We start from the raw sequence: 57,671 nt of genomic DNA, 5'->3' as shown, positions 1-57,671 counted from the left end.
TCGTCGAATGCCCGACGGGCGTCATCGGGCCGGTGAGCACCGTTGTTGAGCTTGCTGGTGATGAAGACTTCCGAGCGGTCCAACCCCGCCTGGCGGACGCCTTGAGCGACTTCTTTCTCATTGCCGTACATCTGCGCCGTATCGATGTGTCGGTACCCGATCTCCAGTGCGGTGGCCACCGCGGCCGCGGTGTTCTCAGGCTCGATCTGGAAGACACCGAAACCCAGTTGCGGGATACGCGCGCCGTTATTGAGGGCAATGGCGGGAACGTTGGTCATCTCTCCTGCATAGTGCGCAACCGCAATCTTGGCCACGTCCGCCCTTACTACAAGTTGTAGTTTTCAGTGCCTTACGATCGGGCAGTGGCCGTGGGACGAGCGCTGTTGCGGGTGGTGGACCTGCTGCCCGACCCCAGCCTGCGTGTGCAACGGCTGATCGGCGCCGCCGTCATCCTGACTCAGGGTGGTATCGCGGTCACCGGAGCGATCGTCCGGGTCACCGCGTCCGGGCTGGGTTGCCCGACGTGGCCGCAGTGTTTTCCGGGCAGTTTCACGCCGGTAGCGGTCGCCGAGGTGCCGAGGATTCACCAGGCGGTCGAATTCGGCAACCGGATGATCACCTTCGCCGTGGTGCTTACCGCGGCTCTGGCGGTGCTGGCGGTCACCCGCGCGCGCCGACGGACCGAGGTGCTGGTGTACGCGTGGCTTATGCCGGCCTCGACGGTCGTGCAGGCGGTGATCGGCGGCATCACGGTGCGCACCGGGCTGCTGTGGTGGACGGTGGCCATCCATCTGCTGGCGTCGATGACGATGGTGTGGCTGTCGGTGTTGCTGTTCGTCAAGATCGGCGAGCCCGACGATGGTGTGGTCCAGCAGCGTGTGGCCCGGCCGCTCCGACTCCTCACGGCGCTGAGCGCGGTCAACCTCGCCTTGGTGCTGGTGACGGGCACCCTGGTGACGGCGGCCGGCCCGCACGCCGGCGACAAGAGCCCCAGCCGGACCGTTCCGCGCCTCAAGATCGAGATCACCACCCTGGTGCACGCGCACTCCTCGCTGTTGGTGTCGTATCTCGCGCTGGTGGTCGGTCTGGGCTTCGGGCTGCTTGCGGTCAGCGCCGGGCGCACAATCATGTTGCGGCTGGGCGTCTTGCTGGCCTTGATCGTCGCGCAGGCGGCCGTCGGCACCGCGCAGTACTACACCGGCGTGCCCGCCGTCCTGGTCGCCCTCCACGTGGCCGGCGCGGCCGCGTGCACGGCGGCCACCGCTGCCCTATGGGCGTCGATGCGAGAACGGGCCAAGCCCGAGCCGCTCCAAAGCTGATTCCACACACACCGCGAACTCCCGTTGGGCAAGCTCGCGGGTTTCGGCGCTCAGCCGCCGCCAGCCCAACGACGGATCGATCAGTTGTAGTTCCAGCAGGCGGTCGCCGGACAACTGGGCTCGCGCGTACAGCAGCTCGCCGGCCTCGATGCCCACCTGCGCCGCCGCGGCGGCCAGGGCAGCAGCGCCCGCATCCCAGAGTTCGAAGTCAAGCTCGTCCTCGTACAGTGAGTTGCCTCGCACCGAGAACGCGTGCGACGGTTTGCCGCCGAGAAACACCAGAAGCGACTCGCGAGCCGAATCACTATGCTGCACAAAGGCGTCACTGCCGGTGGCATGCAGGTCCGCAATGTAGGCGGCGGCCTTCGAGCGATCGCGGAAGCGCCGCGTGCCGACGGTCGAGCTGACGAAGATCCGGCCATGATCGGGTAACGCGACCCGCGCGCCCGGCCGATAGACCTCACCCGCGACGGTTTCCACGCCCCTTTCCGCCAGGTCGGTCAGATAGCCTCGGTCGACGTTCCACCGCACCACGGCGGGGGCGTTCAGCAGGTTCTGGACGCTGGTGGTCCAGGCCAGGAATTCGTCGAGGCGCTCCGAATAATCATGTGTGGCACGCAGGATCACCAGATGCGCGTCGGCTACTTCCGGGTCGTCCCAGGACAACCAACGGGCGTGCAGCCCACGCTGTCTCAGTGCCGCAACCAGGCCTTCGTCGTCGCCGTCACCGGTGACTCGCGCCGGACAACCCGCGAGCACGAGCCGCGGGTGGAAGACGTCCGGACGGGCGAGCTTCATCATCCGGCATGATATCCAAATGCATGCGATCCAAGTCCACGAAACTGGCGGCCCTGATGTCCTGAGCTACGGCGATGTGCCGCAACCGGAACCCGGCCACGGCGAGGTCTTGATCAAGTCGGAAGCCATCGGGGTCAACTTCATCGACACCTACTTCCGCAGCGGCCAGTATCCCCGACCGCTGCCGTTCGTCCTGGGCTCAGAGGTCGCCGGGACGGTCGCAGCGGTGGGCGCCGGGGTCGACGCCGCATTCAACGTCGGCGACCGGGTCGTCAGCGCCTCGGCCAACGGCGGCTATGCCGAATTCTGCACTGCACCAGCATTTTTGACCGCCAAACTACCGGAAAGCATTAGCTACGACGTTGCCGCGGCGGTGCTGCTCAAAGGATTGACCGCGCACTACCTACTGAAATCGGTATATCCGGTGCGGAGCGGCGACACCGTGCTGGTGCACGCGGGTGCCGGTGGGGTCGGACTCATCCTGACGCAGTGGGCCGTTCACCTGGGCGCCCGGGTGATCACCACCGTCTCCAACGAGGAGAAGGAGCGACTCTCCCGGCAGGCCGGCGCCGCCGAGGTGCTCCCCTACCCCGAGGACGCCTACCAGTTCGGTCAGCAGATCCGTTCGCTCACCGACGGCGCGGGAGTGGCGGCGGTCTACGACGGTGTTGGCGCAACAACTTTCGACGCCAGCCTGGCCAGCCTCGCCGTGCGCGGCACTTTGGCGTTGTTCGGAGCGGCCAGCGGCCCCGTTCCGCCGGTCGATCCGCAGCGCCTCAACTACGCCGGTTCGGTGTACCTCACCAGGCCATCGCTGGCCCACTTCATCCGCACCGCTGACGAATTCGCTTGGCGGGCCGACGAACTGTTCGACGTGATCAGCAGCGACGCCGTCACCATCGAAGTCAGCGGCCGCTACCCACTGGCCGAAGCGCGCAGGGCGCACGAAGACCTGCAGGGCCGCAAGACGGTGGGCTCAATCGTCTTGTTGCCCTAGCTCATTCCAGGTACCCGGGATCAGCGGCATCTTCGGGGCGCCGCCGTATTCGTCGTCGGCCAACACGGTCAGCCCCGCGGCCGTCTGCACGTTGTCGTCCGACACTGTGCCGGCAAAGCCAAATTTCCCGGCGCCCGCGTCGGACGCCACCGTCTCGGGCGGGTCGTCGGGGCTGGTTTCGTTGGGGTCCAAGTCGGCGAAAGCGTCGGCGTAACCGCGCATCGGCGCATCGTCCTTGCGCTGCTTGCGTCTCCGTCGCCGGGCAGCCGTCGCCGAAGCCAGCGCGGCGCTGTCCAACGCCGGCGACTTGGCCCGCGCGCTGGCGCTGACGCCGGTCTTGGTTCCCGAATCGAACCCGATGCCGGGACCACCACCGATGGCATACGGGAAGAACGGCGGACCGGCGGGAGCCGCGGGCGCCGAGGGCGACGGGGGGCCGCTGACGGTGCTGACCGTAGACACCGTTGGCGCAGGAGCAGCAGACGCGACGGACCCGGCGATCGTCGGGGCCGCAATGGCCGGCACCGCCGTCGCTCCGGCGGCGACGGGAGCAACCGGCGCGACGGCAGCCTCGACAGCCTCCGGTACGCCCAGGAACGCGAACGCTGCCACGGCGGCAACGGCCGCCGTGGCAGGCAGAGTCGACAGCGACGACCACGCCGGTGACGAGCCGATCAACGCGGCGAGCACGGGATGGGCAACAAGGTAGGTGGCGATCGATGCCGGTGAGATGCCAGCGAGAGACTGCAACGCCGCGATCGGGTTCGTCATCAACAGCTGAAGCCACTCCCGAAGGCCCGCGAATTCCTCCCCGAACAAGAAGAGCCGACTGACCCAGTAGCCGGGTTGGCCTGGCGTCGCAAACGCGGAGTACGGAATCCCGTTGAGTGTGCCGGCCTCGGGATCCCAGATGGTCCCGGTCACTCGCAGGAGTTGCTGGAAGATGTATTGCGGAATCAGCAGAATCTGCTCCAGCGGATTCGAGGACGCCGCCTCAGCCTTGACGATCTGTGGCGTCGGGGTGGTCGGCGGTGTCGACGCCACCGCGGTGGTCGCGGCTGCTTGATAAACCCCCATGGTGGTAGCGGCCTGAATCCACATGCGGACGTAATCCGCCTCATTCAGAGCGATCGGAATCGTGTTAATACCGAAGAAATTCGTCGCCACCAAGACGCCATGCGTGACGTGATTGGCGGCCAATTCGGCCAACGTCGGCATGGCGGCCAGTGCGGCCGTGTAGGCGGCAGCTGCCGCCTCGTGGTGCGCCGCCGCCGCGGCGCTGAGGGTGCTCGAAAGTATCAGCCACTCCAGATACGGCGCGTGGGCTGCCACATACGCTTCAGCGCTGGGGCCATCCCACGCTCCGCCTTGCACGGCGGCCAGCACGGCGAGCAGTTCGTCTGCCACAGAGGCATATTCGGCACTCAGCGAGCTCCAGGCACCGGCCGCGGACAACAACGAGCCCGGGCCGGGTCCACTACTCAGTAGTGCCGAATGCACCTCCGGAGGCGAAGCCATCCAGATGGGTGCGGTCATGGTTCAGCCGGTGACTGCCAACCGTGCGGTCAACGAGTCGGAGGCACAGTGACCGGAGGTAAACGAGCCGTCGGGAACGATGAGCAAAGTCATGCGGCACCTCCATTTTGTTCTTTGCGCGGACAAGCTCGAATCCGTGAGGGGATAAGTGCGATCCGATATCGCGACCGCCGGTCTCGCAAACCGAGAACCTCCGCCGAGCGGCGCCGCGAAGCGGCGGCACTACCAGACGTCGATGCGGCCTGCGGCATCAAAAGGGCGCGCTAGCTGGGATTTCGCTTCGATGTCGCGCCGACCGCTTGTCGTCCGCGCGGTGTGGACATGGCTTTTAATCGCGGTGGTTCTGATCCGTCAGATCAGGGTGGGCAACGCGATCGCCGAGTCGACCGCCAGCGCGCAGAACACCACCGCCAGGTAGTTGTTCGACTGCAGGAACAAGCGCAACGGCTTCACCGGCTCGCCCGCGCGTACCCCCGCGTACAACTGATGTGCCATGGCCAGGAACCAGACCCCGGCCAGCACGGCAACCGCCGCGTAGAGCCAACCGGCGGCCGGCGTCAACGCCAACGTCGCCAACACCGTCAGCCAGGTGTAGATCACGATCTGCTTGGTGACCTGTTGCTCGGTCGCCACGGTCGGCAGCATCGGCACACCGGCAACTTTGTAGTCCTCCTTGTACCGCATCGCCAACGCCCAGGTGTGCGGCGGCGTCCAGAAGAAAATGATGGCGAACATCGCCAGCGCCGGCCAGGTGATCGTCCCGGTGCTGGCGGACCAGCCGATCATCACCGGCATGCAGCCGGCCGCACCGCCCCAGACGACGTTTTGCGACGTGCGGCGCTTGAGCCACAGCGTGTACACGAAGACGTAAAAGGCGACGGTTGCCACGGCCAGAATCCCGGACAGCAGATTGGTCGTCCACCACAGCCAGCAGAAGGAACCCGCGGTCAGTACCAGACCCTGGATGAGGGCGTTCCTGGGCGGCACCGCCGCTCGCGCCAACGGCCGGCGGGCGGTCCGCTTCATCACCTTGTCGATATCGGCATCGGCCACGCAGTTGAGCGTGTTGGCGCCGCCGGCGGCCATCATGCCGCCAACCAGCGTGTTGAGGATGAGCAGCGGGTTCACGCTGCCACGGTGGGCCAGCAGCATTGCCGGTATCGCGGTGACCAGCAGCAGTTCGATGACCCGGGGCTTGGTCAACGCCAGGTAGGCCAACACCGTGCCGGAAATGCGGCGGGTGACACCGCCTTCTATTCGGCTAGGCGCGACGCGCCCGCGAACGCTCACGCATAAACTCCTCGGATCGCAGCCGCGCGCAGCTTCTACTACGCACGATGGTAGACCGCATCAGCACGACTGCGGCAGCCTAGGGGGCACTTGCCGCCGAATGCAAAGGTCGGATGGCCGGCAGGTTACGTTTCACGCCCGCTGAGTGGGTACCCCCTAACTGGGCCTGCTGCTGTCCGCTATCCCCCACTAGGGTGGACTTTGATCAGTTTTAATTCGCTGAGGATTGAGGGCTGAATTTGTGACCACACTCGAAGAGATCTCCGCGTTAACCCGACCGCGCCACCCTGACGATTGGACCGAGATCGATTCGGCTGCGGTCGACACGATCCGCGTCCTCGCCGCCGACGCCGTCCAAAAGGTGGGCAATGGCCACCCCGGCACGGCGATGAGCCTGGCCCCGCTGGCTTACACACTTTTCCAGCGCACCCTGCGGCACGATCCCAGCGATACCCATTGGCTCGGCCGCGACCGCTTCGTGCTGTCGGCGGGCCACAGCAGCCTGACCCTCTATCTGCAGCTCTACCTCGGCGGGTTCGGTCTCGAACTGGAGGACATCAAGGCGCTGCGGACCTGGAAGTCCAAGACACCCGGGCACCCGGAGTTCCGGCACACCCGGGGTGTGGAGATCACCACCGGGCCGTTGGGTCAGGGGTTGGCCTCGGCGGTCGGGATGGCGATGGCGTCCCGCTACGAACGTGGCCTGTTCGACCCGGACGCCGAACCCGGCACCAGCCCGTTCGACCACTACATCTACGTGATCGCCTCCGACGGTGACATCGAAGAGGGCGTGACGTCTGAAGCGTCGTCACTGGCGGGCGTGCAGCAACTGGGCAACCTCATCGTGTTCTACGACAGCAACCAGATCTCTATCGAGGACGACACCAAGATCGCGCTGTCCGAGGACACCGCGGCGCGCTACCGGGCCTACGGCTGGCACGTGCAGGAGGTGGAGGGCGGCGAGAACGTCGTAGGCATCGAGGAGGCGATCGCCAACGCCAAGGCCGAGACCGGCCGGCCGTCGTTCATCGTGCTGCGCACCATCATCGGTTACCCCGCGCCGAACCTGATGAACACCGGCAAGGCGCACGGCGCCGCTCTCGGCGACGAAGAGGTGGCCGAGGTGAAGAAGATCCTCGGTTTCGACCCCGACAAGACCTTCGAGGTGCGTGACGAGGTCATCGCGCACACCCGCAAGTTGGTTGAGCGCGGCAAGGAAGCCCACGAGAAGTGGCAGCAGGAGTTCGACGCCTGGGCCGAACGGGAACCCGAACGCAAGGCGCTGCTGGACCGGTTGATCGCCAATGAGTTGCCCGATGGTTGGGATGCCGACCTGCCCAAGTGGGAGCCTGGCTCCGACGCGGTGGCCACCCGCAAGGCCTCCCAGGACGTGCTCAACGCGGTCGGTCCGAAGTTGCCGGAGTTGTGGGGCGGTTCGGCCGACTTGGCGGGCAGCAACAACACCACCATCAAGGGCGCGAAATCGTTTGGGCCGCCATCGATCTCGACCAAGGACTACACCGCGGACTGGTATGGCCGCACCCTGCACTTCGGTGTGCGGGAGCACGCCATGGGCGCCATCCTGTCCGGCATCGTGCTGCACGGCCCCACCCGGGCGTACGGTGGCACGTTCTTGCAGTTCTCGGACTACATGCGTCCGGCCGTGCGGTTGGCGTCGCTGATGGATATCGACACCATCTACGTCTGGACGCACGATTCGATCGGGTTGGGCGAAGACGGCCCGACGCACCAACCGATCGAGCACCTCTCGGCGCTGCGGGCCATCCCCAACCTGTCGGTGGTGCGCCCGGCCGACGCCAATGAGACGGCGTACGCGTGGCGCACGATTTTGGCCCGCGGCAACGGAAGCGGCCCGGCCGGTTTGATGCTGACCCGCCAGAACGTGCCGGTGCTGGAAGGCACCAGCCTCGAAGGTGTCGCGCGCGGTGGTTACATCTTGGGCGGCGATGATGCTGAGGAACCGGACGTCGTGTTGATCGGCACCGGCTCCGAGGTCCAGCTCGCGGTCGAGGCGCAGAAGTTGCTGGCGGACAAGGACATCATCGCGCGGGTCGTGTCGATGCCATGCGTCGAGTGGTTCGAGTCCCAGCCCACCGAGTACCGCGACAGCGTGCTGCCACCGTCGGTGTCGGCGCGCGTGGCCGTCGAGGCCGGCGTCGCGCAATCGTGGCACAAGCTCGTCGGCGACACCGGAAAGATCGTCTCGATCGAGCACTTTGGCGAATCCGCCGATTACAAGACATTGTTCCGCGAATACGGCTTCACTGCTGAAGCCGTCGCTGCCGCCGCGGAAGAAGTCGTCGATAATTGAGAAAAGGTGATTCAAGATGACTCAGAATTCCAACCTCGCCGCGTTGAGCGCGGCAGGGGTGTCCGTATGGCTCGATGACTTGTCGCGCGACCGCATCAATTCCGGCAACCTGCAGGAACTGATCGACACCAAGAGCGTCGTGGGAGTGACCACCAACCCGTCCATCTTCCAAAAGGCGTTGGCGGACAGTAACACCTACGACGCGCAGATCGCCGAATTGGCCGAACGCGGCGCAGATGTCGACGCCACCATCCGCACCGTCACCACCGACGACGTACGCAACGCCTGCGACGTGCTGCGCCCGCAGTGGGAAGCGTCGGACGGGGTCGACGGTCGCGTGTCGATCGAGGTCGACCCGCGCTTGGCGCACGAAACCGAGAAGACCGTTCAGCAGGCCATCGAGCTGTGGAAGATCGTCGACCGCCCGAACCTGCTGATCAAGATCCCGGCCACCGAGGCCGGCATCCCGGCCATCGCCGCGACTCTGGCAGAAGGCATTTCGGTCAACGTCACGTTGATCTTCTCCGTCGAGCGCCACCGCGCGGTGATGGACGCCTACCTCGAGGGACTGGAGCGGGCCAAGGAAGCCGGCCACGACCTGTCCAAGATCCATTCTGTTGCTTCGTTTTTCGTGTCCCGGGTGGACACCGAGATCGACAAGCGGCTGGAGAAGATCGGCACCGAGGAAGCGCGCAAGCTGCTGGGCCGGGCGGCCGTCGCCAACGCGCGACTGGCTTATGCCGCCTACCAGGAGGTCTTCGAGGGCGGCGAGCGCTTTGCGGCGCTCAAGGCCCACGGGGCCCGGGTGCAGCGGCCGCTGTGGGCATCGACCGGCGTGAAGAACCCCGATTACTCCGACACCCTGTATGTCACCGAGCTGGTCGCTCCGGGAACGGTAAACACCATGCCGGAGAAGACACTTGACGCCGTCGCCGACCACGGCGAAATCCGGGGCGACACGGTGACCGGCACCGCTCCGGAAGCCCAGCAGGTGTTCGACAAGCTCCAGGCCATCGGAATCGACCTGGACGACGTCTTCATCGTGCTGGAGAACGAGGGTGTAGAGAAGTTCGAGGAATCCTGGAAGGACCTGCTCAAGGAGACTCAGGCGCAGCTCGACTCCGCCGACAAATGAGCCCAACGGCACCAACGCAGTGGCAGAACCCACTGCGAGACAAGCGCGATAAGCGACTGCCCAGAATCGCCGGGCCCTGCGGGATGGTGATTTTCGGCGTCACCGGCGATCTGGCGCGCAAGAAGGTGATGCCGGCGATCTACGACCTGGCCAACCGCGGCTTGCTACCGCCGACGTTTTCCCTGGTGGGTTTTGCCCGCCGAGACTGGACCACCCAGGACTTCGGCCAGGTGGTGCACGATGCCGTCAAACAGCATTGCCGGACGCCGTTTCGACAGGAGAACTGGGACCGGCTCGCCGAGGGATTTCGTTTCGTGCCAGGCGCTTTCGACGACGACGAAGCCTTCGCCCGGCTCGCCGAGACGCTGGAGAAGCTGGATGCCGAACGCGGCACGGGCGGCAATCACGCCTTCTACCTGGCGATCCCGCCGAAGTCCTTCCCGATCGTGTGCGAGCAGCTGTCCAGATCCGGCCTGGCCCGCCCGCAGGGCGACAGGTGGAGCCGGGTGGTCATCGAAAAGCCGTTCGGGCACGACCTGGCGAGCGCACAGGACCTGAACAGGACGGTCAATTCCGTCTTCCCCGAAGAGTCGGTGTTTCGGATCGACCACTATCTGGGCAAGGAGACGGTGCAGAACATCCTGGCGCTGCGATTCGCCAACCAGTTGTTCGACCCGATCTGGAACGCGCACTACGTCGACCACGTGCAGATCACCATGGCCGAGGACATCGGGCTGGGCGGTCGGGCCGGTTACTACGACGGCATCGGCGCGGCCCGCGACGTCATTCAGAACCACCTGATGCAGCTGTTGGCGCTGACCGCCATGGAGGAGCCGGTCAGCTTTACCCCAAAAGCGTTGCAGACCGAGAAGATCAAGGTGCTTTCCGCGACCCGGCTCGCCGAGCCCCTCGACGAGACCACCAGCCGGGGCCAATACGCCGCCGGCTGGCAAGGCGGCGAGAAGGTGGTCGGACTGCTCGATGAGGAGGGCTTCTCCAAGGACTCCGTCACCGAGACCTTTGCCGCCATCACGCTCGAGGTGGACACCCGGCGTTGGGCGGGGGTGCCGTTTTACCTGCGAACGGGAAAACGCTTGGGACGCAGGGTTACCGAGATAGCTTTGGTGTTCAAGCGCGCCCCGCATCTGCCGTTCGACGCCACCATGACCGATGAGCTCGGCGCCAACGCCATGGTCATCCGGGTGCAGCCCGACGAGGGCATCACACTGCGGTTCGGTTCCAAAGTCCCCGACACCGCAATGGAAGTCCGCGATGTCAACATGGACTTCTCCTACGGCTCGGCCTTTGCGGAGGAATCACCGGAAGCCTACGAGCGACTGATCCTCGACGTGCTGCTCGGTGAACCGTCCTTGTTTCCGGTCAACGAAGAGGTCGAATTGGCTTGGCAGATACTCGATCCGGTGCTGGAGAACTGGGCGGCCCACGGTAAACCTGAGCCGTACGAGGCGGGTACCTGGGGTCCGGAGTCGGCGTTCGAGATGCTGCGGCGTAGCGGCCGAGAATGGCGGCGGCCATGATCGTCACATTGCCTGAAACGACCACCACCGCGGTAAACAAGAAGCTCGACGGGCTGCGCGAAGAGGCCGGCATCGTCACGATGGGCCGGGTCCTCACGCTGATCATCGCGCCGGACAGTGACAACGTGCTGGAAGAGTCCATCCAGGCCGCCAATGACGCCAGCCACGAGCATCCCGCCCGAGTTATTGTCGCCATGCGCGGTGACCCGTACGCGGACAAACCGGGACTGGACGCCGAGATCCGGGTTGGTCGCGACGCCGGTGCCGGCGAGGTGGTGATCCTGCGGCTTTCGGGGGCGCTGTCCGGTCACGCCAACAGCGTGGTGGTCCCGTTCCTACTACCCGACATCCCGGTGGTGGCTTGGTGGCCCGACATCGCGCCGCCGGTCCCGGCGCAGGATCCGTTGGGCAAGCTGGCGATTCGCCGTATCACGGACGCCACCAACGCCGTCGACCCGTTGTCGGCGATCAAGAGCCGGCTGGCCGGCTACACCGCCGGCGACACCGACCTGGCCTGGAGCCGTATCACCTACTGGCGGGCGCTGCTGACCTCGGCGGCCGATCTGCCGCCGCACGAACCGATCGAGTCGGCCCTGATCTCCGGACTGAAAACCGAACCGGCCCTTGACGTGCTGGCCGGTTGGTTGGCGAGCCGCATCGACGGTCCGGTGCGCCGTGAGGTCGGCGAACTTAAGGTCGAGCTGGTACGCCAGAGCGAAACCATCACGTTGAGCCGACCCCAGGAGGGCACGACCGCCACCTTGAGCCGCACAGCCAAGCCAGATGCCCTGGTTCCGTTGCCGCGCAGGGTAACCGGGGAATGTCTGGCCGAAGACCTACGCCGCTTGGATGCCGACGAGATCTACCACGACGCCCTGGAGGGCATTAACAAAGTGCAGTACGTGTGAGTACCGAGATTCAGATTTTTCCGGACAGTGAGACCCTGGTCGAGGCTGCGGGCAACCGCCTGATCGACTCCATCCTCACCGCGGTCGCGTCCAGGGGACGCGCGCTGATCGTTTTGACCGGCGGGGGCAACGGCATTGCGGTGCTGCGCTACCTGACCAGTCCCAAGGCCACTTCCAACGGGCGCCACATCGACTGGTCCAAGGTGCACCTCTTCTGGGGTGACGACCGGTACGTCCCGGAAGACGACGACGAACGCAACGAAAAGCAGGCGCGCGAGGCGTTGCTCGACCACGTCGACATCCCGTCGAGCCAAGTGCACCCGATGCCGGCCAGCGATGGTGAGTACGGCGGGGACTTGGCGGCCGCAGCTCTGGCGTACGAGCAGGTGCTGGCCGCCAACGCCGACAACGGTGACCCCGCACCGGATTTCGATGTCCACCTGCTGGGGATGGGACCCGAGGGTCACATCAACTCGCTGTTCCCGGACACCGACGCCGTCCGCGAGACCACCCGCTTGGTGGTCGCCGTCGATGACTCCCCCAAACCACCGCCCGAACGAATCACCCTGACGCTGCCCGCGATTCAACGTTCCCGCGAGGTATGGCTGATGGTGTCCGGTTCGGGCAAGGCGGAGGCGGTGGCGGCCGCGATCGGTGGCGCGGACCCAGTGTCCTTACCGGCCGCGGGAGCCACCGGCCGCGACACCACGCTCTGGCTGTTGGACGAAGGCGCAGCGTCGCAGCTTCACGACCGCGCATAGCTCGAGGCCGGCGTCAACCGCTGTTGCGCAGCGCGCTGGCCAGACCGTTCATGGTGAGCAAGATGCCGCGCTGTACCAAGTCGCTGTCCTCACCGGAACGGTAGCGGCGCAACAACTCCACCTGCAGATGATTCAGCGGCTCCAGATACGGGAACCGGTTGAACACCGACCGCGCCAGGGCCGGATTGTCGGCCAGCAGGTCGTCTTGGCCGGTGATCCGTTTGTACATCGCGATGGTGCGGCGGTGCTCGTCGACGATCTTGTCAAACACCCGGTGCCGCAACGCTTCATCTTCGACCAGCTCGGAGTACCGCGCTGCCAGGCCAAGGTCGCTCTTGGCCAACACCTGCGCCATGTTGGACAGCACGCTGCGGAAGAACGGCCATCGCTGGTACAGGTCGTGCAGAGTTGCCAGCCGGTCTTCCTCGCTTTCCGGACCGGCCTGGACCCACTGCTCGAACGCCGAACCCGTGCCGTACCAACCGGGCAGCATCACCCGCGACTGGCTCCACGCCAACACCCACGGGATGGCGCGCAGGTCGGCGATGGACTCGGTTGGCTTGCGAGAACTGGGCCGGCTGCCGATGTTCAGCGACCCGATTTCACTCACCGGCGTCGAAGCCTTGAAGTATTCGACGAAACCGTCCGTCTCATGGACCAATTCGGCGTAGGAGCGCTGCGCCAGGGCGGCCACTTCCTCGAGCACCGCATAGGCCGGCTCCGCCGTGTCGCCAAGGCCCTCGACATCCAGCAATGTCGATTCCAGCGTCGCGGCCAACAGACTTTCCAGATTGCGCCGCGCCAGTTGGGGTTCGGCGTACTTGGCGGCAATCACCTCACCCTGCTCGGTGAGCCGCAGCGAACCGCTCACCGCACCCGGCGGCTGCGCCAGGATGGCCTGATAGCTAGGGCCCCCGCCGCGACCGACGGTGCCGCCGCGGCCGTGGAAGAGCCGCAACCGAATTCCGGTCTTCCGGGCTGTCTCGACCAGTGCGAGCTCGGCGCGATAGACCGCCCAGTTGGCCGCCAGATACCCGCCGTCCTTGTTGGAGTCAGAGTAGCCCAGCATGACCTCTTGGAAGTCTCCGCGCGCGGCGACGATCTTCCGGTACAGCGGAAGTTCCAGCATCGCGTGCAGAATCGATGCCCCGTTGTGCAGATCGTCGATCGTTTCGAACAGCGGTGAAATGCCCACCGGGCAATACGGTTCGTCACCAGAGGCGTCCAGCAGGCCCGCCTCCTTGAGCAGGATCGCCGTCTCCAAGACGTCGGATACCGAACGACACATGGAGATGACGTAGTTGGGTACCGCGGCGGGACCGTAGGTCCGCACCGCGTAGGCGGCGGCCGAGACGATTTCCAGTTCACTGCGCGCCAGATCGGACAGTTGGCCGCGGTCGCCGATCAGCGGACGGCGGGTGCCCAGTTCGGCGGCCAGCAGTTCGACCCGTTGGTCTTCGGGCAGCGAACGGTAGTCGTGGTGCACGCCCGCCCACGCGAGCAACTCGGCCACCACCTCCTCGTGCACGTCCGAGTTCTGCCGCAGATCCAGGCCGCACAGGTGGAACCCGAAGACGTGCACTCCTTCGCGAAGCAGCGCCAGCCTGTCGTCGGCCAACAACGAGCTGCCGTGCGTGCGCAACGACGCGTCGATGGTGTCCAGGTCGGCCCGCAGCTCGGCCGGGTCTTGATAACGCGGCAAATCCAGGTCCAGCAGGTGCTGCGGTTGCCGGTCCAGGATCGCCGCGGCGGTCGCAGAGAGCCGCGCGCGGATCACCCGCACCGCGCGGCGGTAGGGCTCGTCATCGCGAGCCTTGTCCTGACAGCCGTCGGCCAGGGCGGCCAACTCGGGTGTCACGCTTAGTAGCCGCGACGACATCGACAGCTCCTGTTCGAGCTGGTCGAGTTCGGCGAGGTAATGGGCCAAGGCGGTGTAGGCGGCGCCACCGGTGGCCAGCCGCACCACGTCGGCGGTCACGTTCGGGTTGCCGTCGCGGTCCCCGCCGATCCAGGAACCCGGCTGCACAAAGGGTTCGGACAGCAAGTCGGTGCCGGGCCACAGCTCCCGCAAGGCCTCTCGAACCTCGGCGTTGATCTGCGGGACGACCTTGAAGAACGCTTGCGGATACATCCGGTGCCCGACGGCGATCTCATCGCTGATCTGCAGCCGCGACAGGCGAATCAGCGCGGTCTGCCACAGGGTGAGGATCTGGCGCCGCAGCTCCAATTCGATGCTGCGGCCGTCGTCGGTCTCGGTGTGGCCCTCGGCCCGCAGGCGCACCAGTTCGGTGATCCGATGCTGAGTGACGAAGACGGTGCGCCGACGGGTTTCGGTGGGGTGTGCGGTGATCACCGGCGACACCAGTGCTCCCCGAAGCGCATCGGCCACCGTCTCCGAATCCAGGTCGGCCTCTTTGAGCTTCAGGTATGTCGCGGCCAGGGTGCTGTGCGGTGGGGGTTCACCGGCGGCGACGTGAATGCCGCGGCGCCGTTCCCGGTGGATGTCCTCGGCCACGTTTGCCAGCAGTGCGAAATGGGTGAATGCCCGGATGACAGGCAATGCCTGGTGGATGTCGATGCCGTCGAACATGTGCGAGATCTCGGCGCGGTCGATCTCGGAACGCCGCACCCGGAAGGACTCCACCCGGGCCCGCTCGACGAGCTCGAAAATCTCGTCCCCGTTCTGCTCGCGCACGGTGTCGCCGAGGATGGCACCCAGCAGCCGGATGTCGGCGCGCATCGGCTCTGTCGCCTCACGGCCCAGCTTGGTGCGGTGAACGTCGCCGATCGGTTCCAGCGCGGTGTCAGAAACCTCAACCATGGGTCCCAGTATTAGCGACCTGCGCGCCCGGCGCCTGTCGGCGGGTGGCCGTTCGGTAGGCTTCCTGTCGTGGAGTTGGCTTTGCAGATCACGCTCGTGGTCACCAGCGTGCTGGTGGTGCTGTTGGTGCTGCTGCACCGAGCGAAGGGTGGCGGCCTGTCCACGCTGTTCGGCGGCGGTGTGCAGTCCAGCCTGTCCGGATCAACCGTGGTCGAGAAGAACCTGGACCGATTGACGCTGTTCATCACCGGTATCTGGCTGGTGTCCATCATCGGCGTAGCGCTGCTGATCAAGTACCAGTGACGTTGTGAGTTACCCGCACGGCGCCTGGGGCCAGGGGCCCGGTCAAGGAATTGCCGTCACCACGCACTTCTTCCCTCTGGCGTTCATGTTGGCGCTGTTCAAGCCGCTGATTTCGGTCAACGGGTATCAGGTGCCGGTGGTCGGTTGGGGCCGCACCGTGATCCCGATGCCAGCGGGCCAGCACCGCGTGCATGTACACATCCCCTACTGGTTGATCTCCCAGCTCGGACCGGCCGACACCCTGGTCGACGTCTACCCGGGTCACTTCGTGGAACTGGAATACAAGGCGCCGGTCTGGGGGTTCAGTGCGGGTTCCCTGGGTTACCCACCGCAGAGCTTCAACGGCGTTGGCATCACCGTCGCTGTGATAGCCGCCACCACGGCGTTCGCGCTGTTATTTCCGTTGCTGTTGCTGCTCGTCGCCATCTGACGCCCAGCCGGTTCTTCGGTACCAGCGGCTACAACGGCAAGGGCATAATGCTCGCCTCCATAGCGTTGCTGGTGGCGTTGTCCAACGTGATGGCGCCAGGGAGGCTCATGACCGCAACCATAGGATTCGTCGACGGATTTGCCGACTTCTGGAAGGCGCCGGTACCGGAGCGACTGCAAGACCTCCTTCATGACGACGTGGTGTTGAGACAACCGCTCTCACCGCCACGGCACGGATTGCCCGCAGCCCAACGAGAGTTCGCCAGGCTGCTGCGCCTGTTGCCCGACCTGCACGCGGAGGTCGACCGGTGGAGTCGGACGGGCGACGTGCTGTTCATCGAGTTCCGACTGATCGCTCGGGTCGGGACAGAGACAGTCGAGTGGCCAGCCACCGACCGCTTCCTGCTGCGCGGTGACAAAGCCGTGGAACGCGTGAGTTACTTCGATTCGTTACCGCTGGTGATGAAGCTGCTCAAGCATCCGTCGATCTGGCTCGGCTGGCTACGGCAAGCGGACCGCCGTTAGCATCGCTAAGGCAAGGGCCCGCCGGCTGCGATGGCCGCCAGCGTCGCGAACTGCTCCCCGTCCAACGACGCGCCGCCAACCAGGCCGCCGTCGATGTCCTCCTGAGCCACCAGCTCTCCGACATTTTTCGCGTTCACCGAGCCGCCGTAGAGCACCCGCACGGAGTCGGCAATCTGCGGTGTGGCCAGTGACGCCAGCTCCTTGCGAATGGCCGCGCACACTTCCTGCGCGTCGGCGGAGCTGGCCACCCTTCCGGTGCCGATCGCCCAGACCGGCTCATAGGCGATGACGACCTTGCTGATCTGCTCGGCCGACAGCCCGGCCAGCGAGCCGCGCAACTGTTCGATGTTGTGGCTCACGTGGTTTCCCGCCTCGCGGACCTCGAGGTGCTCACCGATGCAGACGATCGGCGTCAGCTCGTGCTTGAGCGCGGCCGCGGCCTTGGCGGCCACCAGCGCGTCGTCCTCGTTGTGGTAGGTGCGCCGCTCGGAGTGCCCGACGACCACGTAGCTGCAACCCAGCTTGGCCAGGAACGCGCCGCTGATGTCTCCGGTGTAGGCACCCGAATCGTGTTGCGACAAGTCTTGACCGCCATAGGTCAAACGCAGCTTGTCGCCGTCCACCAGGGTCTGCACACTGCGCAGGTCGGTGAACGGCGGGAGGACGGTGACGTCCACCTTGTCGTAGTACTTGTCCGGCAACGAGAATGCGATCTTTTGCACCAGCGCGATCGCCTCGAAGTGGTTCAGGTTCATCTTCCAGTTGCCGGCGATCAGCGGCTTGCGGCTCACGAATCTTCTCCCGTCGGCTGTTCGCTTGCGAGCACCTCGATGCCCGGAAGTGTTTTGCCCTCAAGGTATTCCAACGACGCGCCGCCACCCGTTGAGATGTGCGAGAAAGCGTCTTCGGGGATTTTCAGCGCGCGGACCGCGGCGGCGGAGTCGCCACCGCCGACCACACTGAAGGCGCCCTTCTGGGTTGCGGCGACGATCGCTTCGGCCACCCCCCGGGTCCCCGCGGCGTACGCCGGGAACTCGAATACGCCCATGGGTCCGTTCCAGAACACGGTCTTGGCGTTGGACAGCAACGCGGCGAACCGTTTGACCGATCCCGGCCCGATATCCAGACCGATCATGTCGTCCGGAATTGCGTTGGCGGCCACGAACTGCGGGGCCGAGTCCGCGGCGAACTTTTCGGTCACCACGATGTCGCCGGGCAGCCGCAGCACGTCGGCATAGGTGTCGAGCAGGTTGCGGCAGGTCTCCACCATGTGTTCTTCAAGCAGCGACTTGCCAACCGAATAGCCCTGCGCGGCAAGGAATGTGAAACACATGCCGCCGCCGATCACGATGCTGTCGGCTTTGGTGGCCAGCGACTCGATGACACCGAGCTTGTCGGACACCTTGGACCCACCGAGCACCACCGCGTACGGCCGCTCGGTCGAGGTGGTCAGCTGCTCGAGCACCTTGATCTCGTCGGCGACCAGCGTGCCGGCGTAGTGCGGCAGCAGGGTTGCGACGTCGTACACCGAGGCCTGCTTGCGATGCACCACCCCGAAGCCGTCGGAGACGAAAGCGCCTCCGGGACTGACCAACTCGGCCAGCTGCTTGGCAAGTGACAGACGTTCGTCGTCGTTCTTGCTGGTCTCCCGCTTGTCGAAACGGATGTTCTCCAGCAGCAGGATGTCGCCTTCGGTGAGCCCTTCGGCGCGGGCCAGTGCGTCGGTGCCGACCACATCGCCGGCCAGTTGCACGTGCCGCCCCAGTTGCTCACCCAGCGCCGCGGCGACGGGCGCCAGCGACAGCTTGGGGTCCGGCCCGTCCTTGGGACGTCCGAGGTGAGCGGTGACCACCAATCTGGCGCCGGCATCCAGCAACGCCTTCAATGTCGGCACCGAGGCCGTGATCCGGCCCGAGTCGGTAATCGCGCCGTCCTCGTCGAGTGGCACATTCAGGTCGGAGCGCACCAGCACCGCACGACCCGAAACACCCTCGTCGAGAAGCTCTTTGAGAGTCGGGACGCCCACGGTTACAAGGACTTGCCGACCAGCGCGACCAGATCAACGAGGCGGTTGGAGTAGCCCCACTCGTTGTCGTACCACGACACCACCTTGGCCTGGTCGTCGATCACCTTGGTCAGGCCCGCGTCGAAGAGCGAGCTGTGCGGGTCGGTGACGATGTCGCTGGAGACGATTGGCGCGTCGTAGTACTTGAGGATGCCCTTGAGCTTGCCTTCGGCGGCCGCCTTGAACGCCGCGTTGATCTCCTCGACGCTGGCCGACTTGGCCAGGTCCACGGTGAGGTCGGTGGCCGATCCGGTGGGGATCGGAACCCGCAGCGCGTACCCGTCGAGCTTGCCCTTGAGTTCGGGCAGCACCAGGCCGATCGCCTTGGCCGCCCCGGTCGAGGTCGGCACGATGTTCAGCGCGGCGGCGCGGGCGCGGCGCAGGTCCTTGTGCGGGCCATCCTGCAGGTTCTGGTCCTGGGTGTAGGCGTGGATGGTGGTCATCAGGCCCTTGACGATGCCGAACTCGTCGTTCAGCACCTTGGCCAGCGGGCCGAGGCAGTTCGTGGTGCACGAGGCGTTGGAAATGATGTTCTGGCTGCCGTCGTACTTGTCGTCGTTGACCCCGAGAACGATGGTGATGTCCTCGTCGGTGGCGGGGGCCGAGATGATCACCTTCTTGGCGCCGGCCTCGAGGTGCCCCTTGGCCTTGGCCGCGTTGGTGAACAACCCCGTGGATTCCACGACGACGTCGACCCCGAGGTCACCCCACGGCAGGGCGGATGGGCCCTCCTTGACCGCAAGGCCCTTGATCTTCTGGTCCCCGACGACGATCGTGTCTTCGCCTTCGAGGCTCACGTCGAACGGGAGCCGGCCCAGAATCGAGTCGAATTTGAGCAGGTGCGCCAGTGTCTTGTTGTCGGTGATGTCGTTGACCGCAATCACCTCGATGTCGGCGGCACCTTGCTCCTTCTGGGCCAAGAGGGCCCGGTAGAAGTTGCGTCCGATTCGACCGAAGCCGTTGATGCCTACCCGGACCGTCACTTGTCTCTCCTTGTGTTCATTTGTCTGCTGAGTGACTACTCGTGGTCAGCCTAGATCAGTCGGTTCAAGCGTGCGCTGACAGCTAGGACGGCAACCCCCGTTTGCCCATCACAAGCGTCCCTCCCGTCGGCGTCGGGCCGCAGCGTGGGTGGTGAGCGCCAGGACTCAGCGCCGCTTGCGCAGCCAGCGCAATGCCGATTCGGCGGCGTGGTAGCCGCATAGGCCGTGTATGCCGGCACCCGGCGGCGCAGCCTGCGAGCACAGGTAGACGCCCGGCACTCCGATTGCGTAGGGGTCCAGGGCTACCCGTGGGCGCAGGATGACCTGCAATCGGTCGTTGGCGCCGCCGATGATGTCACCGCCGATGTAGTTGGGGTTGTAGGCCTGCAGTTCGGCGGTGGACTTGCTGACGGTCGCGACGACGCGGTCGCGAAAGCCGGGGGCGAACCGTTCGACCTGATCGATGACGGCGTTGGTGGCGTCACCGGGGTAGCCGAACGGCACATGGGCGTAGGCCCAGATCGGGTTGATGTTGCCCGACGAACGCGACGGGTCGGCGAGATATTGCTGGCCCAGCAGCACGAACGGCCGTTCGACCATCGTGCCCTGTGCGCGTTGCCGTTCCGTGTCCGCGACCTCGGCGAACGTGCCGCCCAAGTGAACGGTGCCCGCCCGGGCGCACTCCGGGTTCCGCCACGGAATATCGCCCTCGATGGCGAAGTCGACCTTGAACGCCGAAGATCCTTCGCGGTAGCGCAGGTAGGAACGCTTGATCCGGGCGGGCATCGCGTCGCCGTAGATCGCCAGGGCCTGGGCTGGGCTGAGGTCGAGCATGACGACGTCGGCGTCGGGAATGTCGCGACGGCTGGTGACGGTGACGCCGGTGGCGACCTGACCACCGTGCGCCGCCAGCGCGGCGCCCAATGCCCGCGTGATCGACCCGGAGCCGCCCTCGGCGACGGGCCAGCCGTAGCGATGGCCGCTGGCCAGGATCATCAACCCCAGGGACGCGGTCAGTGGGCGGTCGAGGCGGGAGTAGAGGTGGGCGGCCGCACCACCGAACAGCGCACGCGCCTGCTCGGTCCTGAACCAGCGCGCCACGGCCGTCGCCGGCAGCACTGCCCGCGGTCCGAAAGCCGCCAGGCGCAGCGGGTGTCGCGGGATGTTGATGACCGGGCGAAGCAGGTCGCCGGCCAGTTCGTCGAAGCCACGGGCGAGGTCGCCGACGGCCAGTCGCCACCGCTTGCCGTCGGGCCCGAGCCCCGCCGCGGTGTCATCGATCGAGCGGTAAAGCACGCCGACCGTGCCGTCGTCGAGTGGATGCGCGCAGTCGATCTCCGGCCACTTCCACGCCAGCCCGTAACTCTGCAGGTCGATTTCCTGCCAGAACGGCGAACCGACACCGAGGGGATGAAACGCCGAGCAGTCGTCGTGGATGAGCCCCGGCAGGGTCAGCTCACTCGAGCGCGCTCCCCCACCGATCGTGTCGCGTGCCTCCAGGACCTGCACGTCGAGACCCTGGCGGGCAAGGTGGATCGCGGCGGCCAAGCCGTTGGGCCCGGCGCCGACGACGACGGCCTTGTCACCGGCCCGGGTCACGACTTTCCGTGGACGACGGGCTGCGTGGTGATGTGGACGGGGAACTCGTCGCCGGGCTCGGGCCAAGGCTGGCGCGTCAGCATGTCCTTGACCTCGACGTAGCCCGATTCGATCAAGCCGGTCTTGGCATCGAGGATGCGGTACCACTGCTTCTGGATGTGGATCGGCTGACCCTCCAAGACGATGACGCGGAGTTCACCCTCGTCGAAATTGCACCGTCGCTGCACCGCCTCCAGCAACTGCTCGTTGTGCAGGTGGCCCTCGCCGAAGTTCCATCCGACCAGCGGGCCCGCAACGATTTCGCCCTCACGCACCTTGTATTCGGCTTCATTGTCGATCGCCCGGGGCAACAGACCGTTGAGCGCGCGGCCATGCGTGTGCATCGCCCGAAACGCCGCGGTCTTGTCTGCCATGATTTCGGCCGTCGCTTCGTCATACAGCTTGGCCAGCTGATTGACCACGAGCGCAGAGCTTTTGACGACCTTCGCCTCGATCTTCTCCTCCACACCCTCACGGAAGCACCACACGCTGGTGGCCCAGTTGCCGGCGTAGTAGCGCATGGCCGGCAGGAACGAAACCTTCTCGGGATACATGTTTCCCACGATCACGACGACAACCGCGGCAAGGATCAGGGCCAGCAACAACGGTGAACGGAGGTCGATCGCGCGCAACTCCCCGTAATGCCCGAACAGATAGAACAGCGAGAATATGAAGAAGACGTTCCACTCCAACGGCACCCCCATCGGGAGGTTGGAAAGGATGTTGAGGTGGAAGATCACCATGAAGCCGATGAGGAACCACCGCCACGGCTGATCGCCCGCGACGAACACCAGCAGCGTGGGAACTATGAACTCCGCGGTGGTGCCGCCGACGTGGGCCATCGCCTTCGGTATCCAGGTGGGCCGCAGATCGTTGACGTGGTCGCGGTAGATCCGGTGCTTGATCGGGTTGAAAATCCTGCCGCGAAGCAACGCGTTGTTGCTCGTCATCACCGACACGACGTAGGGGAAATGGTGGTTGAGTTTGGACGTCGCCGCCCCCCACCACAGGCACAGCATGATGATCTTGTACGCCGCGATCTGGTCGGTGAACGGGAAGAAGAACACGAACAGCTTCAACCAATAGTGTTCTCCGCGAGCGGCCAAGAAGATGGTCTTGTCCCGCAGACCCAGCAACGCCAGGGCGACGATCGTCGGAATCACCAGCACCGGGTTGATCAGTCCGACATCGCCGGCGGCGGTGACGGAGCCGCCGTGACCGGGCGACAGCAGCGCCCACACCGCGCTGATCAACACGATGGCGTAGAGGACGACGTCGACGATGGTGCGGGAGTCGCCTTTGGTGAAGGGGACCTTGTCCCCCCACGGGGGCAGCCGAATCGTCTTGGGCCGCAACCAATAGAGGACACCGCCGATCGGCGGCATGAACCGTCCGGTCAGCGGGCCCGAACCGCAGCCCAAACCCAGCACTTCGAACAGCAGCGTGAAGATGATGACCTTCTGGTACACGATCGGCTGCCACCACCATTCGCTGATGTGGCTGAGCCCGGGCAGCCCGGGCGTCAGCGAGATGATGGCGGCGGGAACAGCGACGTATAGAGCGATCTTGAGCAGGTAGAGCAGATACACCGCATACGGCGTTCCAAAACCGTGTTCGGCCCAGTGCCGGGTGACGATTTTCAGTCGTTCTGCCCGCGGCAGGGTGGGCCAGCTGTCGCGGTCGACGTCGGGAAGCTCCGGTGACATGAATCCCATGGCGGCCTCGTTCCAGGTGCAATGCCAGATAGCCAGTCCAATGTATCGGCCAACCCCTCGATTTTGGGGACCGGGTTTGCAACGTCCCGCGAGTGGGTGGGGGGCCCGGTACGCCCCAGGCGAAACCGCTGCGCCCAAGCGCATCTGAGGAGCCGGGCCCGCCGCCCGACCGGCGGGCCCGGCTTCCGTCACTGCGTGGGGACGATCGATCGGGCCATGGGCGAGTTACTCGGCCGCCGCCGGAAAGCGCCGCTGCAACTGGCCCGTCAGCTCTTCGACGATCATTCGGTCCCGTTCGTCGAGGCGAGCCAGCTGTTCGAAACCCCAGGGGCGTTCGATGAGGGCTTCGCCGTCGAAGGCGACACCCGCCCGGTAGTACATGTCGACCCGGTGGTTGATGCGTCGGCATATCCGAGCGAGCAGCTTCAAGAACTCGTCGGTCTGATGTTGATCGACGGTGGTGTTGGGCGGATTCATCGTGCCTCTCTCGACTCGGACCTGGTATTGGTTGCGGGCGCTAATACCCAACGGAGACAGCCGAACACACGCCGACCGGGTCCGCCCCCACCCAGACGGACCCGGCGACGCTGGTGCGAGCCCCATTACGGGCGTAGCCGTACGCGTGACCCCTCGTGACACCCGGCCGGATCTCGCTCCTCAGCCACCGACACATCGGCGGACACCTGTAGACGATCGATCAAGTCAGCGAGGATCTCTCGATCCTGTCGCGTCATGCCCATCAATTCCCTTAGCTCGCAGGCCTGTTGGTGGCGACCGGCGGCTACCGCGGCGTCGACCGCCCGTTGGTAGCTGACGATCTGCAGGTTGGTGCGTTTACAGATCTGAGCGAGCAGAAGCAGAAAGTGTTCGGCCTCGCGCCGGTCAGTGCCTGCGGCCGGCCCGTCCAAGTCCGCCTCTCCTCGTTTGCGTTTTCACCTTTTGACGTGGGCAAACGCTATCGCCGAGGGGCCGGTGCACCCTTGTGCGCCGATGCCGAAAGTGCAGCTCAGGGTTGTGCGCGCAGCACAGCCGGTGCCATCCACCGGCAGATCTCCAACGCCGTCTGCACGGCGAACACCGCATCGGGATCGTCGAAATCCTGCCCGCAGGTCTCCATCGCCTGCCCTACCCGATACTGAATGGTGTTGCGGTGCAATGTCATAGCCTCGGCCGTCGCTACGTAGCTACGATTGCGGGCCAGGAACTCGCGCAACGTTTCCCGCAGCCAACCGCACCGCTCGTCGTCGGCGGCAAGGTCGCCCAGCGTCTCGGCAACGAAGCGCCGCAGCTCATCCACGTCGTCGGCCATCAATGCGATCGGTGCGACGTCGCGATAGAAGAGGACACGCTCGCCGATGCGACCGCACCCGGCGACGGCCACCGCCTTGACCCGTTCGGCCTGCTTCATCGATGCCCGGAACCCGGACAGGCCGGCCTCCACCCGACCAAACGCCGACCGCGCCCGGATCCCCGCCCGGCTGAACGCCGCGCGCAGGCGTGCCGCGTCGGGGGTTCGCACCGACGAAAACCACAATCGCGCCTCGCGCTCGTCGGTCGGCACCATCAACGAACTGATTACCGGGTCCAATTCGTCGCTGATCAAGGACCGCACTTGTTCGAACAGTCGCACCACGTCGACGGTGGGCACGTCCGCGCCGACCCACACCACCGCCGCGACGTGCCTGCCACCGAACCGATAGCGCAAACCCTTTTCGGCCCGCGCCACGTCTATCGGCGCACCCGCAAGCACCTCGCTGATCCATTGCTGCTGCAGGCCGCTGCGCCGGCTCAGCCAGCGATCGTGTTCCTCTTCATAGGCGATGATCAACTGGTCGGCCACCAGATCGATCAGGCGGTTCCCCCGGTTTACCAGCTCGATGATCGTCGCTGCCTGCCGGACGGGCTCCAGCACCGACGCATGCTGCATCGCCACCTCGAGGAAGCGCGCCTGCCCCAGCCGATGCGCGCGCACCAAGGGCGCCAACGGGATATCGCGTTGCGCGGCCGCGCGCGCGTAGGCCAACGCGGCCGCCGGTGCCTCGATCAACGACGACGGCTCATTCCGGGCCAGGTAATGAATTCCCGCCAGGAAGTTCTCGGTGATGCTGGCCCGCCACAACTCGTTCATGCGGGTGTCGTAGTTCAGGCCGCGGATCTCCGACTTCATCATCTCGAACACTTCGTCGATGAACTCATCGCGAATCTTGTCCATTTGTTCGACGATCGCCAGAATGGACGCGCTGTCGACACCGGTCATTTCTGCGTCCCTTCTCCGCTGACGCGTTCGCCCACTGATCACTGTGCACCCGTCCCGGCCGCAACGGGAGACTTTCTGACCAGCGACACCGGCACTGTGCTCTCGGCCCAGGTCGCTACGATCTAGAGACTCGTCGGCAAAGGAGCCTCAGTGAGCGAAGACGACATCGGCAAATTCGACCCCGGCGCGACGCAGCGCTTGATGAGTGTCATGCGCCCCGTGCTGAAGACGTATTTCCGCGCCGAAGTACACGGCCTTGATTCCTTCCCGCCCGGTGGCGCGCTTGTCGTCGCCAACCACTCCGGCGGACAGTTCCCGATGGACGTGCCGATCTTCAGCATCGACTTCTACGAGAAGTTCGGCTACGACCGGCCGGTGTACACGCTGAGCCACGACGTCCTCTTCATGGGCCCCACCGCGGACTTCTTCCGCAAGGTGGGCTACATCCGGGCCAACCGGGAGAACGCGGGGATTGCCCTGCGCTCCGGTGGCGTGGTGGTGGTCTTCCCCGGCGGCGACTACGACGCCTACCGCCCGACGTCGGCGGAGAACGTCATCGACTTCAATGGCCGCAAGGGATACGTCAGCACCGCGATCGAGGCGGGGGTGCCCATCGTGCCCGCGGTGTCCATCGGTGGGCAGGAGACCCAGCTCTACCTGACCCGCGGCACCTGGCTGGCTCGGCGTCTGGGCTTGAAGCGGTTGATCCGCAGCGACATCCTCCCGCTGTCGTTCGGGTTCCCGTTCGGGCTGACCAGTCCGATCCCGCCCAACCTGCCGTTGCCGAGCAAAATCGTGACGCAGGTGCTGGAACCGATCGATATCACCGCCAAGTTCGGCGAAAATCCCGACATCGACGAGGTGGACGAGCACGTGCGGTTCGTCATGCAGCAGGCGCTCAACGAGCTCGCCGCCAAGCGACGCTTCCCGATTCTGGGCTGAGCCGTGGTATCTCGAATCGAAGAGACGCTGGGCATCGTCTCCACGTTGCGGCGCGCGGGAATGATCGCGCCGATGCGGCCCGACCGCTACGTCAAGATGGCGGTGGCCATGCGCCGCGAGGGCCTGGGATTCACCGCCGGGTTCGCCGGCGCATCACAGCGCTGCCCGGACAACCCCGGCTTCATCGACGAACTGGGTTCGTTGACGTGGCGGCAACTCGACGACCGCGGGAACGCGTTGGGCGCCGCCCTGCAGGCCCTGCCGTCCGGGACTCCCAAGGTCGTCGGCGTCATGTGCCGAAACCACCGGGGATTTGTCGATGCGTTGTTGGGCGCCAACAGGATTGGCGCCGACGTGTTGCTACTCAACACTTCGTTCGCGGGCCCGGCGCTGGCCGAGGTGGTGACCCGGGAGAAGGTCGACGCGGTTATTTACGACGAAGAGTTCACCGCGACGGTGGACCGCGCCCTGGCCGACAGCCCCGACGCCGCCCGCATCGTGGCATGGTCGGACGGGAGTCACGACGTCACCGTCGAGAAGCTGATCGCCGAGCACCGCGGGCAGGCACCGCGGCGCACCGCCCGCAAGGCGAAAGTCATCATGCTGACCTCGGGGACCACCGGAACACCCAAGGGCGCCAAGCATTCTGGTGGCGGTGGCGGCATCGGCGTGCTCAAGGGCATCCTGGACCGCACGCCGTGGCGGGCCGAGGAGCCGATCGTCATCGTGGCGCCGATGTTCCACGCGTGGGGTTTCTCACAGTTGGTGTTGGCGTCATCGCTGGCCTGCACGGTGATCACCCGCCGCAAGTTCGATCCGGAAGCCACGCTGGACCTCATCGACCGCCACCAGGCCACCGGCCTGGCCGTGGTGCCGGTCATGTTCGACCGCATCATGGAGTTGCCCGACGAGGTCCGCAACCGCTACAGCGGCCGCTCCCTGCGCTTCGCGGCGGCCTCCGGTTCGCGGATGCGTCCGGATGTAGTGATCTCGTTCATGGACCAGTTCGGCGACGTGATCTACAACAACTACAACGCCACCGAGGCCGGCATGATCGCCACGGCGACACCGGCGGACCTGCGCGCGGCGCCCGACACGGCCGGAAAACCCGCCGAGGGAACCGAAATCCGCATCCTGGACTCGGAATTCAACGAGCTGCCCGTCGGTGAGGTGGGCACCATTTACGTCCGCAACAAGACACAGTTCGACGGCTACACCTCCGGCGCCACGAAGGATTTCCACGCCGGATTCATGTCCTCCGGCGATGTCGGCTACCTGGACAAGAACGGGCGGCTGTTCGTCGTCGGCCGGGACGACGAAATGATCGTCTCGGGTGGCGAGAACATCTATCCCATCGAGGTGGAGAAGACGTTGACGGCCCACCCGGAGGTCGCCGAAGCCTCGGTGATCGGAGTGGACGACGAGCAGTACGGCCAGCGGCTGGCGGCGTTCGTGGTGCTCGAGCCGGGCGCGTCCGCTGATATCGACGCACTCAAGCAGCACGTGCGGGACAACCTGGCCAACTACAAGGTGCCGCGCGAGATCCACCTCCTCGACGAGTTGCCGCGCGGCAGTACCGGCAAGATTCTGCGCAACGAGTTGAAGGCCAAGGTGAAAGGCGGCTCATGAAAGTTCGCGAACTCATCCAGCAGGTGCGCAAGCCCAGACCACTGGCCCGTGGTGCGTTGGAATTAGTCAACGCCGCCAACGGATTACGGCCGCTGACCCGTAACCCCTACGCCGGACCGACGGTGTTCTGGCTCGGTTGGCCGCCGTCGGAGGTGCCACTCATCTACGGTGCGGTCTCCGCACTGGACGCCGCGCGTCGCGGCCTGCGCGGCGATTTCGCCGGGCCCAAAGGAAAGGCGGCGCTGGCCCTGACGGCCGCGTCCTGGGCGATCCTCGCGGTGATCGGCTACCGCGGTGTGACGACCCCGGGCCCGGTTCTGCAGGCGGGCCTCACCGATCAACTCGGACCCGACTACGAAGAAGAGTTGCAGTCGCTACCCACGCAGCCCACCCGGCGAGGCCGGCGAAACCCGCCGCTGCGCACCACCATGTCGCGTCGTCGCTTCGTCGACAAGGAAAACATCATCTCCTACGGCCCGCACGGGCGCGCCAACCTGGCCGACATCTGGCGCCGCAGCGACCTGCCGCGGGACGCCAAAGCACCGGTTTTGCTGCAGATACCCGGTGGCGCGTGGATGCTCGGGTGGCGCCGCCCGCAGGCGTATCCCTTGATGAGCCACCTGGTTTCGCGCGGCTGGATATGCGTGTCGATCAATTACCGCGTCTCTCCGTTACATACCTGGCCCGACCACATCGTCGATGTCAAACGAGCGCTGGCCTGGGTGAAGGAGAACATCGCGGACTACGGCGGCGATCCGAACTTCGTTGCGATCAGCGGCGGGTCCGCTGGGGGCCACCTGTGCTCGCTGGCCGCCCTGACGCCCAATGACCCGAAGTTCCAGCCGGGCTTCGAGGACGCGGACACGTCGGTGGTCGCCGCCGTCCCTGTCTACGGAAGCTACGACTGGTATTCGACCCACGGCCCAGGCCGTGCAGCGTTCGTCAAGGTTTTGGAGACAGTGGTCGTCAAGAAGAAGCTGCGCACGCACAAGGACATTTACCTCGATGCGTCCCCGATCCGGCGCGTACGCGCCGACGCCCCACCGTTCTTCGTGCTACACGGGGCCGATGACACGCTACTTCCGGTGGAAGGGGCGCGGGAGTTCGTCGAGGAGCTGCGGGGGGTGTCGAAGGCTCCGGTGGCGTACGCCGAACTGCCCCACGCTCAGCACGGGTTCGATGTCTTCGGTTCACCGCGGGCGCACAAGGCCGCCGAGGCCGTGGCGAAGTTCCTGTCCTGGGTGTATGTGACGAACCCGCCCGGCCGCGACAACGCCTGAGGCGCTGCTAGAGCGTCTCAGCGGCCCGCTCCAGCTCTGCCAGTGCGGGTTCGATGGCCTTGGCCATCTCGTGGATGTCGTTGGCCACCTCGGGCGTCGTCACGAAGCCGAAGTCCAGGTTGTCCATGTAGGAGAAACACGTGATGTTCAAGGCCACGTCCATCACCGGCGGGCCGAGCGGAACGAGCGATTCCAATTTGGCGCCGGCCATATAGAGCTGCATGGGGGGACCCGGCACGTTGGACACCACCAGGTTGATGGGCGCCAGGTTGTGCGACAGCCCGCTCGCCGTGTAAGCCCGGGCGGCCAGCTGCAACAGGCCGGGCGGCGTGGTTTCGGTGAGCCCCATGATCTGGTGCGCCGACAACGCCTTGGCCATTTCCTTCGCGTTCTGTGTGCTCTTGTGGATCGCCCGCAGCCGTTCGGCCGGGTCTTCCACATCGGTGGCAAGGGACGCCGTCATCGAACTGATCTGATTGCCGACTTCCGACTTGTTCTCATCGGTGCGGGTGGACACCGGAATCTGCGCAATCAGCGGTTTTTGCGGCAGTTCGTCACGCTTCAGCAGGTACTCACGTGCGGCACCGGCGACCAGCGCCAGCACGACGTCGTTGAGCTTGACGCCGAACGCGTCTTTGACTGCCTTGGCCCGTGCCAAGGGGACCCTGGTGCCCGTGATTCGCCGGTGCGGCGAAACCGTCGCGTTGAATCGGGTCTTTGGCGCATCGAAGTAACGCGACGGCTTGCTGCTGACACTCAAAGCCGCAATCTGTTGCCGCACAGTCTGTTCCACCAGCCGGGCGATGCGGAACGGTGTCATGACGCCGAGGTTGATCAGCGCACCGAGAGCCCGTCGCTCCAGGCCCGGGATCGTGGATCCCACAAACCCGACCATCTCTTTTTGCGGCGGTCGCGGCTCGGGCGTGATGTCCAGCAGGATCTCGCCCAGCCCCGCGCCGGAGACGCCGTCAACGATGGCGTGGTGCATTTTGGTCAAGGTCGCTACGCGACCACCTTTGACACCTTCGATGACCCACAATTCCCACAGCGGCCGCGAGCGGTCCAGCTTGTAGGACATCAGCCGCCCGACCAGCTCGTCGACCTCGCGCTGCCCACCGGGAGCGGGAACCCCGATGCGACGGACGTGGAAGTCGATGTCGAGTTCCTCGTCCTCGACAAACCAGGGCCGGTCCAGACCCAGCGGGGCGCCGGTCACCTTCCAGCGCAGCTGCGGGATTTCCGGCAGCCGCTCGATCAGCATTTCGCGGAGTCGGTGGAAGCTGTAGTCAGGCGCGTCCGAGGGGTCGCAGATCGCCAACGCACCCACGTGCATGTGCCAGCCCGCAGTCTCCGCTGACCAAAACGCCGCATCAACGCTCGAAAGTCGCCTCATGCCTTGAACGGTAGCTCTCGCCGTCACGTCCAGACCAGAGGGTCAGGCGTCCTCCAGCAAATCTGGTGTCACCGCGGACTCGGTATCGGGGATACCCTCGACTTTCGCCTTGCGGTCGGCCATCGACAGCAATCGCCGAATACGCCCTGCCACTGCGTCTTTCGTCATCGGCGGATCGGCCAGGCGGCCCAACTCCTCCAGGGACGCCTGACGATGCTCGACGCGCAGCCGGCCGGCCGAGGCCAGATGCTCGGGCACCGTGTCGCCGAGGATCTCCAGGGCCCGCTCCACCCGGGCGGCCGCGGCAACCGCCGCCCGCGCCGAGCGGCGCAGATTGGCGTCGTCGAAGTTGGCCAGGCGGTTGGCCGTGGCGCGGACCTCGCGACGCAGCCGACGCTCCTCCCAGATCAGCCGGGTGTCCTGCGCCCCCATCCGGGTGAGCAGGGCGCCGATCGCCTCGCCGTCGCGCACCACCACGCGATCGGCGCCACGCACCTCGCGTGCCTTGGCGCTGACCCCGAGCCGACGCGCCGCACCGACCAGCGCCAGCGCCGCCTCCGGGCCCGGGCAGCTGACCTCCAGCGCCGACGAGCGGCCCGGTTCGGTCAGGGATCCGTGCGCCAGAAAGGCTCCGCGCCAAGCGGCTTCGGCGTCAGCGATACTTCCGCCTACCACCTGGGCCGGCAGGCCGCGCACCGGCCGGCCGCGCATGTCGAGCAGTCCGGTCTGACGGGCCAGCGCTTCGCCGTCGTTGGCCACCCGCAGCACATACCGGGTGTTCTTGCGAATCCCGCTGGCAGACAACACATGCACCACCGCGTTGTAGCCGTACAGCTCAAAGATGTCCTTGCGCAGCCGGCGGGCGATACTACCCAGGTCGAGTTCGGCCTCGACGACGACACGGCCGCCAACGATGTGCAGCCCACCGGCGAACCTGAGCAGAGAAGTGACCTCGGCGCGCCGGGCGCTGACCGACTTGACCACCAGACGGCTCAGTTCGTCTTTGACTTCGGTCGTCATCGCCACGCGTCGTCACCCCTCGGTCGTACACCCTCGATCGGTAATTCCTCCGTGGCCGTCGCCGGAGGCACCGCTGGCCCCTTGTCTCGAGACCGCACCCCATCCAATACAGCCGCCAGCCTGCCCGGGTCATGTAAAGGTGTACCAGGTCTGGCCACATCTGCGAACTGGACCTCGGCCTTCAGCAGCGTTGCGGTGCGGCGCAGTTGCTCCCGTTCCCGGTCGCTGGGTACTCGTTCGGCGTCGATGATGATGTCGTCGACAGCGAATCCCGGCGCGTGCTGGACCAACACATGCAGATGCCGCTCCACCGAGAAACCCGCCGTCTCCCCTGGTTCGGCCACCAAGTTGAGCACCAGCGCCTTGCGGGCCGTGGTGGCGTGCAATGCCTTGAGGAGGTCCGGCACCAGCACATGGGGGATCACACTGGTGAACCATGAGCCCGGCCCCAGGATCACCAAGTCGGCGGCCATGATGGCGTCGACGGCCTGCCGGGTGGCCGGCGGGTCGTTGGGCATGAGCCGCACCCGTCGGACCTTTCCGGGTGTGGTCGCGATCGCCACCTGGCCGCGGATCAGCCGGAACATTCGCGGGTCGGACTCGAGACCCGACACGTCGGCCTCGATCTCCAACGCGATCGGACACATGGGCAGCACCCTGCCCTTGACGCCGAGGATCCGGCCGAGTTCATCGAGGGCGGCCACCGGGTCGGCCAGCACCTCCGACAAGCCGGCCAGCAGCAGGTTGCCGATCGGATGCCCGGCCAGCGCGCCGCTGCCGCCGAACCGGTGCTGCATGATGGTCGCCCACAGGCGCCCGTGCGGACTGTCGGATGCCAACGCCGCCAACGCCATTCGCAAATCGCCGGGTGGCACCACATCGAGTTCGCTACGCAGTCGCCCGGACGAGCCGCCGTCGTCGGCGACGGTCACGATGGCGGTCACGTAGGGGGTCAGCCGACGCGCGGCGGACAGTGTCGCGTACAGGCCGTGTCCGCCGCCGAGTGCGACGATGTTGTCGCTCATTCGCGACCCAGGTCCCGATGCAGCACGCGCACGGTGAGTTGCGGATTGTCGGCGAGCCGGCCCATCAGGGCTTCCGCAATCGCGACGCTGCGATGCTTACCGCCGGTGCAACCGATCGCGACCGTCATGTACCGCTTCCCCTCCCGGCGGTAGCCGTCGACAACCAGGGATAGCAGTCGATGGTATGTCTCGAGAAACTCGGCCGCACCCGGCTGGCCGAGCACATACTCACTCACCGCCGGCTGTTGGCCGGTGAGCGGGCGCAATTCGTCGACCCAGTGCGGATTGGGCAAGAACCGCACATCCATCACCATGTCGGCATCCATCGGCAGGCCGTACTTGAAGCCGAAGGACTCGACGGTGACGCTCGTGGTGGCCCCGCCGTTGCCGCCGAACGCGCGCTCGATGCTTTCGCGTAAGCCGCGGACGGACAGCTTGGACGTGTCGATGATCAGGTCTGCGTTGGCCCGGACCGGGGCCAACATCCGGCGCTCTGCGGCGATGCCTTCGGCCAGGGTCTGTTCGCCCTGCAGTGGATGGCTGCGGCGATTCTGTTCGTAGCGGCGGACCAACATGTCGTCGGAGGCCTCCATGAACACCACCCGCGGGGTGATGTTGCGAGTGGCAAGTTCGTTGCGCACCTCGTCGAGGTCGCCGGTGAAGCCCCGGGAACGCACATCCATGACCACCGCCAGCTGGGTGATTCGCGAACCGGCGGCCAGTCCGAAATCCACCATGCGGGTGATGAGCTGGGGCGGCAGGTTGTCGGCCACGTACCAGCCCAGGTCTTCGAGTACCTTGGCTGCCGTCCCGCGCCCGGCGCCGGACAGGCCGGTCACCAGGACGACGTCGATACCGCCCTCGGGGCCTTCCGGACCGGCTGTGTCACCCGGCTCGCCGTTCGCGTGGTTCGTCACTCCGAACCTCCCGCTGGGCCCTCTGGCGACGGGTCCGGGGCCAGGTCCGGTCGCAGCGCCTCGAGAACGGCGGTGGCCGTCGCCACCCCGATCCCGGGAACCGCAGTGATCTGGTCGACGGTGGCCTCCTTGAGGCGAGCTATTGATCCGAAGTGGGTGACCAGGGCCTTGCGCCGATGTTCGCCCAATCCTGGCACCGAGTCCAGCACGGATGCCGTCATTCGCTTTGATCGCTTGCTGCGATGGTATGTGATGGCGAATCGGTGCGCCTCGTCGCGCACCCGCTGCAGCAGATAAAGGCCCTCGCTGTTGCGCGGCATGATGATTGGGTCCGGCTCGGACGGCACCCACACCTCCTCCAACCGCTTGGCCAGGCCGATGACCGCGACGTCGGTGATGCCGAGTTCTTCGAGCACGGCGCTGGCCGCGTTGACCTGCGGGGCGCCGCCGTCGACGACATAGAGGTTGGGCGGATAGGCGAACCGGCGCGATTTTCCTTCCGGTGAAAGCATATTGGGGTCGTTTTGGTCGTGCAGGTGACGCAGGAAGCGGCGGCGGGTCACCTCGGCGATGGAGGCGACGTCATCGGAGCGTCCCTGTCCGGCGGCTTCGCGGATGGCGAAGTGGCGGTAGTCCGATTTTCGTGGCAGGCCATCCTCGAAAACCACCAGCGAACCCACCACGTCGGTGCCCTGCACGTGGCTGATGTCGACGCATTCGATGCGCAGCGGCGCATCGGCCAGGCCGAGTGATTCTTGAATGCTCTGCAGCGCAGCGGATCTGGCGTTGAAGTCACCGGCGCGCTTCAGCTTGTGTTGTTGCAGTGCTTCTTTGGCGTTGCGTTGTACCGTCTCGGCCAGCGCCCGCTTGTCGCCGCGGCGCGGGACCCGCAGGGCCACCTTGCTGCCGCGGAGTTCGGACAGCCAGCTGACCAGTTCGTCGGTGTTGGACGGCAGGCACGGCACCAGAACCTCGCGCGGCACCGGGTTGATGGCTTCGTCTGCGGCGCCACCGAGTTCGGCCTGTTCGCCGTAGAACTGCGTCAGGAACTGTTCGACCAGCTGCTCTTCCCCGGTATCGCTGGGGTCGGCCGACTTTTCGACGATCCATCCGCGTTGGCCGCGCACCCGGCCGCCCCGGACGTGGAACACCTGCACGGCCGCTTCCAGTTCGTCGTCGGCGAAGGCCACCACGTCGGCGTCGGTGCCGTCACCGAACACCACGGCCTGCTTCTCCATGGCCCGCTTGAGCGCGGACAGGTCGTCACGTAGCCGGGCGGCACGCTCGAAGTCGAGTTTTTCGGCCGCGGCGTTCATCTGTTGTTCGAGCTCGCGGGCGTAGCGATCGGTCTTGCCGGACAGGAATTCGCAGAAGTCGAGGACTATCTGGCGGTGTTCTTCGGCGGTGACCCGTCCGACGCACGGCGCGGAGCATTTGTCGATGTAGCCGAGCAGGCATGGGCGGTCGATCTGCTTGTGCCGCTTGAACACTCCTGCCGAACAGGTGCGTGCCGGAAACACCCGGGTGAGGAGGTCCAGCGTTTCCCGGATAGCCCAGGCATGCGAGTAGGGCCCGAAGTATCGGACACCCTTGCGCCGCGGACCTCGATAGACCATCAGCCGCGGAAATTCTTCGTTGAGGGTGACGGCCAGGACCGGGTAGGACTTGTCGTCGCGGTAGCGGACGTTGAATCGCGGATCGAACTCTTTGATCCAGTTGTACTCCAGCTGCAGCGCCTCGACCTCGGTGTTTACCACCGTCCACTCGACCTTGGCCGCGGTGGTCACCATCTGCCGCGTCCGCGGATGCAGGCTCGAGATGTCGGCAAAGTACGAGGTCAGCCGGCTGCGCAGGCTCTTGGCCTTGCCGACGTAGATGACCCGGCCGTGTTGGTCCCGGAATCGGTATACGCCAGGCTCGACCGGGATGGACCCGGGCGCAGGGCGATACGAAGCAGGATCTGGCACATAACCAGGCTAGTGGGCGCGCAGGCGCCTCGAAGATAAGGGGAACCCCGCCGTTAGATAGGGTGGGTCGCTGTGCCGCTTGCCCGTGCCGACAGGCGACTTCCCTAGAAGATAAAGCCCGGTGCGCCGGGAGCGCCTGGGTGCGCGCCGCCCCCGCCGCTACCGCCGCCGCCAGGCGACGCAATTCCCAATTCAGCATGGGCGTTACCGCCGGTGCCGCCGGTGCCGCCGTTGCCATCAAAGAAATTGCCACTGCCGCCGCCACCGCCCTTGCCGCCGGTAGCGTGACCAACGGAGTCCTCGTTCCTGATGAGAGCCTGGCCGCCGATACCTCCCGTGCCGCCCTTGCTGTCGCCGGCGCCGCCGCTGGCGCCGTTGCCGCCGAAGGCGTCTCCGGTTCCCCAGTTCTCCGCCTGGCCGCCGTTGCCGCTGTTGCCGCCTTGGCTCCCGGGTGCCCCGGGCGAGGCCTGGCCCCCAACGGCATTTCCGGTTCCGTAAGTGATGGCGGTACCGCCATGGCCACCCCAGCCGCCGTTGCCGAGAGTGGGGATGGTGGTTGAGCCCGCAACGCCGGCGGAGCCGCCGACGACGTCAAACGCGTACGTTGCGATCTGGACTTCCACCGAGCCGCCGCTGCCGGCGTTCCCACCGTGGAAGCCGGCGCCGCCGTTGCCGCCGGTCGCTCCAACAGGCTGGAATGTCGACGTGCTGGCGCTGCCAATGGTCAGCGGGCCGCCGTTGCCGCCGGTGCCGCCCGTGGAGTTGGGGCTTGCGGCGCCGTTGCCTCCGTTACCGGCCATGATCGCGCCCGTGCCGTCGGTGAATGCGAAACCGCCGGCGCCCCCGTTTCCGCCCTGAACGGTACCGCTCCCGCCGTTGCCGCCCCTGCCCGCGGTGACGGTGCCTGATGACGCGGTGTTGTGGATCGACGCGCCGCCACCGGTGCCGCCGTTTCCGCCCACAAAGCCGCCAGCGCCGTCAACGCCATCGCTGCCAGTCGCGTTTCCGGTGCCCCAGTTCTCCGCCGCGCCACCACTGCCGCCATTTCCGGCAGTACTCCCGGCACCGCCCACCCCCGGGGTGCCACCAAAGGCGTCTCCCGTTCCGAACGTCTTCCCCATGCCGCCGGCCCCGCCGTTGCCGCCTTTACCAGTGCTACCGACGCCGCCCAGTCCGCCGTTGCCGCCGGTGGCGTCGACCCCAGAGGCGTCGGCTGCCTCGGTACCGATAATCACGTTGCCCCCGGCACCGCCGAACCCGCCGTCGATCCCGTCTCCGCCATCGCCGCCGGTGGCGCCGACTGGAACAAACGTCGATGCGCTGTTGGCGATTGTCAGAGTGCCGCCATTACCGCCGTTGCCGCCGCGGTGCCCGCCGTCGCCACCTCCGCCGCCGTCGCCGGCGGTAATGGCGTCGGTCCGGAGGGTGAAGGCGTCGCCGCCTCTACCGCCATCGCCGCCATTTGCGTTGTTGCCGCCGTTGCCTCCATGGCCGCCCGCGCCACCGCTGCCGCTCAGGGCACCACCATTACCGCCGGCGCCGCCGTTGCCGCCGTTACCGCCGCCTACGACCGAGCCGTTACCGCCCAACCCACCGGCGCCGCCATTTCCGTAGAAGCCGCCTGCGCCGCCGGCCCCGCCGTTGCCTCCGTTTCCGGCGCCGTCAGCGCCGGCGTCATAGCCGGCGCCACCCGCGCCGCCCGTTGCGGGTTGTGCTGCATTGCCGGGAAGACCGTCGGCGGCGCCGGAAATGCCGTTGCCACCCACGCCCGCGACGCCCTGATCGCCCGCCATGCCGCCGCCGCCACCATTGCGGGTCGTGGCGTCGCCGTCGGCGCCGGCACCACCGTCGCCGCCCTGCCCGGCGTCGCCTCCGGCGCCACCGGCGCCGCCCACACCGTTGGCGCCCGCTTGGCCGAACAGGGAGCCTTTGCCCCCGGGGCCACCCGCACCGCCGTTGCCGCCGGCGCCGCCCGTGCCGCCTATGCCGCCGGGGCCACCGTCTGCCCCGGGGGATGCTCCGGCGGAACCGACGCCACCGGTCCCGCCGACACCGCCAGCGGCGCCAACGCCTCCGGCACCGCCGGGGCCGCCCAATCCGAAGAGCAATCCACCGGCACCGCCGGCCCCACCATTTCCGCCGGGTCCGCCGTCGCCACCGTTGCCGCCGGCCCCACCTCCGATTGCACCCGGGCTGCCAGCCGTTCCGGCTATTCCGGCCCCGCCGGCCCCACCCGCGCCACCGTTACCAAACAGCCCGGCATCTCCGCCACGCCCACCGGGCTGGCCGGCCGCGCCCGATCCGCCGTTCCCGCCATTGCCCCACAAGATCCCGCCCGGGCCGCCGTATTGTCCCGTCCCGGGTGTCCCGTTGGTGCCGTCGCCGATCAGCGGTCGCCCCAACAGCAGATTGGTGGGGGCATTGATCACGCCCAGCACCGCATCGACGAGCGCCTGCAACGGGTTGGCGCTCGCCGCCTCGGCGGCCACATATGCGGCCCCGCCGGCACTCAAGGCCCGGACAAACTCGGCGTGAAAGGCCGCCGCCTGCGAACTCACCGCCTGAAACTGCTGACCCTGGCTGGAAAACAGCGCCGCTATTGCCGCCGACACCTCGTCGCTTGCGGCCGCCGCCACGGTGCTGGTTGAGTTTCCGGCGCCGGACGTGGCCGCGGTCACCGCCCTGCCGATTCCCGCCAAATCCGCGGCCGCCACCGACAGCATCTCCGGTGCAGTGATCACATACGACATGGCGGTCCTCCCAGCTGGGCCGCCGAAGCCCATCGAGATTCTGAGATTTCGAGCACCTAGCGTATGCACATTTCGCACAAAAGATTCCCCCAACGAAATACTTTACGGAGGCGGCAATTTGCAGCCCTGACGTGAGAATTTTTCGATGCGCGACATCAACAGGCCGACTTGATGATGATAAAGCGGCCTTGGCGACGACGGTCGGGGGCCGCAACTTCACTTCAGGCCGTCCGGCCCTCCAACTGCGCCTTCCTCTTGCCGGCCCACTCGACCATCGGATACCCGGCCTTGCGGTCGCAGACCGTCATCAGCAGCACGACGTGCAGCACCGCAGTCAGCCCGTAGGTACAGGTCCAATCGGGACGCGTCATCGTCCACGTCAGTATTTCGTCTTCCGGTATGCCGAAGGTGCCGAGTCGCATTGGCCTGAAAGGGCCGGTCGGGCTCACGCCTACGGCGTCGTCATGGCAGTCGGAGACTTTGCTGAAGGCACTCCAGACCACTTCGTGGGTGTTCAGTTCGTAGTCGTAGACGTCGATCGACTCGGCGTACAGCGCCGAGGAACCCCCAAGCTCGTAAGCCGACTCGGCGAAGTCCGATGCGCCAGATGGTCGCAACGGCGAACCTTTGAACAACAGCGCCGCCGAACACACCGGCGGTTGAACGCTGGTGAAGTAGTTGTCACCCACTGGCGCCGCACTCGCCCGCCCCAGTGGGGTGTCGTCGCCGTCCTGCAGTAGCAGGGCCTGCGCGGAAATCGGTCCGGACGGTCGACTGCCCCCAGCACGGACCGGGTCACCGGGTACCGAGGTGGTGCAACCACTCAGCACCACCGCAGCGAGGAGCAGCGCAATCGCGAACCGGCTACCCGAGACCATGGGGGGACCGCAGGACGTCCGGACGATAGCGGGCCACCAGCGAGCGCACCGTGTCCATGGCCGCCACGGCGCGATCCTTGTCAACGGCCTGGATCGCCAGCACCGGAATGTACTCATCATCGGGCAGGTCGATCCGTGCCCAACGGGCACCCCGCGGAAACGAGAAACCAACCACGTCGGACCACGGCACCAGCTTGTCCCCCAACAAGTTACGCACCGACAGTCCCGCGGCGCCGACCCGTAGCCGCGGGCGCGCGAAGAGCAACACGAAGCCGGCAAGGACCAAGCCGAGCACGATCATCGCCACCTGATCGGCCGTCTGGAAAACCACTCCGCTGGAACTCGCTTTGAGTAGCAGGCCAATGGCAACATGCACCACCACAATGAAAATGGCAGCGCCATAGGCGAATAGCGGTGTCCGGTGCGGACGCGCGACATAGTCCCAGTCGTCCGTGCCGGAGAGATTCGATTTCGCAGTCACGATTGAGCGCGGAGGTCGCGCAACGTCAACGCCGTGCTCAGCGCCGCGGCCGTCGCTTGACCACCTTTGTCCTCGGCGGACGACGGTAGCCCGGCACGATCCAGCGCTTGTTCCTCGGTATTCGTGGTGAGCACACCGTTGGCGACGGGTGTCGAAGTGTCCAGCGCCACCCGAGTCAGCCCCTGAGTTACCGCGTCGCAGACATAGTCGAAATGCGGCGTCTGGCCGCGAATTACGACGCCCAACGCGACGACGGCATCATGATTCCGGGCCAATTCCTGCGCCACGACCGGGATCTCGATCGCGCCGAGCACACGAACCACGGTCGGATCCTCGATGCCCGATTCCTTCGCGACCTTGCGGGCACCATCGAGCAGCGCATCGCAGATCTTGGTGTGCCAAGTACTGGCGACGATGGCCAAGCGCACATCCGAAGCGTCCAGGGCGGGCATGTCCGGGACGCCAGCGCCTCCGCTCACAGCGCCCCGCCGAATTCACCTGGGAGGTGGACGGATTCGTGGAAATCGTCCAAACCCGCCAAGTCGTGTCCCATCTTGTCGCGCTTGGTCATCAGGTACCGGATGTTCTCCGCGTTGGCACGCACCGGCAGCGGCACCCGCTCGATGATGTGCAGCCCGTAGCCGTCCAGCCCCACCCGCTTGGCGGGGTTGTTGGTCAGCAGTCGCATCGACCGAACTCCGAGATCGACGAGAATCTGTGCACCTATTCCGTAATCCCTTGCGTCGGCCGGCAATCCGAGCTTGAGGTTGGCGTCCACCGTGTCGGCGCCGGCATCCTGCAACTGATAGGCCTGCAATTTGTGCATCAGGCCGATACCGCGGCCCTCATGGCCGCGCATGTACAGCACCACACCGCGGCCCTCGCGCGCGACCATGGCCATCGCGGCATCCAGCTGTGGTCCGCAGTCGCAGCGGCGCGAGCCGAACACGTCGCCCGTCAGGCACTCGGAGTGCACGCGCACCAACACGTCGTCGCCGTCGCCGGTGGGCCCGGCGATGTCGCCGCGCACCAACGCGACGTGTTCGACCTCTTCGTAGATGCTGGCGTAACCGATGGCCCGGAACTCTCCGTGCCGGGTGGGGATCCGCGCCTCGGCTATCCGCGCGATGTGCTTCTCGTGCTTGCGCCGCCACTCGATCAAATCAGCGATGGTGATCATCGCCAGGCCGTGCTCGTCGGCGAATACGCGCAGCTCATCGGTTTGAGCCATCGCGCCCTCGTCCTTTTGACTGACGATCTCGCAGATGGCACCCGCGGGCTGCAGGCCCGCCATCCGGGCCAGGTCGACGGCGGCTTCGGTGTGACCGGGACGCCGCAGCACACCGCCGTCCTTGGCGCGCAGCGGAACCACGTGGCCGGGGCGGGTGAAATCGTTGGCGATGCTGGTCGGGTCGGCCAACAACCGCATGGTGGTCGCCCGGTCTGACGCCGAAATACCGGTTCCCACACCGTTTTTGGCATCGACTGTGACGGTGTACGCGGTGCCGTGCTTGTCCTGGTTCACCGCGTACATCGGCAACAGGCCCAATCGGTCGCAGATGGCCCCGTCCAGCGGCACACACAGGTAGCCCGAGGTGTACCGAACCATGAAGGCAACGAGCTCCGGCGTGGCCTTTTCGGCGGCGAAGATCAGGTCGCCCTCGTTTTCCCGGTCCTCGTCGTCGATGACAACAACGGCCTTACCCGCCGCAATGTCGGCAACCGCCCGCTCGACGGAGTCCAACCTCGTCATCGCTCACCTTGCTGTCGGACCGGCCCACACCATTAGCCGGTTGCTTTCAGTATGAACCACCGTTTTGGCGCGGTTATTGCCCCTGCTTGATGACCGTCGTCACACCCCCGGCGGCTTTGCGACGGTGACCGGCGCATTCCAGTTCGAAAACGTCATCACCAGGCTCTTCCCGGCACTGGGATCTAGCTGGAACTGCACAATCTGGTGTTCACCGTCCGTTCGGATCCACGCGGTGGCCGGAACGGGTCCGGTGGCGGCGAGCTTCGGGACGAACTTGTTGACGGCATCGCCCCTGACCTGCCCGGCGATGCGCAGCGTTTCGACGCCGTTGATCGTTTCGATGCCGGCGGCCTTGGCATCGGTGAAGTTCGCCAGCAGGTGAGCGATACCGACACCAGGGTTCAGCACTGCCGTCGGGTCGTAGACGTCGGAGGCGGCGCCCAGATTCGTCCAATCACCTGGCTGCAGCGCTGCGAAAAGAGTGCCGTCGATCACGACGAAGTCGACCTCCGTGTCCGACCCGGCGAATCGAAGGTTCTCCTTCCCCGCTGCGCCTGCGCTGGGAGTCGTCGTGATATCGCCGTCCACGGTCCGGAACGGCATCCCGGGGATGTCGCCGGTGACGGTCTGGACGAGGTGTGCGCTGGTGAGCGCGACCGCGTTGCGATACGACTGAGTCAGCAGGTCCGCGGCATTGGGCAAGGCGGGCTGGCGGGTCGGGCCGGCCTGGGCGGTCTGGCTGCCCGAGCCGACCGCCCGATCTCCCGCACCGGCGAGAGCGACGACCAGAACAATGGCCGCCGCTGCGAGCGCGGCGACGGCGGAAATCACAGCGGCGGGGTGCCGCCACCACGGACGGGCGGGCGGCAGGGCAGGTGGTTCGGGACGGACGGCTGGCTCTGGACCGGCAGGGGCACTGATGGCGTCCCGCGCGGCTTGGACGAGTTGCAAGGCAGTGGGATATCGCAGCTCTGGCCGTTTCGCCATGCCGATGGCGATCACCTGATCGAGTTGGGCCGGCAAATCCGGCCGCACCACCGATAGTCGGGGCGGCGGAACGGTGAGGTGGGCTGCGACCAGTTGCGCCATCGTCTCGCCGGCAAACGGCGGTTGACCGGTGAGGCATTCGTAGAGCACGCAGGCCAACGAGTAGACGTCGGCGCGCGCGTCCTCTTCTATCTCGTTTCCCAGCCGCTCGGGAGCGATGTACTGAAAGGTTCCGATTGCGTGACCGGCCTTCGTCATGCGCGTGTCGTCGAGGGCGCGGGCGATACCGAAATCGATCAGGTATGCGAAGTCGTGGCGGTCTACCAGCACGTTTGACGGCTTGACGTCGCGGTGCAGCAGGCCGACCTCGTGCGCGGCCTGCAGCGCTTTGGCGACTCCGTCGATGATGTGCACCGCCCGCGCCGGCTCTAACGGCCCGTCCGCGAGCACGGTTTGCAGGTCGCGGCCCTCGATCAGCCGCATGTCGACGTACAGCTGGCCGTCGATCTCGCCGTAGTCGTGAATGGGGACCACGTGCGGGGTGCTCAGCCGTGCGGCGGCGTGTGCTTCTCTGCGAAACCGTCGCTGAAAGTCCTGGTTCTCGGACAACTGGGTGGTAAGCAGCTTGATGGCGACGACACGGTCGGTGGCCGTGTCATGTGCGCGCCACACCTCCCCCATGCCGCCCCTGCCCAGCAATTCGATCAGGTGGTAGCGCCCGAAGTCCCTTCCCTCCACAAGGCCTCCTTGGCGCAAATAACGGCTACTTGTGGCTCAGTAGCCGTTCAACATATTTCGCGATCACGTCGACCTCGAGATTCACCTGCGTTCCCACCGGCGCGCTACCCAGCGTGGTGAGTTCCCGGGTCGTCGGGATCAGCGAAACCTCAAACCAATCCCGGGGCTCGGCACCGAGACCGGACACGGTAAGCGAGATCCCGTCAACGGTAATCGAACCTTTTTCCACGATGTAGCGAGCGACCGCCGGAGGCACCTCGATACGCACCACTTCCCAGTTTTCGGACGGCGTGCGGGCCACGATTTTGCCGGTCCCGTCCACATGCCCCTGCACGATGTGCCCGCCGAGTCGGCTGTTGACGGCGGCCGCGCGCTCCAGGTTGACCCGGCTGCCGAGTTGCAGCTCGCCGAGGTTGGACCGGTTCAGCGTCTCGGCCATCACGTCGGCGCTGAACTGGCCGTCGGCAAGCACGTCGACCACCGTGAGGCAGACACCGTTGACGGCAATCGAGTCGCCGTGCCTGGCATCGGCGGTGACAACGGGGCCTTTGATAAGTAGCCGCGCGGCGTCAGCGAGGGCTTCCCGGCCCGTCACCTCTCCGAGTTCCTCGACAATTCCGGTGAACATCGTCCCAGGCTAATGACTGATAGATAGGCACTGCACACGAGTGGCTGACCGGCCACGACGGAGCCACCCTCTACGATGCTGGGTATGCCAAAACCCCGCCGTCTATTCGCTGTGCTCGCAGCCATGAGCGTCGCGACCCTGTTGGTCGCTGGATGCTCTGGCGACAAGAAGGACAGCGGCGGACCACTCCCCGACGCAAAGCCGTTACTCGACCAGTCGACCGCCGTGACCAAGGCCGTCAAGAGCGCCCACCTGGTCATGACGGTGACGGGCAAGATCCCGCAGCTGCCGCTCAAGACGCTGACCGGGGACCTGACCACCACCCCGCAAACCGCGGGAAAGGGCAACGCCCGGATCATCGCCTTCGGCAATGAAATCGACGCCGACTTCGTGATTCTGGACGGCGAGCTCTACACCACCGCGCTCACCCCGGGTAAATGGGACGACGTCGGCAAGATCAAAGATCTGCTGCACTACGACCCGTCCACGATCCTGGACCCGCAAAGCGGTGTCGCGAACCTGCTGGCGAACCTCGCCGACCCCAAGGCCGAGGGGCGCGACACCATCAACGGTCAGAGCACGATCCGCATCAGCGGCAACGTCAACCCCGATGCCGCCAACAAACTCGCGCCGTTCGATGCGACGGGTCCCACGCCGACCACCGTCTGGATTCAAGAAAACGGTGATCACCAGTTGGCGCAGGTAAAGCTCGACAAGGGTTCCGGCAACGCGTTCACGATGACGTTGTCGGCCTGGAATGACCCGGTGCAGGTCGAGAAGCCAGCGGGGGCCTGATCAGGATGCGGGCCGGACGCCGAGTAGCCATTAGCGCGGGAAGCCTCGCGGTACTGCTGGGTGCTCTCGACACCTATGTCGTGATCACCATCATGCGCGACATCATGAGTGATGTCGGGATCCCGATCAACAAGCTGCAGCAGATCACGCCGATCATCACGTGGTACCTGCTGGGCTACATCGCCGCCATGCCGCTGCTCGGCCGGGCTTCGGACCGGTTCGGCCGTAAGTTGATGCTGCAGGTCAGCTTGACCCTGTTCCTGGCGGGCTCGGTGGTGACCGCCCTGGCCGGGCATTTTGGCGATTTCGACATGTTGGTGATCGGCCGCGCGGTCCAAGGCGTGGCCAGCGGCGCATTGCTCCCGATCACGCTCGCTCTCGGGGCTGACCTGTGGGCGCAGCGCAACCGCGCCGGCGTCCTCGGCGGCATCGGCGCCGCGCAGGAACTCGGCAGCGTGCTCGGTCCCCTGTACGGCATCTTCATCGTCTGGTTGTTCCACGACTGGCGTTTCGTGTTCTGGATCAACGTTCCACTCACCCTGATCGCCATGGTCCTGATCCAGTTCAGCCTGCCGTCGCACGACCGCAGCGCCGACCCGCAACGGGTCGACATCGTCGGTGGTCTGCTGCTGGCCCTGACGTTGGGGCTCGCCGTCTTCGGCCTGTACAACCCCAACCCGGATGGGCAGCACATTTTGCCGCCCAACGGTGCGTGGCTGGTGCTCGGGGCGATCGGGGTCGGCGTGGCGTTCTTTGTCTGGGAGATCGTTGCTCGGACCCGGCTGATCGAACCGACCGGAGTGCAGTTCCGGCCGTTCCTGTCCGCGCTGGGCGCATCGCTGTGCGCGGGCGCGGCGCTGATGGTGACGTTGGTCAACGTGGAACTGTTCGGTCAGGGCGTGCTGCTGAAGAGCCAGAATGAGGCCGCAGCCATGCTGCTGCTGTTCCTGGTCGGGCTGCCGATCGGCGCGCTGATCGGCGGTTGGATCGCCACCCGGGCGGGCGACCGCGCGATGACATTCGTCGGCTTGCTCATCGCAGCCGGCGGCTACCTGCTGATTTCGCACTGGCCCAGGGACCTGCCGCATTATCGGCACGACGTTTTCGGGCTGTTCCAGCTACCCGCCATGGAAACCGACCTGCTGATCGTCGGCATCGGATTGGGCCTGGTCATCGGGCCGCTGTCGTCGGCCACGCTGCGGGTCGTCCCGGCAGCCCAGCACGGCATCGCGTCCGCGTTGGTGGTGGTGGCCCGGATGACCGGGATGTTGATCGGTGTGGCCGCGCTCAGCGCCTGGGGGTTCTACCGGGTCGAGAAGATCTTCGAGGCGAAGTTGGCCACGTTGCCACCGCCCGGCCCGAACGACCGCGGGTTCGCGCGACTGGCCATACAGGGGCAGCTGAAGCTGGACTCGTATGTGGAGATGTATGGCGGCATATTCACCATCACCGCCGTCGTCTGCGTCGTCGGGGCGGTGCTTGGACTGCTTATCGCCGGCCGCAAGGGCCACCCCGACGAGCCGGAGGACCGGGACCGGTCTCCGGAAACTGCGTCCGCGACGGCCGTCGCCGCTACCGAGCAACCAAGCTGAGCAGCAGGTCCGACCCGACCTGTTCGACGCTGTCGAACTGCCAGCGCAACGCCTGGGCCATGCTGGTCACGCCGACGTCGTCGACCGCGGTGACGGGACCACCCAGCAAGATGGGTGCCACGTAGGCCAAGATCCGGTTGATCGCCCCGACCCGCAGGAAGGCGCCCGCCAGGGTGGGACCACCCTCCAACAGGACATCGGTGCGGTCGGCCAGGGATCTGAGCACCTCTATCGGGTCGCGGGTGCGGATCACCATCGTCCGGGCATCGTCGTTCAGAACTTTGGCTTCCGGCGGAATCTCCCGGGTGCCCACCACCACGCGCAGCGGCTGCTGCGGCGCCAGGGACCCGTCAGGTAGCCGGGCGGTCAGCGCCGGGTTGTCGGCGAGGACGGTGCCGGTGCCGACCACGATCGCGTCGGCGATGGCCCGCCGGCGGTGCAAGTCCGCACGCGAGGCTTCGCTGGAGATCCACTGGCTGGAACCGTCGGCCGCTGCGCTGCGGCCGTCGATGCTGGTGGCGTACTTCCACGTCACGTGCGGCAGGCCGGTCCGCTGCTTGTGCAACCACTCGCGCAGCGGGCCCGCCGCCACCTGATCGGCCAATATCCCCGACCGCACTTGCACACCGGCCCCGGACAACCGACCGGCGCCGCCGCCGGCGATCCCGTTCGGGTCGTTGACGCCGTATATCACCGTCCCGACCCTGGCCTCGATCAGTGCGTTCACGCACGGCGGAGTCTTGCCGTAGTGGTTACACGGCTCCATGGTGACGATCGCGATGGCACCAGCCGCCAGCCGGCCCGCCCGGCGCAGCGCGACGACCTCGGCGTGGTCGCCTCCAGCAGGCTCGGTTGCCCCGACACCGACGACCTTGCCTTCTTGGTCGACGATGACCGCCCCGACGGGCGGGTTCGGATAGGTGGTCCCTTTGACCGAGTAAGACTGCGCGATGGCGAGTTGCATCGCCTCTTCGATGCTCTTGACCTGTTCGACGGTGGTCATCGGCGGCTCATCGGCTCAGGTGGGGCGATGCGGCACTGGCTCGCCTGCGCAATGCCTCAATGGCGGCGTCGGGATCCTCGGCACCGTAAACGGCTGATCCGGCAACGAAGCAATCGACGCCGGCTTCCGCGGCTTGCTCGATCGTTTCCTCATTGATGCCGCCGTCGATTTCCACCAAAATTTTCAGCTCCCCCCCGTCGACCATCTTGCGCACCGTGCGCACTTTAGACAGCACTTCGGGAATGAAGCTCTGTCCCCCAAATCCAGGTTCTACAGACATGATGAGCAAGGTGTCGAAGTGCCGCAAGATTTCGAGGTATGGCTCGAGCGGGGTGTTCGGTTTGACGCTGATCCCCGCTCGTGCCCCCGCGGCGCGGATGTCGCGCGCCACCGCGATCGGGTTGTCCGTGGCCTCCGCGTGGAAGGTGACGTTGTAGGCACCCGCTTCGGCGTAGGGCGGCGCCCACCGATCCGGGTTCTCGATCATCAGATGGCAATCCATCGGGATGTCGGTGGCGGCCAGCAGGGCCTCCACCACCGGCAGGCCGATGGTCAGGTTCGGCACGAAGTGACCGTCCATCACGTCGACATGTAACCAATCGGCGCTGGGCACGGCGGCCGCTTCGTCGGCAAGCCGAGCGAAGTCGGCGGCCAACAGTGAGGGTGCAATCAGCGGTCCCTCCGGACGAGAAGGCATGTGCGACAGATTACTGAGCGTCCGGCAGTCGCCGCAGCGCGGCTGCGAACATGGCGTCGGTGCCGTGTCGGTGTGGCCAAAGCTGCACGTAGGGCCCGTTTCCCAATCCCTCGGTGACGGGCACGAACAGCTCACGCGCATCCAGCGCCTGCACCGGGTGGCGCCGCAGCGCGTCGGCGACCACCCCGACGGTTTCAGCGAGGTGCGGCGAGCAGGTCGCGTAGAGCACCACGCCGCCCGGCCGGGTCAGGGCGATCGCGGCTGCCAGCAGCTCCCGTTGCAGCTTGGCCAGCGCCGACACATCGGCGGGTTGGCGACGCCAGCGCGCCTCCGGACGCCGGCGCAACGCGCCCAGGCCGGTGCAGGGCACGTCCACCAGCACCCGGTCGAAGCCCGGTTCCAGGTCCAGCTGCCGCCCGTCGGCCCGGACTACCTCGACCGGCAGCCCGCGCGTGTTCTCGGCCACCAGATCGGCCCGATGCGGGGACGGCTCCACCGCGGTCACCCGCGCCCCGACTTGCGTACCCAGCGCGGCCAGCAGCGCGGTCTTGCCGCCGGGCCCGGCACACAGGTCGAGCCACCGGCCGGCGTCTTGGTCGACCGATGCCAGCGTCAGCGCTCGCGCCACCAGCTGACTGCCCTCGTCCTGGACCAGGGCCTGGCCCTCACGCACCGGCGCAAGCTGTCCCGGATCGCCACCTGGCAGGTAGACCGCGTAGGGCGAATACCGTCCGACATTGCCGTGCACCAGGTCGGCCAACTCGGCGGCGCTCAGCACACCGGGTCGCGCCGCCAGGTGCACCTGCGGCCGTTCGTCGTCGCTGGCCAAGACCGCATCGAGTTCGGCGGCCGATGCGCCCAGCGCGTCCGCGAAGGCCTGGGCGATCCAGCGGGGATGCGCATGCCGGAACGCCGCGTGGCCGATCGGGTCGCGGGTGGCGTCGGGCGCCAGCTCGTCCACCCAGGACGATTCGTCTCGCGCGGCGATCTTGCGCAGTACGCCGTTGACGAAACCCGCTCGGGCATTGTCGAATTCGATGCCCGCCTGGTCGACCGTGGTGGAGACAGCGGCGTGTGCGTCAACCCGAGTGCGCAACAGCTGGTACGCGCCTAACCGAAGCAGGTCGAGCAGGATCGGATCGATCGCCTCGGCGGGACGTCCGGCGGCCGCGCCGATGATCGCGTCCAGCAGCCCCCGGGTCCGACAGGCACCGTAGGCCAATTCGGTGGCGAACGCGGCGTCGCGGCCGGCGATGCCTCGTTCCCGCAACAGAGCTGGCAGCACCAGGTTCGCGTAGGCGTTGCGCTCGGTGACCGCCCGCAACGTGTCGAAGGCCGCGCGGCGTGCCGGATCCAGCCGCTTACGTTGCGGCCGCTGTGGTTTGGGCTTCATGAGGCACGCACGTCAGGATCGAGCCGAGCACCCCGCGCCCAGTCGGCGGCATTCATGAGTTTCTTCCCAGGCGGTTGAATTTGGCCTAGCCGCACCGGGTCCGAGCTGGTACCGATCCACACGTTCTTACGGTCGACCTGAATTGCTCCGGGCGGCAGTGTTTTCGGGGCGTCGGGACTGGTATCGACTTGCACCGGGCCGAGTTTGACGCGTAGATCACCGATCAGCGTCCACGCGCCCGGGTTCGGGGTGACCGAACGAATCCGCCGTTCGATGACCTGAGCCGGCAGATCCCAGCGCACCCGGGCCTGCTCGACGGTGACCTTGGGCGCCAGGCTGATGCCCTCGGTCGGCTGCGGACACGGCGTCAACGTCTGGTCGGCGATGCCGTCCAGGGTTTGTGACAACAGTTCGGCTCCCGAAATGGCAAGGCGTTCAAGAAGATCGCCGGCGGTATCGGTGGGCCGGATGGTCTCGGTGACCACACCGTAGACGGGACCGGAGTCCAGGCTCGGCTCGATCAGAAAGGTTGTGGCTCCGGTGATCGTGTCCCCCGCCGCGATCGCCGCCTGTACCGGTGCCGCTCCCCGCCAGGCGGGCAGCAGCGAGAAGTGCAGGTTGACCCAGCCGCGCGGGGGGACGGCCAGCAGTGCGTCGCCGAGCAGCGCACCATAGGCCACCACGGCACAACACTCTGGCGCCAACTCGGTTAGTTCGGCGACGAACTCCGGCGAGTTGGGCCGGGACGGCCGCATCACCGGTATGCCGCGGTCGAGCGCCGCGCGGGCTACAGGTGACGGCTCCGGCTTCCCGCGCCGCCCTGACGCGGCATCGGGCCGGGTCAGCACCGCGATGACGTCGTGATTCGGCGATTCGATGAGTCGGCGCAATGACGGCAGCGCGGGTTCGGGGGTACCGGCGAAGACAATGCGCACCGACTAAGTCTAGGAAGGCCGCCCTCGGAGGCATCACACGCCGTAGCCGGAAGACCACGGCAAACTCTCAGCCGGATCTAATGTTGCTAATGCATATTGTGTCCTACCAATAGTTTTGCTTAGAGCAATTTTTGAGCAAGGAGGACGGATGACTGTCGACACGTTGGCCGAAACGCACCGAGCCATGTGGGCGCTGGGCGACTATGCCCTGATGGCCGAGGAGGTGATGGCCCCGTTGGGACCAATCCTGGTGTCAGCGACGGGAATTGGGCCGGGCACCCGGGTTCTCGATGTGGCGGCCGGGTCTGGAAACATCTCGCTGCCCGCCGCACGGACGGGTGCCACCGTCGTGTCCACCGACCTCACCCCCGAACTGCTGCGGCGGTCACAGGCGCGCGCCGCGGAGCAGGGACTGACGCTGGACTACCGAGAAGCCAACGCGCAAGCTTTGCCGTTTGGTGACAACGAGTTCGACACCGTGATCTCGGCCATCGGCGTGATGTTCGCACCGGATCATCAACGCGCGGCTCATGAGCTGGTGCGGGTGTGCCGACCGGGCGGCACGATTGGCGTGATCAGTTGGACCGGAGAGGGATTCTTCGGCCGGATGCTAGCCGCGATCAGGCCGTACCGGCCGAGTCTGTCGGCGGCGCTACCCCCGTCGGCGCTGTGGGGACGCGAGGCCTACATCCGCGGCCTGTGGGGCGACCGCGTCACGCATGTCAGGACCCGACGCGGGGCGTTGAAAGTCGATCGGTTCGACACCCCGTGGGACGTCCACAACTACTTCAAGACCCACTACGGTCCGACCATCGAGGCGTATGCAAACGTCGGCCACAACCAGGTACTGGCCGCGGAACTCGACGCACAACTCGTCGAGCTTGCCGGGGAGTACCTGGCCGGCGGCGTCATGGCGTGGGAGTACTTGTTGGCCACAGCGGAAAAGCGTTGAGGCCGTTTATATTTCCTCGATGTTGACGTGGGCGTCCGGTTCGCCGCCGGCCGCGGTGAACGCCGTGAGGGCGCGCACCAGGCCGCGGCGTTCCGCCAGCGGCATTTGCTCCACGATGCGTGCGATTTCGGCACGTCGGTTCGCGGTGACTTTGGCCACGACGTCGCGTCCGCGCTGGGTGAGGGCGGCCAGCAACTCGCGTCGAGACTTCGGGTGCGGCAGTCGGTCGATCAGTCCGGCGCTGACGAGTCGGTCTACCATTCGCCCGGTCGCCGACGGCTGAACGCCGAGCAGCGTCGCCAACGTTGCGAGGTTGATCGGGCCGTGATTGGACAAGATCACCAGGGTTCGAAACTGCGGGATGGTGATCGTCTCATCGACCATCGCGATGGATCGCGCTGAGATGGCTACCAACAACCGGGATGCGGTGAGCAAAGAATCGGCAATCGCATCCACCGACTCCTCGGCTACGGCGTTGTCCGTCGACATGTGGGCCCTTTCCCCGGGTCTTCCGGCGGTCAACCTCTAGATACAACAGGGAAAGTGTAACAGCCTTCTACTGTCGTAGATGACGATTGTTTCTCATGGATACAATGACTATCCGATATGTAACGGGTCGATCTGCACGCGCACCGGCTCATGGTTCTGGCGAGCACTGAGCACCCCGACCGCCCGCCGCAAGCTCGCCGCGAGCTGCAAGCCAAGCTGGCGGTCGACCCGCACCAGCATCCTGGTCACTGGCGCCTCAGCGGGAGTGCCCGGCGGGCGGCGTACCCCCGGCGGCAGCTCAACCGGACCCAAAAGCTCGGCGCCCTCGGGCAATTCGACCTGATCCAGCAGGGCCCGTACACCCGCCGCGGTGCCGTCCAGGGCAGCGATGTGAACGCTTGGCGGCAAACCCACTTCGGATCGAGCTTCGAGTTCGGCGTCGGCGTGACCGACCGGATCCCAACGGATCAGCGCTTGCACCGTCGGAATGGACGCTTCGGCGACCACCGTCACCACACCGCCGTCCCGTCGCGGTCGCACCAACGCGGCCGCGGCCATCCACCTCCACAACGCCTCCTCGGCCGCACGCAGATCTTGCCGTCCCAGCAGAGCCCAGGTGTCCAGCAGCAACGCCGCGCCGTACCCGTCCTCGGCCGGCGGCTCCGCACCGGGCGTAGCAACCACCAGGGCCGGCTTGGCGACGACATCCGTGATGATGTGATCCCCCGCCGACGTGATCACCGCGGTTCCCGGGAAGGCTCGGCCGAGCTCTTCTGCGGTGCGCCGGGCCCCGACCACCACCGCGCGCACCGCGTCGGAGCCACAGCGCACGCAGCGAACCGTCGGGTCGATGCGTCCGCACCAACCGCAGACCGTGCCTTGCGCCGCCCGGTCCTGCAACTGCAGCGGACCCGTGCAGTGCCGGCAGCGGGCGATCGTGCGGCAGCGCCCGCAGGCCAACGCCGGCACATAGCCGCGGCGCGGAACCTGCACCAGCACCGGCGCTCCCGCCTCTAACGCCGAACGGGCCGCGCGCAACGCGATGGAGGGTAGCCGTGCCGTGCGGGCTGCCGGGTCGCGCTCCTCGGCGTAACCGCCGTCGTCGAGGGCGACGACCCGCGGGCTCGCCGCGCGCACGACGGGCCGCGGCGCGACGATGTCGTGAGCCCAACCGCTGCGGACCAACGCATGTGCCTCCGCGGTCCGGGCGTAGCCGCCGATCAGCGCCGCGCACCGGGCCTGATGGGCGCGCAGCATCGCCACCTCGCGGGCGTGTGGATACGGTGCGCGCGGCTCCGCCAAGCTGTCGTCGCCGTCGGCCCAGACCATGACCAACCCCAGGTCGCTGAGCGGCGCAAACACCGCGCTGCGGGTACCGATTACCACCCGGGCGCGACCGCGCAGCGCCGCCAACCAGCGCCGGTAGCGTGCGGCCGGGCCCAAGCCGGCCGACAGCGCTACGACATGGTTCTCGTCGACCAGGGCGGTCGCGGCCCGCCACAGGGCGTCCAGGTCCCGCTGGTCAGGCACGATCGCCAGTACCGTGCGCCCCGCTCGGACCGTCTGGGCGGCGGCCTCGGCGAAGCGGTCCGCCCACTGCTCCCCCGGAAGTGCCTGCCACACGGCCCGAGCGGCGCGCGCCTCGGTCAACGCGGCCAGGAAGGCGCCGCCACGCCCATACACCTCCCAACCCGACGCGTCGACCGGCGCGACGTCCGGTGCGCCCAGGGCGGCCACGGCCTCTCGCTCCACTCGGGCATGCCGGGGCGGCACCGCCAGGCGTAGTACGTCGGGGCGGGTTCCCGCATAACGCGCGGCCACCGCGTCGACCAGGCGGCGGATCTCCGGGGTCAGCACAGGTTCGGGGGAAACGACCCGATCGAGCCAGCCCAGCTTGCCGTGATGGTCGGTGTCGTTGCGCCGTTCCAGGATGAAGCCATCGACCAGGCGGCCGTGGAATCGCACGCGCACCCGCACCCCTGGCTGTGCGTCGTCGGACTGCTCGGCGGAGACCAAGTAGTCGAACTCGCGGTCGAGGTGCGGCACCGACAACATCGGCAGTACCCGCGCGATCGGCTCTACTTCAAGGGATGCGCGGTCAGACCCCCGGGACACTTTGCTGGCCAACATGTTTCTCGGTCGTCACCGTAGCGATGGCCACCGACAACCAGATCTAAGTGGCTTCCGCAGGTTCGGCGACCTCGGTTTCGGCGGTTTCCTCACGGCCGAAGAAGAACCCGGCCGTGATCAAGACGAGGGCCCCCGCGTATGTCCACCAGATCGGAACTGCCAATGCTTCGTTGCCGAGAATGAACCGGCTGATGGCGATCATCGAGTCGGATACGGCAAAAGACACCGCCCCCACCGCGGTCCAGATCGTCGGCAATTTCGCCAGCAGCGCCGCGGACACCATGGTGGAAAGCACGATGATGTAGACGGTCACCGGGACGGTCAGCTTCTCCTTGCCCAGGTGCGGCCAGAACCAGGTCAACAATGACGCTGATGACAGGTACATCAAGACCGCGGCGCCGATGCGCACCCGCGAACGGGGCGACTTCAGCACCAGGGGTGCCAGCGCGGCCAGAAAACACAGATGCGCCAACAGGAATGAACCCAGGCCGAGCACAAATGACATGGGCCACCACGGAATGGCCAGCAGCCAATCGCCGCCCGCTGAGAACAAAAGTGCCGGCAGCAACCACCGTCGCTCCCGGGCGATCGGGTGGGCGACCGCAGCGGCGGCCAGCAACAGCGCCATCGACGCCTTGAACGGGGGCTGCAGAACCCACTGCCCGGTGAGGTCGGACCCCGGCGGCAGGCGCAGCGCAAGCACGGTCAGGTAGACGCCGTAGGCCAGGCCCGCCCAGCCGCCCAGCACCCAGCCGCCGAGTACGAAGCGCTTTGCGTACGGTACTTCCATGCCGAATTTGGACATCGCCGACGTGAAACCCGAGATCGACCCCATCCTGCTGAAGGTACTGGATGCCGTTCCGTTTCGGCTATCGACCGAGGACGGTATCGACGCAGTGCGCCAGCGGTTGCGCGACTTGCCGCGCCGTCGCGTGCACCCCGAACTTCGGGTGGAGGACCGTGCCATTGCTGGTCCGGCGGGGGCGATCGGAATCCGGATCTATTGGCCGTCAACCGGTTCCGACCACCCGGTGGTGGTCTTCTTTCACGGCGGTGGGTTCGTCATGGGTGATCTCGACACGCACGACGGCACCTGCCGCCTGCACGCGGTCGGCGCCGACGCGGTGGTGGTGTCGGTTGATTACCGCCTGGCCCCCGAGCACCCCTACCCCGCCGCGATCGAAGACGCTTGGGCCGCAACGCTATGGGTGGCCGAGCATGCTGCCGAGATCGGCGCCGACGCCGGCCGGATTGCCGTGGCCGGGGACTCGGCGGGCGGCACCATCGCGGCGGTGATCGCACAACGGGCTCGCGACAACGGCGGGCCGCCGATCGCGTTCCAACTGCTGTGGTACCCCTCCACCTTGTGGGACCAGTCGCTGCCGTCTTTCAGCGAGAATGCCAACGCGCTGATCCTGGATCGTAAGGCTGTTGCCGACTTCTCCCGTTGGTACGCAGGCGAAGTCGACATGTCCAACCCTCCGCCGGGCATGGCCCCCGGTCGTGCCGACAACCTGGCCGATCTGCCGCCGGCGTACATCGCCGTCGCCGGTCACGACCCGCTGCGCGACGACGGCCTCCGCTATGCGGAGCTGCTGGCTGCCGCCGGCGTTCCGGTCGAGGCGCACAACGCCGAGACGCTGGTCCACGGCTACGTCGGCTACGCGGGCGTGGTGCCTGCCGCGACCGCGGCGACGGACCGGGCGCTGGCGGCGTTGCGTGTTGCGCTCCACGGATAGCCCGGTGCTGCTTACCGTAAATAGATGACCGACTCGACCGTTGGCCGGCCCGGTATCGACCCGTTCTTGAAGATGCTGCTCGACGCCATACCGATGGCGTTCAACGCGGCCGACGGCGTCGAAGTCGCCCGAGCCCGGCTGGCCGCGCTCAAGGCGCCCCCAGAGTTGCTGCCGGACTTGCGGATTGAAGATCGGACCATCGGGTACGGCGAACTGACCGACATCCCGATCCGGGTGTACTGGCCAACCATCGACCGGGACAACCTGCCGGTGGTCGTGTACTACCACGGTGGTGGGTGGGCGCTCGGCAGCTTGGACACCCATGACCATGTGGCCCGTGCACATGCCGTCGGCGCGGACGCGATCGTGGTGTCCGTCGACTACCGGCTGGCGCCCGAGTATCCGTTCCCGACCGGGGTCAACGACAGCTGGGCCGCGCTGCAGTGGGTCGGCGAGCAGGCCGCCGAGTTGGGTGGCGACCCGAACCGGATAGCCGTCGCCGGTGATTCGGCGGGCGGCAATATCGCCGCGGTCATGGCGCAACTGGCTCGCGACAACGCCGGGCAGGGCGGACCACCGCTGGTCTTCCAGTTGTTGTGGTACCCGTCGTGCATCGGCGACCTGTCGCTGCCGTCGTTCAAAGAGCACGCCACCGCGTACATCCTGGATCTCGAGGTCATTGACGCGTTCCTGGGTTGGTACATACCGGGCCTCGACATCAGCGACTTCGAGACGTTGCCGACGATCCTGGCTCCCGGCAATGGCGATCTGTCCGGGCTGCCGCCGGCTTACATCGGCACCGCCGAACATGACCCGCTGCGCGACGACGGCGCCCGTTATGCCGAGTTGCTGCGCGCCGCCGGAATTCCGGTGGAGTTGTGCAATGAGTCGAATATGGTGCACGGCTATGCCAACTTCGCCTTGGTGGTGCCCGCTGCCGCCGAGGCGCTCAATCGTGGGTTGGCGGCTTTGAAAAAGGCGCTGCACGCCTGACATGCACCTTAACGCAGGGCGCCACTGGCATTTCGACGAATTTGTCGAACCGGCCGACGCGGTCGGTAGAACTGTCAAAGTCGCCGACGCCATCTGAAGAAGGTCTTAGGGACGCTAATCGCAAATACCTGAATTGACCACAGCCGCGTCGGGTCCGGTGCTGCTGCCACCCATAGCCGGCGGGAAGGGCTAGGTCTTGGCGAATGCGGGGCGGACTCATTGAACAACAACATATAAATGTCAAATCGCTTTACTAGAACTCGATGTTCGGCCAATATCCAGACAAAGACATTGCGGTTGATGACTTTGCGCGACAACCACTTTCCTAGTTGCTACTTGGTACTTGCAAATGCGTATCAAAAAGGATAGAACAATCCCGTCTTGCGTCACAGTGTGAGCCCATTTCCATTCGGGACCCTTTGGAGGTACCACATGTCGTTTGTATTCGCGGTGCCGGAATATGTCACGGCCGCGGCGTCGGATCTGGCGAACATCGAACAAACGCTCATCGCGGCCAATGCCGCAGCGGGCCTTCCCACCACGCACGTGCTGGCCGCCGGCGCCGATGAGGTCTCGACGGCCGTGGCGGCACTGTTCGGCAGCCATGCACAGGCCTACCAAGCGGTCAGTGAGCAAGCGGCGGCGTATCACGCCCAGTTCGTGCAGGCGCTGCAATCCGGTGCGGGCGCGTATGCCGCCGCCGAAACGGCCAACGCCTCTCCCCTGCAACAGCTGCTCAACCTGATCAACGCACCCACCCAGACCCTGCTCGGACGACCGCTGATCGGCGACGGCGCCAATGGTGCCGACGGGACCGGCGCACCGGGAGGTGCCGGCGGCATCTTGTACGGCAACGGCGGCCGGGGCGGATCCGGTGCCGCAGGCCAGGCCGGCGGTGCGGGCGGCGCGGCCGGGTTGATCGGGCATGGCGGTGCCGGCGGGCTGGGCGGCGCCGGGGCGGCCGGCGGAGCGGGCGGTACCGGCGGGTGGCTTTTCGGTAACGGTGGGGCCGGTGGGGCCGGCGGCGCGGCAACCATCGAGGGCGGCGCAGGCGGTAACGGCGGCGTTGGCGGTCGCGCCGTGGGGCTGTGGGGTGACGGCGGTGCGGGCGGCGCGGGAGGCGCGGGTGGACTCACACCGGTTCCCGGTGCCACCGGCGGAACCGGCGGCACCGGCGGAGCGGGTGGGGCCGCCGCCCCCTCCGTTACCGAATGT

Annotated in this window: 51 protein-coding genes (1 of these 51 running past the window's edge); 19 read left to right on the top strand and 32 right to left on the bottom strand. The window is 66.4% G+C overall.

Annotated features, from left to right (window positions below; translation table 11 throughout):
• On the bottom strand, positions 1-278 hold the 5' end (the start) of the coding sequence (locus tag BST27_RS11205; protein ID WP_069418596.1) for an aldo/keto reductase. It extends 571 nt beyond the left edge of the window; the window shows 278 of its 849 coding nt (coding positions 1-278); its start codon is at positions 276-278; its stop codon lies beyond the left edge, outside the window.
• 66 nt (positions 279-344) lie between these two features.
• Here BST27_RS11205 and BST27_RS11200 point away from each other — a divergent pair, with 66 nt between their 5' ends.
• Positions 345-1,319 (top strand): COX15/CtaA family protein, encoded by a 975-nt coding sequence (locus tag BST27_RS11200; protein ID WP_372515513.1) that lies wholly within the window; start codon positions 345-347, stop codon positions 1,317-1,319.
• Here the strand turns inward: BST27_RS11200 and BST27_RS11195 are convergent.
• Positions 1,269-2,117, bottom strand: coding sequence for an ATP-grasp domain-containing protein (locus BST27_RS11195; RefSeq protein ID WP_069418597.1), 849 nt, complete (start codon positions 2,115-2,117; stop codon positions 1,269-1,271). The two genes, BST27_RS11200 and BST27_RS11195, sit on opposite strands and share 51 nt — an antisense overlap.
• Before the next feature lie 19 nt (positions 2,118-2,136).
• Here BST27_RS11195 and BST27_RS11190 point away from each other — a divergent pair, with 19 nt between their 5' ends.
• A complete protein-coding gene (locus BST27_RS11190; RefSeq protein ID WP_069418483.1) occupies positions 2,137-3,114 on the top strand; it encodes a quinone oxidoreductase family protein in 978 nt (325 codons plus the stop codon).
• Here the strand turns inward: BST27_RS11190 and BST27_RS11185 are convergent.
• Together BST27_RS11185 and BST27_RS11180 are read right to left on the bottom strand one after the other, a co-directional pair.
• Positions 3,094-4,650, bottom strand: a complete 1,557-nt coding sequence (locus BST27_RS11185) for a PPE family protein (protein ID WP_069418484.1) — start codon at positions 4,648-4,650, stop codon at positions 3,094-3,096. The two genes, BST27_RS11190 and BST27_RS11185, sit on opposite strands and share 21 nt — an antisense overlap.
• A gap of 351 nt (positions 4,651-5,001) precedes the next feature.
• A complete protein-coding gene (locus tag BST27_RS11180; RefSeq protein ID WP_069418485.1) occupies positions 5,002-5,940 on the bottom strand; it encodes a heme o synthase in 939 nt (312 codons plus the stop codon).
• A 241-nt stretch (positions 5,941-6,181) separates the two neighbouring features.
• Here BST27_RS11180 and tkt point away from each other — a divergent pair, with 241 nt between their 5' ends.
• The 5 genes from tkt to pgl are packed head-to-tail and all read left to right on the top strand — an operon-like array spanning position 6,182 to position 12,614.
• Positions 6,182-8,272 carry a transketolase gene (tkt, locus tag BST27_RS11175; protein ID WP_069418486.1) on the top strand — a complete coding sequence of 697 codons (2,091 nt, stop codon included), beginning with the start codon at positions 6,182-6,184 and terminating at the stop codon, positions 8,270-8,272.
• 16 nt (positions 8,273-8,288) lie between these two features.
• Positions 8,289-9,407, top strand: a complete 1,119-nt coding sequence (tal, locus tag BST27_RS11170) for a transaldolase (RefSeq protein WP_069418487.1) — start codon at positions 8,289-8,291, stop codon at positions 9,405-9,407.
• Positions 9,404-10,945, top strand: a complete 1,542-nt coding sequence (gene zwf, locus BST27_RS11165) for a glucose-6-phosphate dehydrogenase (RefSeq protein ID WP_069418488.1) — start codon at positions 9,404-9,406, stop codon at positions 10,943-10,945. Before tal ends, zwf begins: the two co-directional genes overlap by 4 nt.
• Positions 10,942-11,853: a glucose-6-phosphate dehydrogenase assembly protein OpcA gene (gene opcA, locus BST27_RS11160; protein ID WP_069418598.1), complete on the top strand. Its 912-nt coding sequence runs from the start codon at positions 10,942-10,944 to the stop codon at positions 11,851-11,853. Before zwf ends, opcA begins: the two co-directional genes overlap by 4 nt.
• Positions 11,850-12,614: a 6-phosphogluconolactonase gene (gene pgl / locus BST27_RS11155; RefSeq protein WP_069418489.1), complete on the top strand. Its 765-nt coding sequence runs from the start codon at positions 11,850-11,852 to the stop codon at positions 12,612-12,614. Before opcA ends, pgl begins: the two co-directional genes overlap by 4 nt.
• A gap of 13 nt (positions 12,615-12,627) precedes the next feature.
• Here pgl and ppc read toward each other — a convergent pair whose 3' ends face one another.
• A complete protein-coding gene (ppc, locus tag BST27_RS11150) occupies positions 12,628-15,435 on the bottom strand; it encodes a phosphoenolpyruvate carboxylase (protein WP_069418490.1) in 2,808 nt (935 codons plus the stop codon).
• 69 nt (positions 15,436-15,504) lie between these two features.
• Between ppc and secG the strand changes: the two genes are divergently transcribed.
• The 3 genes from secG to BST27_RS11135 all read left to right on the top strand — a co-directional run bounded on the left by secG (position 15,505) and on the right by BST27_RS11135 (position 16,692).
• Positions 15,505-15,738: a preprotein translocase subunit SecG gene (gene secG / locus BST27_RS11145; protein WP_069418491.1), complete on the top strand. Its 234-nt coding sequence runs from the start codon at positions 15,505-15,507 to the stop codon at positions 15,736-15,738.
• 4 nt (positions 15,739-15,742) lie between these two features.
• Positions 15,743-16,168: a hypothetical protein gene (locus tag BST27_RS11140; protein ID WP_232007233.1), complete on the top strand. Its 426-nt coding sequence runs from the start codon at positions 15,743-15,745 to the stop codon at positions 16,166-16,168.
• A gap of 107 nt (positions 16,169-16,275) precedes the next feature.
• Positions 16,276-16,692, top strand: coding sequence for a nuclear transport factor 2 family protein (locus BST27_RS11135; RefSeq protein WP_069418492.1), 417 nt, complete (start codon positions 16,276-16,278; stop codon positions 16,690-16,692).
• A gap of 5 nt (positions 16,693-16,697) precedes the next feature.
• On the opposite strand, the gene tpiA is transcribed toward BST27_RS11135, so the two are convergent.
• The 8 genes from tpiA to BST27_RS11095 all read right to left on the bottom strand — a co-directional run bounded on the left by tpiA (position 16,698) and on the right by BST27_RS11095 (position 25,350).
• Positions 16,698-17,483 (bottom strand): triose-phosphate isomerase, encoded by a 786-nt coding sequence (gene tpiA / locus BST27_RS11130; RefSeq protein WP_069418493.1) that lies wholly within the window; start codon positions 17,481-17,483, stop codon positions 16,698-16,700.
• Entirely contained in the window at positions 17,480-18,718 is a 1,239-nt protein-coding gene (locus tag BST27_RS11125) for a phosphoglycerate kinase (RefSeq protein ID WP_069418494.1), read from the bottom strand. The genes tpiA and BST27_RS11125 overlap by 4 nt, the downstream gene beginning before the upstream one ends.
• Before the next feature lie 2 nt (positions 18,719-18,720).
• Positions 18,721-19,740, bottom strand: coding sequence for a type I glyceraldehyde-3-phosphate dehydrogenase (gene gap, locus BST27_RS11120; protein WP_069418495.1), 1,020 nt, complete (start codon positions 19,738-19,740; stop codon positions 18,721-18,723).
• A gap of 165 nt (positions 19,741-19,905) precedes the next feature.
• Positions 19,906-21,339 (bottom strand): phytoene desaturase family protein, encoded by a 1,434-nt coding sequence (locus tag BST27_RS11115; protein WP_069418496.1) that lies wholly within the window; start codon positions 21,337-21,339, stop codon positions 19,906-19,908.
• Positions 21,336-23,093 (bottom strand): DUF3556 domain-containing protein, encoded by a 1,758-nt coding sequence (locus tag BST27_RS11110; RefSeq protein WP_069418497.1) that lies wholly within the window; start codon positions 23,091-23,093, stop codon positions 21,336-21,338. The genes BST27_RS11115 and BST27_RS11110 overlap by 4 nt, the downstream gene beginning before the upstream one ends.
• Positions 23,094-23,318: 225 nt before the next feature.
• Positions 23,319-23,570, bottom strand: coding sequence for a hypothetical protein (locus BST27_RS11105; protein ID WP_069418498.1), 252 nt, complete (start codon positions 23,568-23,570; stop codon positions 23,319-23,321).
• A gap of 125 nt (positions 23,571-23,695) precedes the next feature.
• A complete protein-coding gene (locus BST27_RS11100) occupies positions 23,696-24,001 on the bottom strand; it encodes a hypothetical protein (protein ID WP_069418499.1) in 306 nt (101 codons plus the stop codon).
• A 98-nt stretch (positions 24,002-24,099) separates the two neighbouring features.
• On the bottom strand, positions 24,100-25,350 hold the full coding sequence (locus BST27_RS11095) for a PucR family transcriptional regulator (RefSeq protein WP_069418500.1): 1,251 nt from the start codon (positions 25,348-25,350) through the stop codon (positions 24,100-24,102).
• 201 nt (positions 25,351-25,551) lie between these two features.
• Between BST27_RS11095 and BST27_RS11090 the strand changes: the two genes are divergently transcribed.
• The 3 genes from BST27_RS11090 to BST27_RS11080 are packed head-to-tail and all read left to right on the top strand — an operon-like array spanning position 25,552 to position 29,201.
• Positions 25,552-26,292 carry a 1-acyl-sn-glycerol-3-phosphate acyltransferase gene (locus BST27_RS11090; RefSeq protein ID WP_079219886.1) on the top strand — a complete coding sequence of 247 codons (741 nt, stop codon included), beginning with the start codon at positions 25,552-25,554 and terminating at the stop codon, positions 26,290-26,292.
• Between the two features lie 15 nt (positions 26,293-26,307).
• Positions 26,308-27,921: an acyl-CoA ligase FadD12 gene (gene fadD12 / locus BST27_RS11085; protein WP_264000559.1), complete on the top strand. Its 1,614-nt coding sequence runs from the start codon at positions 26,308-26,310 to the stop codon at positions 27,919-27,921.
• Complete coding sequence (locus tag BST27_RS11080) at positions 27,918-29,201, top strand: alpha/beta hydrolase (protein ID WP_069418502.1); 1,284 nt, start codon at positions 27,918-27,920, stop codon at positions 29,199-29,201. Before fadD12 ends, BST27_RS11080 begins: the two co-directional genes overlap by 4 nt.
• A gap of 7 nt (positions 29,202-29,208) precedes the next feature.
• Here BST27_RS11080 and BST27_RS11075 read toward each other — a convergent pair whose 3' ends face one another.
• The 12 genes from BST27_RS11075 to BST27_RS11015 all read right to left on the bottom strand — a co-directional run bounded on the left by BST27_RS11075 (position 29,209) and on the right by BST27_RS11015 (position 43,738).
• Complete coding sequence (locus BST27_RS11075; protein ID WP_069418503.1) at positions 29,209-30,594, bottom strand: WS/DGAT/MGAT family O-acyltransferase; 1,386 nt, start codon at positions 30,592-30,594, stop codon at positions 29,209-29,211.
• Between the two features lie 42 nt (positions 30,595-30,636).
• Positions 30,637-31,614 carry a DNA-binding protein WhiA gene (whiA, locus tag BST27_RS11070; RefSeq protein ID WP_139805102.1) on the bottom strand — a complete coding sequence of 326 codons (978 nt, stop codon included), beginning with the start codon at positions 31,612-31,614 and terminating at the stop codon, positions 30,637-30,639.
• Complete coding sequence (gene yvcK / locus BST27_RS11065) at positions 31,611-32,639, bottom strand: uridine diphosphate-N-acetylglucosamine-binding protein YvcK (protein WP_069418505.1); 1,029 nt, start codon at positions 32,637-32,639, stop codon at positions 31,611-31,613. Before yvcK ends, whiA begins: the two co-directional genes overlap by 4 nt.
• The gene (rapZ, locus tag BST27_RS11060) at positions 32,636-33,556 is read right to left on the bottom strand and encodes an RNase adapter RapZ (RefSeq protein ID WP_069418506.1); all 921 of its coding nucleotides are present in this window, start codon (positions 33,554-33,556) and stop codon (positions 32,636-32,638) included. The genes yvcK and rapZ overlap by 4 nt, the downstream gene beginning before the upstream one ends.
• Complete coding sequence (uvrC, locus tag BST27_RS11055; RefSeq protein ID WP_069418507.1) at positions 33,553-35,523, bottom strand: excinuclease ABC subunit UvrC; 1,971 nt, start codon at positions 35,521-35,523, stop codon at positions 33,553-33,555. The genes rapZ and uvrC overlap by 4 nt, the downstream gene beginning before the upstream one ends.
• Before the next feature lie 104 nt (positions 35,524-35,627).
• Positions 35,628-38,273: a PE family protein gene (locus BST27_RS31315; protein WP_069418508.1), complete on the bottom strand. Its 2,646-nt coding sequence runs from the start codon at positions 38,271-38,273 to the stop codon at positions 35,628-35,630.
• Positions 38,274-38,494: 221 nt separating this feature from the next.
• Positions 38,495-39,151: a hypothetical protein gene (locus tag BST27_RS11040; protein WP_069418509.1), complete on the bottom strand. Its 657-nt coding sequence runs from the start codon at positions 39,149-39,151 to the stop codon at positions 38,495-38,497.
• Complete coding sequence (locus BST27_RS11035; protein ID WP_069418510.1) at positions 39,138-39,632, bottom strand: PH domain-containing protein; 495 nt, start codon at positions 39,630-39,632, stop codon at positions 39,138-39,140. The genes BST27_RS11040 and BST27_RS11035 overlap by 14 nt, the downstream gene beginning before the upstream one ends.
• Complete coding sequence (gene ribH / locus BST27_RS11030) at positions 39,629-40,111, bottom strand: 6,7-dimethyl-8-ribityllumazine synthase (protein ID WP_069418511.1); 483 nt, start codon at positions 40,109-40,111, stop codon at positions 39,629-39,631. The genes BST27_RS11035 and ribH overlap by 4 nt, the downstream gene beginning before the upstream one ends.
• Positions 40,108-41,385 (bottom strand): bifunctional 3,4-dihydroxy-2-butanone-4-phosphate synthase/GTP cyclohydrolase II, encoded by a 1,278-nt coding sequence (locus tag BST27_RS11025; protein WP_069418512.1) that lies wholly within the window; start codon positions 41,383-41,385, stop codon positions 40,108-40,110. Before BST27_RS11025 ends, ribH begins: the two co-directional genes overlap by 4 nt.
• Positions 41,386-41,484: 99 nt before the next feature.
• Positions 41,485-43,110 carry an LppX_LprAFG lipoprotein gene (locus BST27_RS32375; RefSeq protein WP_069418513.1) on the bottom strand — a complete coding sequence of 542 codons (1,626 nt, stop codon included), beginning with the start codon at positions 43,108-43,110 and terminating at the stop codon, positions 41,485-41,487.
• A gap of 25 nt (positions 43,111-43,135) precedes the next feature.
• Positions 43,136-43,738 carry a riboflavin synthase gene (locus tag BST27_RS11015; RefSeq protein WP_069418514.1) on the bottom strand — a complete coding sequence of 201 codons (603 nt, stop codon included), beginning with the start codon at positions 43,736-43,738 and terminating at the stop codon, positions 43,136-43,138.
• 84 nt (positions 43,739-43,822) lie between these two features.
• On the opposite strand from BST27_RS11015, the gene BST27_RS11010 reads away from it, so the two are divergent.
• Together BST27_RS11010 and BST27_RS11005 are read left to right on the top strand one after the other, a co-directional pair.
• A complete protein-coding gene (locus BST27_RS11010) occupies positions 43,823-44,533 on the top strand; it encodes an LppX_LprAFG lipoprotein (RefSeq protein WP_069418601.1) in 711 nt (236 codons plus the stop codon).
• A gap of 5 nt (positions 44,534-44,538) precedes the next feature.
• Entirely contained in the window at positions 44,539-46,125 is a 1,587-nt protein-coding gene (locus BST27_RS11005) for an MFS transporter (RefSeq protein ID WP_069418515.1), read from the top strand.
• Here the strand turns inward: BST27_RS11005 and ribD are convergent.
• The 4 genes from ribD to fmt are packed head-to-tail and all read right to left on the bottom strand — an operon-like array spanning position 46,106 to position 50,153.
• Positions 46,106-47,128 (bottom strand): bifunctional diaminohydroxyphosphoribosylaminopyrimidine deaminase/5-amino-6-(5-phosphoribosylamino)uracil reductase RibD, encoded by a 1,023-nt coding sequence (gene ribD / locus BST27_RS11000; RefSeq protein ID WP_069418516.1) that lies wholly within the window; start codon positions 47,126-47,128, stop codon positions 46,106-46,108. The genes BST27_RS11005 and ribD overlap by 20 nt on opposite strands.
• Positions 47,129-47,135: 7 nt before the next feature.
• Entirely contained in the window at positions 47,136-47,825 is a 690-nt protein-coding gene (gene rpe / locus BST27_RS10995) for a ribulose-phosphate 3-epimerase (protein ID WP_069418517.1), read from the bottom strand.
• A 10-nt stretch (positions 47,826-47,835) separates the two neighbouring features.
• Positions 47,836-49,218: an RsmB/NOP family class I SAM-dependent RNA methyltransferase gene (locus tag BST27_RS10990; RefSeq protein WP_069418518.1), complete on the bottom strand. Its 1,383-nt coding sequence runs from the start codon at positions 49,216-49,218 to the stop codon at positions 47,836-47,838.
• Complete coding sequence (gene fmt / locus BST27_RS10985; RefSeq protein WP_069418519.1) at positions 49,215-50,153, bottom strand: methionyl-tRNA formyltransferase; 939 nt, start codon at positions 50,151-50,153, stop codon at positions 49,215-49,217. Before fmt ends, BST27_RS10990 begins: the two co-directional genes overlap by 4 nt.
• A 148-nt stretch (positions 50,154-50,301) precedes the next feature.
• Here fmt and BST27_RS10980 point away from each other — a divergent pair, with 148 nt between their 5' ends.
• Positions 50,302-51,105 (top strand): class I SAM-dependent methyltransferase, encoded by an 804-nt coding sequence (locus BST27_RS10980; RefSeq protein WP_069418520.1) that lies wholly within the window; start codon positions 50,302-50,304, stop codon positions 51,103-51,105.
• A 6-nt stretch (positions 51,106-51,111) separates the two neighbouring features.
• Here BST27_RS10980 and BST27_RS10975 read toward each other — a convergent pair whose 3' ends face one another.
• From BST27_RS10975 to BST27_RS10965, 3 genes are all read right to left on the bottom strand, one after another.
• Entirely contained in the window at positions 51,112-51,594 is a 483-nt protein-coding gene (locus tag BST27_RS10975) for a MarR family transcriptional regulator (protein WP_069418521.1), read from the bottom strand.
• Between the two features lie 108 nt (positions 51,595-51,702).
• Positions 51,703-53,724 (bottom strand): primosomal protein N', encoded by a 2,022-nt coding sequence (locus BST27_RS10970; RefSeq protein WP_197518082.1) that lies wholly within the window; start codon positions 53,722-53,724, stop codon positions 51,703-51,705.
• A 43-nt stretch (positions 53,725-53,767) separates the two neighbouring features.
• The gene (locus BST27_RS10965) at positions 53,768-54,514 is read right to left on the bottom strand and encodes a lysoplasmalogenase (RefSeq protein ID WP_069418522.1); all 747 of its coding nucleotides are present in this window, start codon (positions 54,512-54,514) and stop codon (positions 53,768-53,770) included.
• Here BST27_RS10965 and BST27_RS10960 point away from each other — a divergent pair.
• The 3 genes from BST27_RS10960 to BST27_RS10950 all read left to right on the top strand — a co-directional run.
• Complete coding sequence (locus BST27_RS10960; protein ID WP_069418523.1) at positions 54,513-55,463, top strand: alpha/beta hydrolase; 951 nt, start codon at positions 54,513-54,515, stop codon at positions 55,461-55,463. The genes BST27_RS10965 and BST27_RS10960 overlap by 2 nt on opposite strands.
• 24 nt (positions 55,464-55,487) lie before the next feature.
• Positions 55,488-56,456, top strand: a complete 969-nt coding sequence (locus tag BST27_RS10955; RefSeq protein WP_069418524.1) for an alpha/beta hydrolase — start codon at positions 55,488-55,490, stop codon at positions 56,454-56,456.
• 432 nt (positions 56,457-56,888) lie between these two features.
• The coding region (locus BST27_RS10950; protein WP_139805100.1) for a PE family protein at positions 56,889-57,671 on the top strand (783 nt) is incomplete at its 3' end.

It is taken from the genome of Mycobacterium intermedium (assembly GCF_002086275.1).
In the GTDB taxonomy this organism is placed as follows: Bacteria; Actinomycetota; Actinomycetes; order Mycobacteriales; family Mycobacteriaceae; genus Mycobacterium; species Mycobacterium intermedium.
The sequence above is the reverse complement of the archived record's forward strand: the minus strand, read 5'-3'. Positions and strand labels throughout refer to the sequence as shown.

Coding starts and splice junctions, on each gene's coding strand:
- BST27_RS11195 (WP_069418597.1), bottom strand. CDS start 2,117: ATGAAGCTCGCCCGTCCGGACGTCTTCCACCCGCGGCTCGTGCTCGCG.
- BST27_RS11190 (WP_069418483.1), top strand. CDS start 2,137: ATGCATGCGATCCAAGTCCACGAAACTGGCGGCCCTGATGTCCTGAGC.
- BST27_RS11185 (WP_069418484.1), bottom strand. CDS start 4,650: ATGACCGCACCCATCTGGATGGCTTCGCCTCCGGAGGTGCATTCGGCA.
- tal (WP_069418487.1), top strand. CDS start 8,289: ATGACTCAGAATTCCAACCTCGCCGCGTTGAGCGCGGCAGGGGTGTCC.
- zwf (WP_069418488.1), top strand. CDS start 9,404: ATGAGCCCAACGGCACCAACGCAGTGGCAGAACCCACTGCGAGACAAG.
- opcA (WP_069418598.1), top strand. CDS start 10,942: ATGATCGTCACATTGCCTGAAACGACCACCACCGCGGTAAACAAGAAG.
- ppc (WP_069418490.1), bottom strand. CDS start 15,435: ATGGTTGAGGTTTCTGACACCGCGCTGGAACCGATCGGCGACGTTCAC.
- BST27_RS11135 (WP_069418492.1), top strand. CDS start 16,276: ATGACCGCAACCATAGGATTCGTCGACGGATTTGCCGACTTCTGGAAG.
- BST27_RS11110 (WP_069418497.1), bottom strand. CDS start 23,093: ATGGGATTCATGTCACCGGAGCTTCCCGACGTCGACCGCGACAGCTGG.
- BST27_RS11105 (WP_069418498.1), bottom strand. CDS start 23,570: ATGAATCCGCCCAACACCACCGTCGATCAACATCAGACCGACGAGTTC.
- BST27_RS11095 (WP_069418500.1), bottom strand. CDS start 25,350: ATGACCGGTGTCGACAGCGCGTCCATTCTGGCGATCGTCGAACAAATG.
- BST27_RS11090 (WP_079219886.1), top strand. CDS start 25,552: ATGAGTGTCATGCGCCCCGTGCTGAAGACGTATTTCCGCGCCGAAGTA.
- BST27_RS11080 (WP_069418502.1), top strand. CDS start 27,918: ATGAAAGTTCGCGAACTCATCCAGCAGGTGCGCAAGCCCAGACCACTG.
- BST27_RS11075 (WP_069418503.1), bottom strand. CDS start 30,594: ATGAGGCGACTTTCGAGCGTTGATGCGGCGTTTTGGTCAGCGGAGACT.
- whiA (WP_139805102.1), bottom strand. CDS start 31,614: ATGACGACCGAAGTCAAAGACGAACTGAGCCGTCTGGTGGTCAAGTCG.
- yvcK (WP_069418505.1), bottom strand. CDS start 32,639: ATGAGCGACAACATCGTCGCACTCGGCGGCGGACACGGCCTGTACGCG.
- BST27_RS31315 (WP_069418508.1), bottom strand. CDS start 38,273: ATGTCGTATGTGATCACTGCACCGGAGATGCTGTCGGTGGCGGCCGCG.
- BST27_RS11040 (WP_069418509.1), bottom strand. CDS start 39,151: ATGGTCTCGGGTAGCCGGTTCGCGATTGCGCTGCTCCTCGCTGCGGTG.
- BST27_RS11025 (WP_069418512.1), bottom strand. CDS start 41,385: ATGACGAGGTTGGACTCCGTCGAGCGGGCGGTTGCCGACATTGCGGCG.
- BST27_RS11015 (WP_069418514.1), bottom strand. CDS start 43,738: ATGTTCACCGGAATTGTCGAGGAACTCGGAGAGGTGACGGGCCGGGAA.
- BST27_RS11010 (WP_069418601.1), top strand. CDS start 43,823: ATGCCAAAACCCCGCCGTCTATTCGCTGTGCTCGCAGCCATGAGCGTC.
- BST27_RS11005 (WP_069418515.1), top strand. CDS start 44,539: ATGCGGGCCGGACGCCGAGTAGCCATTAGCGCGGGAAGCCTCGCGGTA.
- ribD (WP_069418516.1), bottom strand. CDS start 47,128: ATGACCACCGTCGAACAGGTCAAGAGCATCGAAGAGGCGATGCAACTC.
- rpe (WP_069418517.1), bottom strand. CDS start 47,825: ATGCCTTCTCGTCCGGAGGGACCGCTGATTGCACCCTCACTGTTGGCC.
- BST27_RS10990 (WP_069418518.1), bottom strand. CDS start 49,218: ATGAAGCCCAAACCACAGCGGCCGCAACGTAAGCGGCTGGATCCGGCA.
- BST27_RS10980 (WP_069418520.1), top strand. CDS start 50,302: ATGACTGTCGACACGTTGGCCGAAACGCACCGAGCCATGTGGGCGCTG.
- BST27_RS10975 (WP_069418521.1), bottom strand. CDS start 51,594: ATGTCGACGGACAACGCCGTAGCCGAGGAGTCGGTGGATGCGATTGCC.
- BST27_RS10970 (WP_197518082.1), bottom strand. CDS start 53,724: ATGTTGGCCAGCAAAGTGTCCCGGGGGTCTGACCGCGCATCCCTTGAA.
- BST27_RS10960 (WP_069418523.1), top strand. CDS start 54,513: ATGCCGAATTTGGACATCGCCGACGTGAAACCCGAGATCGACCCCATC.
- BST27_RS10965 (WP_069418522.1), bottom strand. CDS start 54,514: ATGGAAGTACCGTACGCAAAGCGCTTCGTACTCGGCGGCTGGGTGCTG.
- BST27_RS10955 (WP_069418524.1), top strand. CDS start 55,488: ATGACCGACTCGACCGTTGGCCGGCCCGGTATCGACCCGTTCTTGAAG.